The following is a 57,671-nucleotide window of genomic DNA, read 5'->3' on the forward strand; positions in this document are numbered from 1 at the left end:
GCCCATTCGACGTCGCCGGGCACATAGTGAAACACCCTCAGCACGTTCTGAAGAAAGTCCCAGAGCACGACCTGCGTCAGACCGTGCGACGTCGCAAATGCGTTGTCGCTCCAGGATGAGCCAAGCCGGGAAATGATCGCCCGCTGAGGCGTGGCCTGCCCGTCCGCCAACGATTCAAGATGGCCTTCGACCCATTCCAGCTCGACTGACAGGTGACGAACAAAAGCGATGCCGGACAACACCGGCGTGATGAAACGCTGAACCACAACCTCTTCGACGCCTTCAGCGTGCAATTGCGCAACGCGGGCAGGCACGTTTTGCGCGGACTCACGCAGATAGGTGGTGCTCAGCCCGGCATTCGCCGCATCGGCCTGATCTTCGCCAAAACTGGACGAACGAACCGCCCAGAGGCAGTCCGGCTGGCTGGTGAGAAAGCCTGACACATCGACCTCATCGCCCTGCACCACCGACAGGGCTGTAGGGACGGGCTGCCCGGCGCTCGCTGCAAGACGCAGGCGTCCGCCTTTGGTATGCGCGATGAATCCGCGCTCGCCCGACTCCAGCCACTGCGCGAACTCGGCAGGCGAGTCAATCCACGGATAGTGCCCCCATCCCGGTTTCAGGCTGATGGTCAGGTCGGCGCGAGCCAGGATCGCAGACCAGGCCGCTGCCTGTTCGATGCCGAGCAACGCGTCCTGATCGCCCCAGACCAGTTCGACCGGATCGTCGACCCACTCGAGCAGCGGCAGCGCCGTGTCCGCACGCAGCAGATCCCAATACGGCACGAATGCCCGACACCGCGCATAACCGGCGCCCATGCGCTGATAGTGCGCATCTGGCCAGGTATGCCTGGAAAACTTGTGCGCAAACAGCGCAGGTTTGTTGGACAGCAGCCAATGAATGGTCTTGCGAATCGGCATCGGCGACATCAGCGCAGGCAGACGCCGCTGCCAGAGAAACGCGCCCACCGGCGACAGCAATACGCTTCGACTGAAATGCCCGGGCTGACGCTGCAACGCATGCAGGACGAGCAAAGCGTTGACGCCGACGGCAACGATCGCGCTGCCTCTGATCGTCATGCTCAACAAAGCCTCGGCATAGGCGGCAAGGTCTTCGCAGGGCGGCTGAGGGTTGTCGCCGAAACCTGGCAGCTCAAGCGGCACCACGTGATAGCGCTGAAAACAGGGCACCACGTCGTCCCACCACTCGGCACTGCTGCCGTTACCTGCCAGGAGATACAGCAGAGGACGATCAGACATGGCGGGATTCCTTCAACGCATGGGCACGGTCATGGCGATACAGCCAGAACAGAGGCGGCAAGAGAGCCAGCAGCGCGGCGCTATCCAGCCAGACGTGCGACCAGACATCAGCCCGCAACGAAATCGCGATGTCCTGAGGTGCCCAGAGCAACAGGCCAGCCATCAGCCAACCCCAAGGCAGGTGACTTTTCAGACGATTGCCAAGGTGCACGAGCGCCAGCATGTACAGCGAATAGGTCTGCAACGTCGCGCCGAACAGCGCCGCCCACCAGGTCTGCTGCGCCCGCGCCGCAGCAGGCGCCGCCCCGCTCCAGAACGCCTGCTCGAGCGTGAGCAGATAACCGTCGAGCCAACCGGCAAACCCCGCCCATGTGAACACGATGGCACCCAGTACGTGCGCGAGTGCAGCGGCGTACAGCCAGGTTACGAGGATGCGTCGAAGAGGCCAGGCAGGGAATGGCATTACAGATCCTTACATCCTTGGGAGGGCCGAGTGTAGAGATTTTCGGAGTTGCTTGATACGCAGGGCATGCAGCAGCAAAGATGTAGACGTTTGAGAAGACGCATAACCGCGGGCTACGCTGTGATGCCCAAATTACGAGGCTATCGATATGCGGTGTCAGATTCGCCCCGCCACAGTCGAAGACACGGCAGCGATTAGCCGTGTAGTGATCGCGGCTCTGCGCAGTTCAAACTCACAGGATTACCCGCCTGAGGTTATCGCAGAGGTCGAGCAGAGCTTTGCGCCTAAAGCCGTCAGCGCAATGCTCGACAAGCGCAAGGTGTTCGTCGCTGCGTACGACGAACAGATCATCGGTACTGCAAGCCTGGACGGTCATGTAGTCAGAAGCGTTTTTGTCGATCCTGCCTGCCATGGGCGCGGAGTCGGTCGGCAGTTGATGAACGTTATTCATGCTACAGCCGCCAGCGCTGGAATCCAGGCTTTGCGCGTGCCCTCATCGATTACCGCAGAGGCGTTCTACATCACGCTGGGCTATCAGAAAATCCGCGACGAATTTCATGGCGCTGAGCGCACAATCGTCATGGAGAAACGACTCGAGGATCAATGAGTGTCTACCCACTGATCGAACCCGGTTAATCCGGTACGTTCAAGGCTTATGGCTCAGCTCTCGGAAGAGACGACAGACTCCTGCCCGGCTTCAGCCGCAAGCTTCGCCCGGTCTGCCTTACTGACGTAGGTGGACTTCTTGCGCGGTGCGAGTTTGGCGCTGGCCTTCTTGGCGTTGGCTTTCAAGAGTTGATTGATTTTTTTGCGACGATTCATGGGATTGGGCTCTGGAAAACGTTGGAGGTGGACCGTCTAAATACATGCAGAAGAATAATCAGTACCGCGAAATCGTCGAATGGAAGGCCCCCATCAGTCTGTACCCAGCTCTTGTTGACCGTCTACCTTGTCGACATAGGCCTCAAAAAACCAGTCAGGAATATCTTCCGCACGGTATTCAAGCAGGTTTCCATCTGTAATTACATCACCGTTTCGGAGATGAGCTCACGCCCTTGTTGATCGAAGGCTAACGGACGAGATCGGAGATGACAGATGTAAAACGAGAGCTACCCCCCGACGCGCCTGTGACCAATTTCAGCCCTTTCAAGAACAAGATGCGAGGCAGGTTCGACCAGATTTTCTGGGTGACGAGATAATGGTCTGCATAAAATGCGAGCAAATCTGGAACGGTTACTTTGTTACCAAACCGTCGACACGACGCACCTCAATCACTTCTCCAACCTTGACCTTACGCTTGGGTCTTGCCTTGGCAACAACTGTTTTAGTCCCATCCTTGGCCACCCTGACCAAGTCCCCGGCGTCTGTGCGTAGCACACCTGCTTGCGTCATGGACAATGCGCGCAAGTAAGCAGACAGCGTTGCGTCCCTCGCTTTGGCAGGGACCAGGCGCTCAAGATCATCGACCTCAGCTTCCGAGACGAACTCCGAATCTTTGCTCATTGCGCCCTACGGCCAGAATGGATTGGTACATCAGTTGATGTTGAAGCATAGCCCCCATCGCAGGACTTTCAAAAGGAAGCCATGACACTTTGCAGCCAATTCTCCACACGAATGCGAGGTTCAATCGCAAACCTTCTATCAGCGCACGACGGCCTGAAAGCGTATCGAAAATGAGTCAAACGCTCAAAATTTCCTGACCTTTCTGACATCACCCCACGCTCACAACCATTGAACTAATCATCAGCCCCGCTCACCTAACGTTGTGCAGATAGCTTCTGGCCACCCGCTCAGTCCGATTCTGAGCTTCCCATTTACACACGAAGGTTTGATGAATCATGAAGAGTGAACAGGTAGAAGGTGTTGCAGAAAAGCTCGTCGGCAAGGCGCAAGGCGCGGTCGGGAGATTCCTGGGTGATTCGAAGCTGGAAGCCGAAGGTGCTGGCCGCCAGACCTCCGGTCAACTGACCAAGACTTACGGCGATGCGCTGGACACTGTGTCTGCGTTCGTCAAAGAGAAGCCGGTCGCAGCCTTTGCAATTGGTGCGGTAGCGGCAGTGTTGCTCAGCCGCATCCTGCGTCGCTGATTCGGCAAGAGGGAGTGTCCGCTTGGGCATTCCCTTTTTGTTAGTCCTCTCCTGCTATTCCTGATGGTTACGCCACGCGTCGAAGTCAGCGCGTCTCAGGCGATCATCACAGCCCGCAAACCTACGTCCCCCTCGGCTTGACCCGCGCCGTAGCTTCCGCCACCAGCGGATCATCCGGCCAGTAATGCTTCGGATACCTGCCCTTCAAATCCTTCTTCACCTCTGCATACGTACTGCGCCAGAAATTGGCCAGGTCCTGCGTGACCTGCACTGGACGGCGGGCGGGTGACAGCAGGTGCAGTTTGACGACCTGTCTGCCGTTGGCGATGCGCGGGGTGTCGGCCAGGCCGAACAGTTCCTGCAGGCGCACGGCGAGGATGGGCGGGTGTTCGCTGTAATCCAGGCGCACCGATGAGCCGGAGGGCACGCTGAGGTGATGGGGCGCGAGTTCATCAAGGCGCTGCGGCAGCGGCCAGGGCAGCAGATTGCGCAGGATCGAGGACAGGTCCAAGTTGCCGAAATGGCTGAGCCGCGTGACTTTGCCCAGATACGGCTGCAGCCAGCTTTCCAGTGTGTCGAGCAGGCTGGCGTCGCACACGTCCGGCCATTCACTGGAAGGCTGTTTTTCCAGATCCAGTTGGCGCAACAAAGCGACCCGCGCCTGCCACTGACGCAGCTCCGGCGTCCACGGCAACAACTCCAGCCCCTTGCGCCGGACCAGCGCGAGCAAGGCGCGACTGCGTGTGGCTTCGTCGAGCCCGGTGAGGGGCTCACGGCTGAGGATCAATTCGCCGACCTTGCGCTGGCGTTCGGCGCGGAACACACCTTCGCGCTCGTCCCAGTCGATCTGGTCGAGCAACGTGACCTGCTCGGCCAGCACGGAATCGAACAGCGCCGGGTCGAATTCAGCAGCCAGATAGATCCGTTCTTCACGCTGCCCCTGACGACTGCCCAGATCCGCCACGACGATCCATGCCTGCTTCATCAAGGCATCGGCTTCAGCAAACAACGCTGCGCGACCATTGGCCAGACGATACTCCGCGCCACCCGGCCTACGCTGCTGGGCGACACGGTCCGGGTAGGCCAGCGCCAGCAACGCGCCGAGCCAGCGCGGGTGATCGGGATCAATGACCGGACTTTCAGCCTTGCCGCGCAGGTAGCCACGGTACTGACGCGCCAGCTGTTTGGCCCGTTGCACACCACCCTGTGCGCCACGTGCTGCGCGCTCGGTGCCCGCCAGCAAGGTCAGGCGACTGTGCAGATCGGCCCCGGCGCCACGCAGAATATCCCGCTCGCCCAACAGCGCCGCGACATCACATGCCAGATCGCCAAGCCCCAGCGCATGGCCGCGCAGAAGCAAGTGGGCGATGCGTGGATGAGCAGGCAACTCGGCCATCGCCTGGCCGTGGGGCGTCAGGCTGCGCGCTTGCCCTGACTGACTGCTCAGCGCTTCCAGACGTACCAGCAGGTCCTGAGCCTGTGCATAAGCGGCTGCAGGCGGCACATCCAGCCAGACCAGTTGAGCTGGCGTCACGCCCCAGCGCGCAAGTTGCAGCGCCAGTCCGGCCAGATCCGCCTGCAGAATTTCCGCCGTGCCGTAGGCCGCCAACTGATCGTGCTGCGCTTCTGACCACAGGCGATAACACACGCCCGGCTCCAGACGCCCTGCTCGTCCGGCGCGTTGCGTGGCGCTGGCGCGGGAGATGCGCTGGGTTTCAAGGCGCGTCATGCCGCTGCCCGGATCGAATCGCGGCACACGCGCCAATCCGGCATCGATCACCACCCGGACGCCGTCGATGGTCAGACTGGTCTCGGCGATGTTGGTCGCCAGCACCACCTTGCGCGTGCCCTTGGGCGCAGGCTCGATAGCCGCACGCTGGGCGCTCAGGTCCAGCTCACCGTGCAAGGGACACAGCAGAATGTCGTTGCGCTCGCCCAGCGCATCGGCCAGTTGCTGATTGACTCGACGAATCTCGGCCTGCCCCGGCAGAAACACCAGCAGGCTGCCGGACTCGCTGCCCAGCGCATCAAGCACGGTCTGCACCACGCGTGGCTCGACAAATTCACCGGGCTGAAAAGGACGCCCCCACTGCATCGTCACCGGAAACATACGCCCGTCGCTGCGCACGACCGGCGCATCGTCCAGCAACGCCGCCAACCGCTCGCCTTCCAGCGTCGCCGACATCAATAGGATCTTCAGCGGCTGGTCATCGCGAAACAGCTCACGGCCGTTAAGGCTCAGGGCCAGTGCCAGATCGGCATCCAGACTGCGCTCGTGAAACTCATCGAAGATCAATAACCCGACACCTTCCAGCGCCGGATCGTCCTGCAGACGTCGGGTCAAGATACCTTCGGTGACCACTTCGATGCGGGTTTTGGGGCCGACTTTGCTTTCCAGTCGGATGCGATAGCCCACGGTCTCGCCCACCTTCTCACCCAGCTCGCTCGCCAGACGCTCGGCGGCAGCGCGCGCAGCCAGACGCCGCGGTTCCAGCATGAGGATCGTCTGCCCGGCCAGCCAGGTTTCCTCCAGCAGCGCGAGCGGCACACGCGTGGTCTTGCCCGCACCCGGCGGCGCTTCGAGCACAGCCTCGTAACGGGTGGACAGCGCCTCACGCAAGGCGGGCAGGACGGCATCGATGGGCAGGGAAATCATGGCAGCTCCAGAACAGGCGGCTGATTATACGGGTGTGGGGTGAGCTTCACATGATGATCACGTACGCGGCCTTCCTTGCTGGCTTCCTGAGATTAGATTAACGGACAAGCGTCTATTTCTTGAGCGACCACTGACTCTGGCTTACGATGAGCTTTTATCCCCCCCGGGGGGATAAAAGATGGGCGCGCCTTTCATGTGAGATTTCTCATGCTCAAAATTCTAGCCAACCGAACCTACCGGCACCTCTTCCTGGCACAAGTGATTGCGCTCGTAGGAACGGGTCTTGCCACGGTCGCATTAGGCCTGCTCGCATTCGACCTCGCGGGGGCCCAGGCAGGCGCCGTTCTTGGTACAGCGCTGGCGATCAAAATGACGGCCTACATTGGCGTTGCGCCTGTTGCAGCGGCATTTGCAGAGCGCCTGCCTCGCCGAGCCATGCTGGTTTCGCTGGATCTTGTACGGGCCTTGGGTGCGCTCGCTCTCCCGTTTGTGACCGAGATTTGGCAAATCTATGTGCTGATTTTCGTTCTCCAGTCCGCATCGGCCGCGTTCACCCCGACGTTTCAGGCGACCATTCCGGACATTCTGCCGAATGAGGACGATTACACACGCGCCCTATCGTTATCACGACTGGCCTACGATCTTGAAAGCGTCGCCAGCCCGATGCTCGCTGCCGCCTTGCTGACTGTGATCAGTTTCCACAACCTGTTCGCCGACACGGTCATCGGTTTCCTTGCTTCTGCCGCCCTGGTCGCCACGGTGTTGCTGCCCAAGGCAAAGCAGATACCACGACGCAGCATTTACGAACGAACCACCCGTGGCATGCGCATATTCCTGGCAACACCCCGCTTGCGAGGGCTTCTGGCCCTGAATTTGACCGTAGCTGCAGCCAGCGCCATGGTGATCGTCAATACGGTGGTACTGGTTCAGTCGCGCTTTGCTCTACCCCAAAGCTCTACAGCATTAGCACTGGCGGCGTTCGGTGGTGGCTCAATGGCGGCTGCCTTGGTCTTGCCTCGACTGTTGAAAGACATCAAAGACCGAACAGCCATGCTGTTTGGTGGGGGAATATTAGTCGCGGGATTGGCGGTCGGGATCAATCTGACCACCTATAGCTTCCTGCTACCCCTTTGGGTGCTGCTCGGGGTCGGCTATTGCCTGGCACAGACTCCGAGCGGTCGACTGTTACGTCGCTCCGCACACGCAGAAGATCGCCCGGCGCTGTTTGCCGCCCAATTTGCTTTATCCCATGCTTGTTGGCTGATCACCTATCCATTGGCGGGATGGCTGGGGGCGAACATCAGTCTGACTGCGTCGTTCATCGGGCTTGCTGTCGTGGCGGGTGGTGCGCTGTTGATCAGCATTGCGATCTGGCGTCCAGCTCATGACGATGAATCTATCAGGCACACCCATGAGGACTTGCCAGGCGATCACACTCACCTCGGAGGGCAAGATGGCTTTGTTCATGAACACCCCTATGTGATCGATGATCAGCATCGCCGCTGGCCCCATTGATGACGCTGGGTATTCCTGACTTGAAGTGACTTTTGGCATTTAGATGATGAGCCGTAAAGCCTGCAGGGTGGCAAGGTGCGCTGGATAGAACCAATAGCCCCATTGCCGCACCAGCCAAACGTTGAAAGGCAAGGTCTGACGAAGAAGCAAAAGTCCGATCAAGGGAGCCGCAAAAGCGGTGCTCAAAACGAGTAGCGAATAGACATCCAAGTCCGCCGCCTTGGTCACGATGGTGCCGCTTCGTGTGTTGATCAACAAGCATAGCGCCGCTGGCAGAAGCCAAACTACACCGGGCTTTTTGATCGCCACCAAGACCGCCGCTGGAACCAGCGCCCCATAGAAGCCGTACATCAGCGGATCTTTCAACACGTAGGCACAGGCAGCGGCCATCAACGCCATAATTCCACTTATTAAAGTGCGATGCTGCCATCCCCAGGCGATCACCAAACCGAAGGCTAGGGTAACCAGCACATTGAATGTTTCCGAGGAGGAGCTGAGGTAGCGATAAGGCACCTCTGAAATGGCGGCAAACAACAGCATCAACGCAAGGTATCGCCCGTTGGCCATCGTAAACAGCTCGCCTGGTTTAGAGCGCGCTACGTTGGCTGCAATGGCGACGCAGAATAGCGGAAAGGAAAGTCTCCCCGGAATGAACAAATAGCTCATCTGCGGCCACACTAACCGCAAATGGTCGACAACCATGGTCAGCAACGCGAGCCACTTGATCAGATCGAGGCTGCTGCTTCGGCTCTTGAGCGACGGGGCTATATGAGAAGTCATTATGCCCACCCCAAGGTGGCTGCAGCCAGAACAAGATAACGTACGCCCTTGGCCAAGGTGACAATCAGCAGGAAACTCCAGAATGGCTCACGCATAACTCCAGCGACGACCGTCAGCGGATCACCAATGATGGGTACCCAACTCAGCAACAATGACCAGCGTCCGTAGCGCAGATAGGACTGCTGGGCTTTTTCGAGCTTTGCCTCACTCACCGGGAACCAGCGCTTGTGGCGGAATCTTTCAACAGAACGGCCCAGCCCCCAGTTAAGAGCCGAGCCGAGCACATTGCCGAAGGTGGCGACTCCCAATAGCATCGAAGTGACGTATCGGTCGGATAACAACATTCCGACCAGTACCGCTTCAGATTGCATTGGGAGCAGCGTGGCTGCACCGAATGCCGCCAGGAAAAGACCCAGGTAGCTAGTGAGTTCAAACACTGATGACTCGCCTTAAACATTCAGCCCGTCCAGCCATGGAACCCGGCCTGCAGACCAATAGATGCGAGCTCCATCATGGTGGAGCTCAGCGAAGTTGGGCCTTTAAGACCTAAAGGTACTTGGTGATTTGTTTAAACGCTTCAAGCGGTGCCCGCTCACCATTGCCCAATGCCGAGACGGTGTCCTCCAGGCAGTGATCAATGTGATCCTGGATGAGCGTACGTTTGGCTTGGCACACCGCTTTTTCGACAGCGTGCAGCTGCTGGGCGATGTCCACACACTGACGCCCTTCTTCGATCATGGTGATGATGCCGCGTAAATGACCATCGGCTCGCTTGAGGCGCTTGATGATCGCCTCGTGACTTCGGTGGGTGTGGGGATGGTTATGTTCGTGTTCTTGCTCACTCATGACTTGAGCCTCAGACCTCGATGAATTACGCTTGCATCCTATCCCCCCTAGGGGGATATGGTCAAACGTATCACGGCCACTCCAAGCGAACTTGAATCCGGATGCTATGTTCAGTAGATCCCTGACAACGACAGTGGTATTCGCACTTGTTCTCGCCATGTTTGTGGCCTGGGCCGGGCATACCTATACGTTGTCGGTAGCGACGAAAACGCCTGCCTGGGAAATCACGCAAGACGACCATCACTCCCATAAGCAGCAGGCAGAGATGTCGAGCGCGAGCTACTCGGATCATTACCACTCACCGCTGACTCCTGACCATCAGCACGAAACGCCACAGCTCACTTCCACGTTGAGATTGGCGGCACAGCCGAAGCCGTCCGTACGAGTCGATGCCCCCCAATATTCTGTTCCCCGTCCACCGATTTTCTTGATCGAGCGTCCACCCCGTCCTTCGTTCGCATCCTGACCACGGCCGCACGCGGCCTTTGATCCCTGCAACGTAGGATTGATCTATGCATTCGCACTCGATGAGCGGCGTTAGCGCATTCACTGCGCCATCGCACCGCCCGCTATTGCTGTTGTTTTTACTTGTCGCTGCATTGTTCCTCGGGATGCCCGAGGCGATGGCTCACGCCGTCGCGGAAGGTGACAAGGGTTTTATTCAGGAGAGTTCCGGCATCATGTTGCTGCCCTTCATCTACATGGGCGCCAAACACATGATGACGGGCTACGACCACCTTCTATTTCTATTCGGGGTGATCTTCTTCCTCTACCGCCTCAAAGACGTAGGGCTCTACGTCACGCTATTCGCTGTAGGCCACTCTGTCACGCTGCTGCTTGGCGTACTGACTGAGGTCAGCATCAGCTCCTACATCATCGACGCCATCATCGGCTTCTCGGTGGTGTACAAGGCACTCGATAACCTGGGTGCGTTCCAGCGCTGGTTTGGTGTTCAGCCCAACACCAAAGTGGCCACGCTGATCTTCGGCTTACTCCATGGTTTTGGGCTGGCGACGAAGATCCAGGAATACGAAATCTCGCCAGATGGCCTGATTCCTAACCTGATCGCCTTCAACGTTGGTGTCGAGATTGGCCAATTGCTGGCCCTCAGCGCAATTCTCATTTTGATGGGGTATTGGCGTCGTACCGGTGGGTTCTGGCGACATGCCTACACCGCCAACGTCGCCATGATGAGTGCCGGTTTCCTGCTGATGGGTTACCAAATCACCGGCCTGTTTGTCTCCGCGTAAGGAATTCTGACCATGTTCAATACTCCGCTTCCCACTGTTAATGAGTTGCCTAGCACACGCAAACTGGTGCGCTCGACGGTTATCGCAATACTGGTTGCTGCCGGTCTTCTGGTAACCGTTGTCATGCCTTCGGAATACGCCATCGATCCAACCGGTGTAGGTCGAACACTGGGTCTTACCCAAATGGGCGAACTGAAGATCATCCTTGCTCAGGAAGCTTTAGCGGACGCAGCGCCGCCGGCGACAACATCCGCTGCCCCTGCCCCGCAGGTTGCACAAGCTCAACCTATTGCGAAACCTGCGCCTCAGCCTGAGGTGTCGTCAGCCCCTGCATTGAAGAAAAATCAAATCACCGTGACGCTTAAGCCTGGCGAAGGCAAAGAAATCAAGCTGGAGATGCTGAAAGGCAAGACTGTCCGCTATGAATGGACTGCGGCTGGCGGGCCAGTGAACTACGAGACCCATGGCGAGCCCTACAACGGCGAAAAGGGCTACTTCCACAGTTACGGCAAAGGCAAACAAGTCAAAGAAAACCAGGGGGAGTTCACGGCGATTTTTGACGGCACTCATGGCTGGTTCTGGCGTAATCGTAGCAACAGTGACGTGACCCTCTCACTGAAGACGTCCGGCGATTATTTAAGCATTAAACAGTAGTCCAGAACGCCGGGGCTGTTCTGCTGTTTGAGGGCAGCACCTGGCTTGGTTAAAGATCCTCTGTTTCGCCCACTTTGAAGAGTCTTCCTATGACAATCCTGACAAGCTTGATCCGTTCGATGCTTCTAATCTGTCTTCTTGGTCTGATAACGGCATGCGGTGTCGGAGAGAAAGAAGCAACGCCCGAAAGCGCTGAACACGGCCATTCACACGAATAACACTCTGGAAAAAAGGCCGCAAAAGCGGCCTCGCTTTCATGTTTAACCCTCTGACGTCACCTCGGGCCTAGTGCTTTACAGCCATGACAGGCAATCAAGCTCCAGGGAACGATCAGTTCACTCGAAGAAAAGCTACCCAGCACCGTAAAAGCTCATTCCACGTCAGCATAGATAGCCGCCCGGCCAGTGAAAACCGATGCCGATTTAAATAACCATCATGTGGTCGATTGAGGTTACGATTTCACCATGGAGATTCAATTTCATGACCCGCTATTTCTCTGCGCTCCCCACCAGGGGCGGCGCATGAGAAGGAACGAATGAAGCAGTCTCTTGAGCACTTTTAAAAACCAAAAGAGGTCATGATGTCACCCTTTGATATTCAACGAATGCTCATAGATGAGTTTCCACTGTCATTCCTGCTGGAAGTCGGCCTTCGAACAGTTTTTGCCTTTCTCGCCGTTTTTTTATTTCTGAAATCGAGTGGCCGTAGAGGGATAAGGCAGCTGTCGCTTTTTGAGCTGGTCGTGATACTGACATTGGGTTCTGCGGCTGGAGACGTCACGTTCTACCACGATGTGCCGTTGCTACCTGTCACCGTCGTTTTTCTCACCCTTCTACTTCTTTATCGCACGATCGTCCTGATGATGACGAAGAGCAAAAAATTCGAAGCGTGGATTGATGGCCTCCCCGTAACGGTCATAAACCATGGGTTATACGAACTTGAATCTTTGGGGAAATTAAACATAGCCTCCAGCGAACTACTCATGGAGCTTCGCCAACAAGGCGTTGAACACTTAGGCCAAGTCAGATTGGGCATCATGGAAACGGATGGTGACATAAGTCTTTATTTCTATGACAACGAGGACGTACGACCTGGACTGTCAGTCCTGCCTCTTGAGCACCGCATGGAATTTAAAAAAGCGCCCGCCTCAGCGCTTTATTGCTGCGTCAACTGCGGCTCATCACAAACTGTCCATATAGAACAAGAATCACGCTGCTCACGATGCGATCATGACACCTGGTCTGCGGCCTTGAGCACCAAACGCTGTAGGTGATGGGCTGCGCAGCGGCCCTTGACTGCATCTGATACACCGCATGTGCTGGTTTTGCTACCGGACAGTGGCGTATCAGAAGACAGCGACGCATCTCCTAAGCCAGGTTGAGCGTGAAGAGTGCTCAGTACGAGACGGCTACCGCCCGAAACCGATAACCCACCCACCAGAACCACCCCACCACTCAATAGTCTTAGCCTTGCAGCCTTTGCCTTGTATAGTTGCCCTCTTCATCTCAGGAGCTTTCCATGCGCATTCCTTCCCGTTTGATTGGTGGCGTTGTGGTCGCCACGTTGCTGACCCAGCTGACTGCCTGCGGCAGTATTTTCTACCCTGACCGTCGTGGTCAGATTGATGGCAAGGTCGATCCGGCCATTGCGGCGCTGGATGCGTTCGGGCTGCTGTTCTATATCATTCCCGGCGTGATTGCCTTTGCGGTGGACTTTGCGACCGGTGCGATCTATTACGGGCCGGGCGAGCACGCGCAGATCGATCCGCAGAAGCTGCAACCGGCGATCAAGGCCGATGGCAGTGTGGACAACATCAAGCTGCAGGCCATCCTCGAAACCGAGCTGGGCCGTTCGCTGCCGTTGAACGACCCGCGCCTGATTCAGCACAAGGGCAGCGTCGAGCAATTGGCTTCGCTGGGGCTGATTCCCGCTGCGTAATCTTTTTTCAGGTTTGAAGGACGCGTCATGAGCACCAGTGCCGAACACAGCAGACTGTTGCGTCTCGCGACGCGGGCTTCACTTGGTGTGGCGATCACGCTGATCCTGGCCAAGAGCGTGGCGTGGTGGATCAGCGGGTCGGTCAGTCTGCTGGCAGGTCTGACCGACTCGCTGCTCGACGGCGCCGCGTCCTTCCTCAATCTGCTGGCCGTGCATTACGCCCTGCGCCCGGCCGATGACGATCACCGTTATGGTCACGGCAAGGCGGAAGCGCTGTCGGGCATGGCGCAGGCGCTGTTCATCGGGGTCAGCGGCGTGTTGATCGCCTTTCAGGCGGTGCAGCGTATTCAGAACCCGGAGCCACTGGGCGCGCCATTGCTGGGCATGATCGTGATGGTGGTGTCCATTGCGCTGACGCTGGCACTGCTGACCCTGCAAAGCCGGGTGATCAAGGCGACCGGGTCTGCCGCGATACGGGCTGACTCCCTGCACTACCGTTCGGACTTGCTGCTCAATGCCAGTATCCTGCTGGCGCTGACGCTGGCGTACTTCGGCTGGCAACAACTGGATGCCTATTTCGGGCTAGGCATCGCGCTGTACATTTTGTGGAGCGCTTTTCAGATCGCCAGGGAAACCGTTTCCGTGCTGATGGACGAGGAACTGCCCAGCGATGTCAGCACACACATGCTCGAGCTGGCGTGCGGCGTGCCGGGGGTGTTGGGCGCGCATGATCTGCGCACGCGGATTTCCGGCAATCACTGGTTCGTGCAACTGCACCTTGAGCTGCCGGGCGCGCTGACGTTGTCCGTTGCCCATGCGCTGTGCGATCAGGTCGCCGACGCCATCCACGCGCAATACCCGAAGGCCGAAGTGCTGGTGCACGCCGACCCTCAGGAAGTGGTGAAGCAGGCTCGCGCCTGATCAGCTTTAATTGACGCTGTAGCCGCGCCCTGCCAGGCAGGCGCCCATCGAACGCCGGTACAGGTCAACGACTTCAGCCTGAGGCTGTGAGGTGATGTTGGCCGGATCGAAGCCGCTTTGTTCCACGGCCCAGCGGTAGCATTGGTAGCGATCCAGTTCGACCTGCTGCTGACTCTGGCCGTTTTGGGGATAGGCGACGGGATCGTAGCCGTTGCCCTGTTGCTGCACCGGCTGTGAATACACCGTCTCGTTCTGCGGCGGATTGACCACCACATACTCCTGACTGTCCGACTGGTACGTGTAATACGTGCCTGCCGCCAGAAACAACAGACTGCTGCCAATCCACACTTCCTGCGAATACGACGGCAGACTGCGAACACGTGCGCCGTAGGGCGGGTTCACGACCACGTAGCGCGGGCCTTGCGGCCTATACCAGTAACCTTCGGAATAGTAGTAATCCTGCCCGCGATAAGGGACACGCGAATAGCCGTGCGGCACGCTGTCGATGGCGTAACCCGGACGATAGCGCGGTCCAGGCCCCCAGCCGTTGCCGTGCCCGTCAGGACGTCCATTCCAGCGCTCGTCAGGCCTGCCGTTGCCAGCCGACCAGTTACGGTTATTGCCACGCGGAATGTCCTGATAGTAACCCTCACGCGGCTGCTGGGTTTGCCAGGCTTCACGCGGACCACTCTGGATCGGCAGATTGTCCTGGTTCTGTCTCAACTGCTGTTGCTGCTGGCGCTGTTGATTCTGTTGTTCCTGAATCTGGCGTTGCTGCTCGCGCTGCTGCTGATTGATCTGCTGTTGCTGCTGACGCTCCACATTGCGCTGCTGGAGTTCCTGCTGCTGAATCTGTTGTTGCTGCTGACGTTCGACCTGGCGTTGCTGGTTCTGCTGCTCCTGGATCTGACGCTGCTGTAGGTTCTGCTGCTGATAGATCTGCTGCTGTTGCTGGCGCTCGACGTTGCGCTGCTGGTTCTGTTGCTGCTGCATCTGACGCTGCTGATTTTCCTGCTGCTGAAAACGCTGCTGATTCTGCTGTTGCTGCTGCGGTCGCTGAGGTCCACCGTCGATGGCATTGCCTCGTGAATCATCACGCTCGTCGGCCAACGCATGGGCACTGATGCTCAGGCATAACAGACTCAGACCCGCGAACTGCCAGATGCCAGATTTCATGCTTTCCTCACTAGAGCGCGGATGGACGTTATTGAGACGGTGATAGCGATGCGCCGTTCTGTGCACTTTATCAGGACGCAAAGAAAAGGGGACCAATTGGCCCCCTTGGGATACTTCGTCCTGGCGCGACGCTTGTGGCATCGGCTCACTTCACACCGTCTTGTGGACAGTCTGTAGCCCGGGGGCCTGGCACACCCGGTTGGGTGGGAGGCCGCGACTGGCCTGATTCGGCGAGTCGCGCTGGACGCTGTGTCCGGGCAGTGATTCTGGTTAAAAGAATAGGCCTGCGGCATTGGCAGAGGATTGCTAATGTTGCTCGATAAAACATTACTTGCGCAATTTTTGACTTCAGATGAATAATCCTGCGCAATCCAAATCATAAAGGGGGTAGATCGTGAGCAAGCTCGACAGATATGACTTGAGCATTTTGGCCGAATTGCAAAAGGACGCGCGCATCTCAAACCAGGAATTGGCGGAACGCATTGGTCTGTCGCCGTCGCCGTGCTCGCGCCGGGTCAAACAGCTGGAAGATGATGGTTACATCGTGCGACAGGTGGCCTTGCTGGACCGCAAGAAGCTGGGTCTGAATCTTACCGCCTACGTGCTGATCGGCATGGACCGCCACACACCGGAGCGTTTCGAGAACTTCGAGCAGCAGATTCGCAACCTGCCTCAAGTGCTGGAATGCAGCCTGGTGACAGGGATGGAAGCCGACTATCAGCTGAAAGTCGTGGTGCCAGACATGGACCATTACCAGAAACTGCTGCTGGGGCATCTGACCCGTATCGAAGGCGTGACCAGCGTGCGGTCGAGCTTTGTGCTCAATCAGGTCCTGGCCAGCACCGAAATGCCGCTGGTTCATCTGCGCAACTGATAAAGGGCCGTGATAACAGCGTTACAGCCTGGCGGGCACCTCGCGATACTCACCCTGATCGAGCCCGTCGAGCGTCCAGTCGCCGATCCTGACGCGCACCAGCCTCAGCGTCGGCAGGCCCACGGCAGCGGTCATGCGCCGTACCTGTCGATTGCGGCCTTCCCTGATGACCAGTTCCAGCCAGTGCGTTGGCACGCTTTTGCGAAAGCGGACCGGCGGATTACGCGGCCATAGGGCAGGCTCCTCAATCTGTCGGGCTTCGGCAGGCAAGGTCGGGCCGTCATTGAGCTGCACACCCTCACGCAGTTGCTGCAACTGTTCTTCGCTCGGTTCGCCCTCCACCTGCACCCAATAGGTCTTGGCCAGCTTGTGCTTCGGATCGGCGATACGCGCCTGCAATTGCCCGTCGTTGGTCAGTAACAACAGGCCTTCGCTGTCGCGATCCAGCCGGCCTGCCGGGTAGATGCCGGGGATATTGATGAAATCCTTGAGCGTCGCCCGCCCCTGTTCATCGTTGAACTGGGTCAACACGTCGAACGGCTTGTTGAACAGGATCAGCTTTGGCTCGGCGGGTGGCGCCTTGGCGACTCGCCGGGGAGCGCCTGATGGACTGGTTTGAGGACGGCGGGAGGCAGGACGCTGGATGCGGGACATGGGAATTCGGCAATCGGAAAACAGAAAGGGCCACTTTAGTGGCCCTTTCTGCAAATACCAACCGCAATCAACGGAACGGCGGTTCGTCGAAGCTGCGCAGTTTGCGCGAGTGCAGCGAATTGAGCTCGGTGCGCAGCAGGTCCAGCGCTGCGATGCCGATCTTCAGATGCTGGCTGACTGCGCGTTCATAGAACGCGTTGGCCGAACCCGGCAGCTTGATTTCACTGTGCAACGGTTTGTCCGAGACACACAACAACGTGCCATAGGGCACCCGCAGACGATAACCCTGCGCGGCGATGGTGCCGCTTTCCATGTCCACGGCCACGGCGCGGGACAGGTTGATCAGCGGACGCTCCTGCGCCCAGCGCAGTTCCCAATTGCGGTCATCGTAGGTCAGCACAGTGCCGGTACGCAGGCGCTTCTTGAGTTCTTCGCCACGCTCGCCGGTGATCTGCGCAGCCGATTCCTGCAGGGCCAGTTGCACTTCGGCCAGGGCCGGAATCGGGATGTGTGGCGGCAGCACGCGGTCCAGAATGCCGTCGCGACGCATGTAGGCGTGGGCCAGCACGTAGTCGCCGATGGTCTGCGACTGCCGCAGGCCGCCGCAGTGACCGATCATCAGCCAGCAATGTGGACGCAAGACCGCCAGGTGGTCGGTGATGTTCTTGGCGTTGGACGGCCCGACACCAATGTTGACCAGCGTCACGCCGTGACCGTCTTCGGCGATCAGGTGATAGGCCGGCATCTGGTAGCGGTGCCAGACCACGCTGGCGACGATGGCCTGGGCTTCGTCCTGACTCATGCTCTTGTCGACGATGACGTTGCCAGGCAGAACCATGCGCACGAAGCGCGGATCTTCACGCAGTTTTTCCAGGCCATGCAGGATGAACTGGTCGACATAGCGGTGATAGTTGGTCAGCAGAATCCACGGCTGCACATGGCGCCAGTCGCTGCCGGTGTAATGCACCAGACGACGCAGCGAAAAGTCCACGCGCGCAGCATCGAACAGCGCCAGTGGCAGCGGATCGACATTTGCCCAGTCGTAGAGGCCGTCGGCAATGCCATCGGTCGCGGCCGACAGGTCGGTACTCGGGAACACTCGCGCCAGCGCAGCGGCGGTCACGCCGGAGCCAGCCAGTTCATCGCCCTGTTCCACAACATATGGATAAGGAATGTTCTGCTCGCTCATGCCGACTTCGACCGTCACGGTGAAGTCGCTCATCAGCGGGCCGAGCTGCTCCAGCAGGTATTTGCGAAACGCCTTGGGCTGCGTGACGGTAACGCTGTAAGTGCCGGGCAACTGGACCTTGGCGTAAGCGCGAGTGGTCAACGGCACTTCGCCGTGGCACTGGTAGTTAAGGCGCAATTCAGGGTAGCGGAACTGCGCTCGTTCTTCGGCGCTGGGTTCGACGCGGTCTTTCAGGTAACGCTTGAGCGCCTGGCTCAGCGCGCTGGTCGCACGCTCGTGCAGTTCAGCGAGACGCTCTACAGCTTGCTCGGCAGTGTCTACAACAACAAAGGCTTGGGTCACGTTTCATGTCCTGTCTGAACTTGCAGACCTGCATCCTAACGGGTTCGCGTGCTCATGCCACCTGCGGCGACGCTCTGGATACCAATGTTTCGACATCCACACCTCGCGGCAATGCGCCATACACCCGCCCGCCAGCGGCTATTCGACCGGCGATGAAACCATCGCTGACGGCCGTGTTACCCGCCTCAAGCAACAGTTTTGCCTGCAGGGCGACAGCGATGTCTTCGGTCAGTTGCCGGGCGCGGTACTGGATATCGCTCAAATCGGTGAAGTCGCCTTTCAGCGCGGTGATGTGCGCGGCCAGACGTCGATCGCCATGCCCGTCACCCAGCTCGTCGAACAAGGCATCGAGCACACCCGGCTCCTTCGAAAGCGCCCTTAATACATCCAGGCACTGCACGTTGCCGGAGCCTTCCCAGGTCGAGTTGACCGGCGCTTCCCGGTACAGACGCGGCAAAATGCTGTCTTCGACGTAGCCAGCACCGCCGAGGCATTCAGCGGCTTCGTTGATCATGGCCGGGGCGCGCTTGCAGATCCAGTACTTGCCTACCGCCGTCACCAGCCGCACGAAGCGCGATTCATGGGACTCATCCAGATGATCCAGCGCGCGGCCCATGCGCAGGGTCAGGACCAGCGCCGCTTCGCTTTCCAGCGCCAGATCGGCCAGCACGTTTTGCATCAGTGGCTGCTCGGCCAGCAACCGACCACTCACCGAGCGGTGTGCGCAGTGATGGGTGGCCTGAGTCAGCGCCTGTCGCATCAACGCGCTGGAGCCGATCATGCAGTCAAAGCGCGTCATGGCGACCATTTCGATAATGGTCGCCACACCGCGCCCTTCCTCGCCGATCATCCACGCCAGCGCCCCTCGAAACTCGACTTCGCAGGAGGCATTGGACCAGTTACCCAGCTTGTTCTTGAGACGCTGGATATAGAACTCATTACGCGTGTCGTCCGGCCGGTGACGCGGCAGCAGGAAACAGCTCAGTCCTTTGTCGGTCTGTGCCAGGGTCAGGAAGGCATCGCACATCGGTGCCGAGCAGAACCATTTGTGCCCGACCAGTTCGTACGCCTGCCCCGGTCCGCCCGCACCGACTGGCCAGGCCCGTGTGGTATTGCTACGCACATCCGTGCCGCCCTGCTTCTCGGTCATGGCCATACCGATGGTCGCGCCGGTCTTGTGGGCAATGCCGAGGTTGCGCGAATCGTACTGAGTGGAAAGCACCTTGGGCAGCCATATCTCGGCCAGATCGGGTTGCAGGCGCAAGGCCGGAACGCTGGCAAAGGTCATCGTCAGCGGGCAACCGCTGCCGGGATCGGCCTGGGTATGCAGATAGCTCATCGCCGCTCGAGCGACATGCGCACCGGGCTGCGGATCGGTCCAGGGCAGCGAAGGGATGCCATGCTCGATGGCGGTGTTCATCAACTGGTGGTACGCCGGATGAAATTCGATCAGGTCGATGCGATGGCCGTAGCGGTCGTGACTGGCGAACACCGGCTTGTTCTGGTTGGCGAGAAAACCGGCTTCCATCAGCGGCCCACCTGCCAGCGCGCCGTACGCATCGATGCGCGTCTCGGCCCAGCCTGCGCCGTAGCGCTTGCTCCACTGTTGCAGCGGCAGATCGATTCTGTAGAGATTCGCACCGTCGAGCGGCGGTGGCTGATTGGTGACTTCGTGGGTTTCGGCGAATTGATTCAGGTTCATGAGTCATGTTCTCCCTGCGTGTTTCATGAGCAGGAGTGAATCATGCGCCCAAGGCTTCGCCTTTAAAAAGTGCCGTATGCGCCGAATGACCGGCGCTTTTGCCCTCTACTCTCACGTTCAAATACCCCAGTGGGCTTTCAATTCGGGCGTCTTGCGCACTGCGCCCGGAATGGCCATCAGCATCGGCAGGCTCAAGGTGAAGCAACTGCCTTGTCCCGGCTCGGAATGATGGCTCAACTCACCGCCCTGCAACTCGACCAGTTTGCGGCAGATCGCCAGACCGATGCCCAGCCCGCCGTACTGACGGGTCATCGAGCCATCAACCTGGAAGAAATGCTCGTACAGCTTGACCTCGTCCAGACGGTTGAACCCGATGCCGGTGTCCATGACTTCGACCCGCAGGCGCAGACGGTCAAGATCCTGCGGCTGACCGCTGACCCGCACCCTGATCTCGCCTTCGCGGGTGAACTTGATGGCATTGTCCAGCAGGCACTCGACGCACTGGTACAGCTTGTCGGCATCGCCACGAACCGTGGCAGGCAGCTTGTCGTCCAGATCGAAGGTCAGCGCCAGCGACTTGGCCTGCGCCGGGCTGTTGAAACGTTCATGCAACTGGCCGAACAGTTCACTGACCTCAAACGCATCGCACTCGGCATACAGCACACCAGCCTGCAGCTCGGTGAGGGTCAGAATGCCGTTGATCATGCTCATCATGTCCTGGGCGGAACTGGCGGCGGTCTGTTGATACATCTCCAGTTCATCGCCCAGCTTCAGGGTCTGCATCAATTCCAGAGAACCGATCACCCCGTTCATGGGCGTGCGCAACTCGTGGGTGACCGTGGCCAGAAATTCGTCCTTGAGGCGGTTGCTGGTCGCCAGTTGCTGGTTCAGGCGTTCCAGATCCCTGCCGGTTGCCACCAGTGTCTGGGCCTGTTGTCGCCGGGCATGGTTGATGCGGTCGGCGAGCGCCATGGACAGCAGCGCCATTTCCAGCACAGTACCGATATGGCACGCATACATGGTCAGGAAGGTATTGGGCAATTTGCCCAGCAGCATCAGGCCGAAAATCACCCCGCCGACCATGAACACCGACCAGGCAATCACGAAGTAACGCCCTACGCGCTCGCCCTTGGCAACGGCGACGATGCCCGCCAGATAGATCACAAGCGCCCCGGCCTCGACCAAATAGGTCGCCGAACGCAACGCAGGGCCGTAGCCCAGAAACAAGGCAATACCCATGACCACGGCAGCCGCGCCGACCATCACCAGCAGCAGCTTGTCGAGCCAGGGTGCCAGACGTTTGGTCATCAGAAAGCTGCGTGAAAACTGGCAGGCGAACAGCGTCGCCATCGCCATCAGAAACGGTGTCGACGCATTCGCCCACCACGGGTTATTCGGCCACAGGTATTCGATGGCGACCCCGTTGATCGACATCTGATACAGCCCGAACGACGCGACGTAGAGGATGTAATAGAGATAATCGGGGTCGCGCACGCTGATGAAGATGAACAGGTTGTAGACCAGCATCCCCAGCAATACGCCGTAGATCAGACCGAACACGTAGATCCGAGCCGGTTGGGCCTCGAGATAGGCATGGGTTGACCAGAGATTGAGCGGCCCCTGGAGCGAGCCCTCACTCTTGAGGCGCAGGTACACGGTGCGCTGCTGACCGGGCGGCACGTCCAGCTGGAAGAGGTAGTTGTTCTGTTTGAACTGACGGCTGGCGAACGGCAGCATGTCACCGGTCTGCCAGATCAGTGTCGGGCGTCCTACGGCGTCCTGTGTATAAAAGTCGACGTGATCCATCGGTGGGTACGCCAGCTCCAGCAGCCAGTCCGTATGCTGATCGGCCGTGCGGGGGCGATACAACAGATCGACTTTCAGCCAGAAAGCCGAACGCGAGTAGCCGGCATTGAAGGTGCGGGTTTGCAGAGGTCGAAACTCACGCGTGCCCGCCTCGGAGCTCACGCTTTCGATCGTCGCCTCACCCGTCGGGTCTTCGAACACCTGAATCGCCCGCCCAAGCGGCAGGAACTGAGTGTTCTCATCAAACTCCACGGCATGAGCCAGCATTGGCAGCCAGACAGCAAGCATGATTAGCAGATAGCGCATTAAAGCCCCAAGGTCGGTCGTCGCGGCCACTCCATCCGTTGATGGCGACGTCCTGCAAATGTCTATCCTTGAAACAGGCTTAAGGGTGTGACCGGTACACGACAACTGCCTGTGGACACCGCAGCGGGCACGCCATTCAGCAGACTCTCGGAATAGTGAAGCATAGCCGTTAATAGCTTTAAGGCACCATCGCTTTAATAATCAAGACGATGGCTCTATTTCGGCACTTCCAGGCCAAACATGAATTTTCTTCGGATTTAACCAGGCCGCTCGGGCGTTCGGCGCGCTCTACCGATCCGCAAGAAAATCGTTCATCGACAGACGGCCCCGGAAAGGTTTAGTGATAAGCTCGCGCACCATGAATATCTATAGCTCCCGCCCCGTTGTCCTCTGCCTCTCCGGCCACGACCCTAGTGGCGGCGCCGGCATGCAGGCCGATATAGAAGCCCTGCTTGCCCAGGGTTGCCATGCCGCTCCGGTCATCACGGCGCTGACGGTTCAAGACACCGTCAATGTCAGTGATTTCCGCGTGCTGGATCGCGACTGGGTGCTGGCCCAGGCGCATGCCGTCCTCAACGACTCGTGCGTCGCCGCCGTGAAGCTGGGCATGCTTGGCTCGCTGGACATGGTCGATACCGTTGTCGAGCTGCTGCAGGCCAATCCGCATCTGCCCATGGTCTGCGACCCCGTGTTGCGAGCCGGTGGCGGCGGACGTCTGGGCAAGGACGAAGTCGGTTATGCCATGCGCGAGCAACTGCTGCCGCTGTCAGCCATCGCCACGCCCAACCTGCCGGAAGCCCGCATCCTTGCGGAGTTGCCTGAAGGCACGGCGGATGAATGCGCAGAAAAGCTGCTGCCTTACTGCCAACATCTGCTGATTACCGGCGGGCATGGCGACGAACAACAGATCCACAACCGTCTCTATGTTCGTGGCGGCCAGACCCATACCTTTGTCTGTGAACGCTTGCCAGGCAGTTACCACGGTTCAGGCTGCACACTGGCCAGCGCTCTTGCGGGACGATTGGCACAGGGCGAGGAAATGGTCAGCGCGGTGAAATCCGCCCTCGATTACACCTGGAGAACGTTGCGCGACGCCGAGCAGCTGGGCAAGGGTCAATTCGTCCCCCGCCGTCTTCCGCTGGACTTCTGTTCGTAACGCACTGCCATGAGGGTCGATCCATGAAACTACGTGGCCTGTATGCCATTACCGACAGCCAGTTGCTGACGGGCAGATTCCTGTCTTACGTTGAAGCCGCCCTTGATGGCGGCGTGACGCTGCTGCAATACCGGGACAAGACGGAAGACGAATCGCGCCGTCTGCGCGAGGCGACTGAACTGCTCAAGCTGTGCGAGCGTTACAAGACGCGGCTGATCATCAATGACGACGCAGAACTGGCGGCTCGTCTGGGTGTAGGCGTGCATCTGGGGCAGACCGACGGCTCATTGCCCGACGCACGCGCGTTGCTGGGACACAAGGCGATTGTCGGCGCGACCTGCCACGGCAAACTGGAACTGGCCGAGCGCGCCAAAGCCGACGGGGCGACTTACGTAGCCTTCGGACGGTTCTTCAACTCCCAGACCAAACCGAACGCGCCTGCCGTGCCTCTGGACCTGATCGCTCAGGTCCGCGCCAAGGTACACCTGCCTATCGCCGTCATCGGCGGCATCACCCTGGACAACGCCCCGCAACTGGTCGAGCACGGCGCCGACCTGCTGGCCGTCGTCCACGGCCTGTTCGGCGCCGAAACCCCTCAGGAAGTCACCCGCCGGGCCAAGGCATTCACCGAACTGCTGGCCAGCGGCCGCTGAGCATGCCCGTGACGCTCTGCGTCACATCAAAAGCGGACGCAGAGCGTCCAGAGAGGCGCTACCACGCTGGAGCGTGGGAACGATCTATTCCCGACGCTGATCGGCGTGAGAATGAAGATCAAGCCTGCCCCACCAACTTGAACTCGAAATCCGGCATGCCGGTCGCATTTTCCAGCGCCAGCAGTGCGCGTTTGCGGTCGACGCCACCGGCATAACCGGTCAGATCGCCACCCGCGCCGATGACCCGATGGCACGGCACGATGATGGAGATCGGGTTCTTGCCGTTGGCGGTCCCCACTGCCCGCGAATGGCCGGGGCTCAAGCCCATCTTTCTTGCCATCGCTCCGTAGGAAATCATCTCGCCATAAGGAATGCGCGCCAGCTCAGCCCAGACCTGTTCCTGAAACGGCGTACCGCGCATGCGCAGCGGTACATCGAAGACCCGGCGCTCGCCGCGAAAGAACTCGGTCAGTTGCTCCTGCGCCATCCGCACGACTCTGGGCACGTGCTGGTCGTCGGGCATCATCACCAGACCGGGATAGTGCTTCTGGCCAATGAAGTAAACGCCAGTCAGCGTATCGTCCTCGACACGCAGGGCGATGTCGCCCAAGGGGCTTGAAAGCAGATAGCCGGGAATCATGATGGTGTCTCCTCACGTTGATGCCAGACATGCACGGTCGCGTAGGCTCGCCACGGCGCCCACTGGCTCGCATGCTCGTTGAGCTGCGCAGCCGTCGTGCAACCCAGGCGTTTTTTGAGCACCGCATCGCCTTCGGGAAACGCATTGGGCCAGCCCAGGGCGCGCATGGCAATGTATTGCACGGTCCACTCGCCGATGCCGCGAATGTGTCGCAGCTCCGCCAGCGTTTCGTCCAGTGGCACCAGCGGCTCAAGCAGGATCCGCCCCGCCGCCACTTCCTCGGCGACTGCGATAATCGCCTCGGCGCGAATGCGGATCAGGCCGGTGGCGATCAGGTCCTCATAATGCAGCGCTGCGATGGCCTGCGCGGTCGGAAACGCATGGTGCAGCCCGAAGGGTGCATCGCTGACCGGCGTGCCGAATCGTTCGGCAATCCGGCCCAGAATCGCTCGTGCATTGAGCACCGATATCTGCTGGCCGACCACCGCCCGCACCGCAATTTCGAAGCCGTCGAACGCACCGGGAACACGCATGCCGTGCAGATCGCCAATAAGCGGTCCAAGGTGCGCATCGACCAGATCAGGTCGGCAGCCAGTGTCGAACACCCTCCGCACCCGCCCGAGCACCACTGCGACCGCCGCTTGCAACGAGGCCGACATGGTCACCACCAACGCGTGCCGCTGGGGTGCATCGGTCACGCTGATCCAGCCAGAGACCTTGCGCCCCGCATGCTCGACTTCGATGACCCGCGCATAAACGTCGTCACTTACATGCTCGACGCCGGCAATGCAGCGATGCGCGAGAAACGCCAGCACGCCTTTCCACGAAAATGGCGGCCGGTAGGACAGCTCAAAGCGCAGCTCGGCGTCGTCGGCTTTGTGCGCTGCCTTCCTCAGCCGCGTCGGATTCAGGCTGTAGCGCGCCTGAAAGACATCGTTGAAACGTCGCACGCTGCCAAAACCTGCCGCCAGCGCCACCTCGGTCATGGACAATCCGGTGTCGGTCAACAGGCGCTTGGCAATCAACAAACGTTGCGTCTGCGCGAAATCAATCATCGAGACGCCAAACTCGGCTTCAAAAATCCGTCGCAGGTGCCGTGCCGTGACACCGACTCGCTCAGCCAACGCATCCAGTGTTCTGCCACTCAGAAAGCCCTCCTCTATCAACCGGGCCGCGGCCTGTGCCAGCCTGCTCGACATGTCCAGCAGGCTTTGTCCGGGTGCCAGTTCAGGACGGCAACGCAGGCACGGACGAAACCCCGCCTGCTCGGCAGCCGCAGCCGTTCTGTAGAAACTGCAGTTTCTGGCCTGCGGCGCACGCACCGGGCACATCGGCCGGCAATAAATACCGGTGGACGACACGCCCATGAAAAACCAGCCGTCAAACCGGCGGTCCCTGGCGATAAACGCGGCGTAGCAGATAGTGGGATCGAGAGTGTTCATGGGCAGACTCTATTCCAGGCCCCGGCAAAAGTCTGGCTGAATTCGGACATGTGCATCTGACCGGCGCTCATCATTTGTTATAGTGGCGCCTCCTGCGCTTTCTCTGGCTCACGCCCATCCAATAAAGCAGTCACTGCTCACCTCGGCTGACGCCAGCGTAGACCCGACTTCCTCGTTTCAAAGCAGAGACCCGATCATGTCCCGTTCCGAAACACTGTTCGCCAATGCTCAAAAACATATTCCCGGTGGCGTGAACTCGCCGGTTCGTGCGTTCAAGAGCGTGGGTGGCACACCGCTGTTCTTCAAGCACGCTGCTGGCGCTTACGTTACTGACGAAGACGACAAACGCTACGTTGATTACGTCGGCTCATGGGGCCCGATGATTCTTGGCCACAGCCACCCGGAAGTACTCGACGCAGTACGCAGCCAACTGGAACACGGCCTGTCCTATGGCGCACCGACCGCCATGGAAACCGAGATGGCCGATCTGGTCTGCTCGCTGGTGCCGTCGATGGAAATGGTGCGCATGGTCAGCTCCGGCACTGAAGCCACCATGAGCGCCATCCGTCTGGCCCGTGGTTACACCGGCCGCGACAGCATCATCAAATTCGAAGGCTGCTACCACGGCCACTCCGACAGCCTGCTGGTCAAGGCTGGTTCCGGCGCACTGACCCTGGGTGTACCGAGCTCGCCGGGCGTACCTGCAGCCTTTGCCAAACACACCCTGACCGTGCCGTTCAACGACCTGGAAGCGGTGCGTGACATGCTCGCGCAAGTGGGCCAGGAAGTGGCGTGCATCATCGTCGAGCCTGTGGCTGGCAACATGAACTGCGTACCGCCAGCGCCGGGTTATCTGCAAGGCCTGCGCGACTTGTGCGACGAGCACGGCGTGGTGCTGATTTTCGACGAAGTCATGACCGGCTTCCGCGTTGCCCTCGGCGGCGCACAGGCGTACTACGGCGTGACGCCAGACCTGAGCACCTTCGGCAAGATCATCGGCGGTGGCATGCCGGTCGGCTGCTTCGGCGGCAAACGCGAAATCATGTCGCACATCGCCCCGCTCGGCCCGGTCTATCAGGCAGGCACGCTGTCCGGCAACCCGCTGGCAATGGCTGCCGGTCTGACCACGCTGCGCCTGATCAGCCGTCCGGGCTTTCACGATGAACTGAGCGATTACACCCGTCGCCTGCTGGAAGGCCTGCAACAACGCGCTGACGCCGCAGGCATTGCGTTCGTGACCACCCAGGCGGGCGGCATGTTCGGCCTGTACTTCAGCGATGCCAGGGAAATCGTCACCTTCCAGGACGTGATGACCAGTGACGCCGACCGCTTCAAGCGCTTCTTCCATCTGATGCTCGAAGGCGGTGTGTATCTGGCGCCAAGCGCGTTCGAAGCAGGCTTCACTTCCATTGCCCATGGCGATGCCGAATTGCAGCTGACGCTGGATGCTGCCGAAAAGGCCTTCGCTGCGCTTAAATAAGCTGCTGCGGATGATTCGTGCAGGCAAGTTTCGCCTGCACGAATCCATATCGGTGAATGAAACTGAACGTTGTTGCAGCAATTAGCTTCTACACTGCAATGCGATTGACGTGATCAATCGACGCAAACATGGGAAACGACTGTCTTGCTTCAGGGTTTTTCGCCTGAGGGTCCGTAGGTTTTTACTGGCCGCGCAGCAGAAAATCCGTAAAGACTTTGTAAGGTTGGCTCTGCTTATTTCATAATGCGCAGCCAGCACGTTTAGCTGGTCGGGCACGCCCGCACCTTTTTCAGAGGTAAGTCGACTTCCATGAACCGCACCGGCCGCACCCTTGCATTGGGCTGCCTGTTGCTTGTCTATCCTCTGCTGGCTATTGCCGGCAGCAACTCGTTGTTGATCCCAGCGATGGGTCGCTGCACCCTCAATACTCAGCCTGAGAACCTGCCCGCTGCACTTGCAGCCTGTCAGCAGGCCGCTCAGTCCGGGGATGCACAGGCGCAGTACGAGTTGGGTGAGTTCTATTACGAAGGCAAGAATGTACCTCGCGATCTGCCACAAGCCCTCGGTTATTTCGAGCAGGCTTCGTTGCAGGGTCACGCGCAGGCGCAATATCAGTTGGGCCTGATGTTCAGTCGCGGCGAAGGTGTGCAGGCCAATAACATCCAGGCCTATATCGTGCTGAAGATGGCAGCGGTCAACGGATCTGAAGATGCACTGGACGCAGCGGACGAAGTTTCGGCAAAAATGAAGCGCGACGAGCTGGAAGTCGCCACTCAGGTACTGGGACAGATTTTCCGCAAATACCTCATGGAACTGCAGACGGCCGAAGGCCGCAGCCCGTTCTCCCCATTGCCCTGATCGATTGTCTTCAGGGCAACAGTCTCGACTCTCTGGCTACTTTTCCGGCATCGGCATGGGAAACGGCATCACATTGCTGACGCCCTTCGCTTCGCTGATCTTCGGCGTGCCCATGCGCTCGACTTCATCGATACGCACGATCGAATGCATCGGCACGAAACTGCGCACCACGCCTTCGAACTGGGCCTTGAGCTTTTCTTCGCTCGGGTCGACCACCACTGTCGTGCGCTCGCCGAAGACGAACTCTTCCACTTCCAGAAAACCCCACAGATCGCTTTGATAGATCTGCTTGGCGTACATCTCGAACACCTGGCCCTGGTTGAGGAAAATCACCTTGTAGATTGGAGCTTCGCGTTTGGTCATGGTTGGCGGGTAACGATTCGCGGATGAAAAAGGGGCACGCACTATAGCATGCCCGTCGGATCGCCCCTAGGAACCCAAGCGTATCGCCCCTATAATGCGCGGTTCTTTGAACCAGTTGATGATCACGAATGGCCAAGAAGCTTTATATCGAAACCCACGGTTGCCAGATGAACGAGTACGACAGCTCGCGCATGGTCGACCTGTTGGGCGAACATCAGGCCCTGGAAGTCACCGCCCGCGCGGAAGACGCCGACGTGATCCTGCTTAACACCTGCTCGATTCGCGAGCGCGCCCAGGACCGGGTTTACTCCCAACTGGGCCGCTGGCGCGAACTGAAACTGGCCAAGCCGGAAATGGTGATCGCCGTTGGCGGCTGTGTAGCCAGTCAGGAAGGCGCGGCCATCCGCGACCGCGCGCCCTATGTGGACGTGGTCTTCGGCCCTCAAACACTGCACCGCCTGCCGGACATGATCGACGCCGCACGTATCACGCGCCTGCCACAGGTCGACGTCTCGTTCCCGGAAATCGAAAAATTCGACCATTTGCCCGAGCCACGCGTCGATGGCCCGAGCGCTTACGTGTCGGTAATGGAAGGCTGCAGCAAGTACTGCACATTCTGCGTGGTGCCTTACACCCGCGGCGAAGAAGTCAGCCGACCGTTCGATGACGTGCTCACTGAAGTCATTCATCTGGCCGAAAACGGTGTGCGCGAAGTCACGCTGCTGGGTCAGAACGTCAACGGTTATCGCGGTGCCATGCACGACGGGCGTGTCGCAGACCTGGCGGACCTGATCCGCGTGGTCGCTGCGGTCGATGGCATCGACCGCATTCGCTACACCACATCGCACCCGCTGGAGTTTTCCGACAGCCTGATCCAGGCCCACGCCGAAGTGCCTGAGCTGGTCAAACACCTGCATTTGCCGGTGCAGTCGGGCTCGGATCGTATTCTGGCGGCCATGAAGCGCAACCACACCACGCTGGAATACAAGTCCAAGCTGCGCAAGCTCAAGGCTGCCGTGCCGGGCATCTGCATCAGCTCCGACTTTATCGTCGGCTTCCCGGGCGAAACCGAGAAAGACTTCGAAAACACCATGAAGCTGATCGAGGACGTCGGTTTCGACTTCTCCTTCTCGTTCGTCTACAGCCCGCGCCCCGGCACACCGGCGGCCGATCTGAAAGACGAAACGCCGGAAGCCCTGAAGAAAGAACGTCTGGCCGCGCTGCAACACCGGCTCAACCAGCAGGGATTCGAGATCAGCCGACAGATGGTTGGCAGCACCCAGCGCATTCTGGTAACCGACTACTCCAAGAAGGACCCCGGCGAGCTGCAGGGCCGTACCGAGAACAACCGGATCGTCAACTTCCGCTGCGACAACCCGAAACTGATCGGCCAGTTCGCCGATGTGCATATCGATGACGCACAGCCTCATTCCCTGCGCGGATCTCTGCTTCAATAACCCTTGCGCCCCGTCGCGGAAACGAATGGCCGAATGAATTCGTTTCCGTGCGGTCCCTACCATTGAGCACGGTGAATCTTCCACGCAGAAGGCAAGGCTTTCGCCTGACCACCGCCAGGGAGTATTCTTCAATACATCTCAATTGCCGCCGGACGGCCATTAAAAGACCTTGAACGCACCCATAGAACCTCATCGTTTCACCCTCGAACCTTTCGAGGCCCATCGTTTCGCCAACCTGTGCGGGCAACTCGACGAGCATCTGCGCTTGATCGAACAACGCCTGGACATCGAGATCCGCAATCGCGGCAATCAATTCGAGCTCATTGGCGACGCCAAACACACCACCTCGGCCGAAAATCTGTTGCGCCGTCTGTACCGCGAAACAAAAGGTACCGACCTGACGCCGGACATGGTTCACCTGTTCCTGCAGGAATCAGGCGTCGACGGGCTGGATAACCACCCGGCCGCCGAAGTCGGCGTTGCGCTGCGCACCAAGAAGGGCATGATCCGCCCGCGCGGCATCAACCAGCAGCGCTACGTCAAAGAGATCCTCGGCAACGACATCAACTTTGGCATCGGCCCTGCCGGTACCGGCAAGACCTACCTCGCTGTCGCCTGCGCAGTCGATGCGCTGGAGCGTGAACAGATCCGCCGCATCCTGCTGGTGCGCCCTGCGGTTGAAGCGGGTGAAAAACTCGGCTTCCTGCCCGGCGACCTCGCCCAGAAGATCGACCCGTACCTGCGACCGCTCTACGACGCGCTCTACGAAATGCTCGGCTTCGAGGTCGTTGCCAAGCTGATCGAGAAACAGGTCATTGAAGTGGCACCGCTGGCTTACATGCGCGGACGCACCCTTAATAACAGCTTCATCATTCTCGACGAAAGTCAGAACACCACCGTCGAGCAGATGAAGATGTTCCTGACCCGTATCGGCTTCGGCTCCACCGCCGTGATCACCGGCGACATCACCCAGGTCGACTTGCCCAAGGGCACCAAGTCGGGTCTGACACATGTCATCGATGTGCTCAAGGACGTGCCGGGCATCAGCTTCACGCACTTCAAGCCCAAGGACGTGGTTCGCCACCCGCTGGTGCAACGCATCGTTGAAGCCTATGAGCGCTTCGATGATCGTTTCAGCGACGGCTCGTCGAGCAACAACAGTTACTCTCGGGACAAGAACCGCGATGCTTGAGCTGGACCTGCAAGTCGCAAGCGAAACCCCTGCGCCGACCGAAGCCCAGTTCCGCCTCTGGTGTGAAATGGGTCTGCGTCAGCGCAGTGCCGACTCCGAACTGACCATCAGACTGGTCGATGAAGTCGAAGGGCGTGAACTCAATCACACCTGGCGGCACAAGGACTACGCCACCAACGTACTGTCCTTCCCGGCCGATGTACCGGATGACATGCTGGACATCCCGTTGCTGGGCGATCTGGTCATCTGCGTACCGGTGGTGAATCGCGAAGCGACTGAACAGAACAAGGCCGTGGACGCCCACTGGGCGCACATGGTGATTCATGGCTGTCTTCATCTGCTTGGTTACGACCATATCGATGATGAAGAAGCCGAAGAGATGGAAGCGCTGGAACGAACGTTGCTTGATGAGTTGGGCTATCCCGACCCTTATGCCGACGACGACACCGAACCTCAACATTCAGAAACATCAAGCAAGGACCACGAGTAAGGGCTATGAGCGAAGACCGATCGAGCAACGGACAAAAGTCATGGCTGGGTAAACTGACCCAGGCTTTTGTCCATGAGCCGAAAAACCGCCAGGAGCTGCTTGAGCTGCTGCGCGAAGCCCACCAGAACAAATTGCTGGACAGCGAAGCGCTGGCCATCGTCGAGGGAGCCATCCAGGTTGCCGACCTGCAGGTACGCGACATCATGGTGCCGCGCTCGCAGATGATCAGCATCAAGGCGACCCAGACACCCCGCGAATTCCTTCCCGCTGTCATCGATGCCGCGCACTCGCGCTATCCGGTGATCGGCGAGAGCCACGACGACGTCCTCGGCGTGCTGCTGGCCAAGGATCTGCTGCCGCTGATCCTCAAGCCCGACGGCGACAGTGACGATGTCAGGAAACTGCTGCGCCCGGCGACCTTCGTGCCGGAGTCCAAGCGTCTCAACGTTCTGTTGCGCGAATTCCGCGCCAACCACAACCACATGGCCATCGTCATCGACGAGTACGGCGGCGTGGCGGGTCTGGTGACGATTGAAGACGTGCTGGAACAGATCGTCGGCGACATCGAAGACGAGCATGACGTCGAGGAAGACAGTTTCATCAAGCCGCTGCCCAGCGGTGACTTCCTGGTCAAGGCCCTCACGCCGGTCGAAAACTTCAACGAGTTCTTCGACAGCGAGTTTTCCGACGAAGAGTTCGACACCGTCGGCGGCCTCGTGATGAATGCTTTCGGCCACCTGCCCAAGCGCAACGAAATCACCGAAATCGGTGCCTATCGTTTCCGCATCCTGAGCGCAGACAGCCGTCGCATCCACCTGCTGCGTCTGAGCCCCATCAATCGCCCGTAAAACCACCCTGATGCCGCTTTAAGGAACCTACATGCGCTGGATTACGCGTCCCGGCTGGCCCGGCAACCTGCTGGCCGTCGTCGCTGGCGGACTCACGACCCTGGCACTGGCACCGTTCAATGTCTGGCCACTGATCCTGGTGGCAGTCGCGGTGTTTTATCTGGGGCTGCGCGAACTGAGTCCGCGCCAGGCGCTGGGACGCGGCTGGTGCTACGGCTTCGGCCTGTTCGGCGCGGGTACCAGCTGGATCTACGTCAGCATTCACACCTACGGCGGCGCATCGGTGCTGCTGGCCGGGTTGTTGATGCTGGCGTTCATCGCCGCCATCGCACTGTTCTTCGCCCTTCCCGCCTGGGTCTGGGCGCGCTGGCTGCGGCGTAACGAAGCGCCATTGGCCGATGCGCTGGCTTTCGCTGCACTTTGGCTGGGCCAGGAAGCATTTCGTGGCTGGTTTCTCACCGGTTTCCCGTGGCTGTATTCCGGCTACAGCCAGCTCGACGGACCGCTGGCGGGACTTGCACCGGTGGGCGGCGTCTGGCTGATTTCCTTCGCACTGGGCCTGACCGCTGCATTGTTGTGCAACCTGCACCGCTTGCGGGCGCGTAAATCCTTTCTGGCGATTGGCGTGCTGCTGTTGGTAGCGCCCTGGGTCGCCGGACTGGCACTCAAGGGTTATGCCTGGACATCACCGTCCGGCAAGCCACTCAAAGTGGTCACCATGCAGGGCAACATCGAGCAAAGCATGAAGTGGGACCCGCAGAAGCTTAACGACCAGTTGGCGCTGTACCGCGACATGACCTTCAGGTCGCAACAGGCCGACCTGATCGTCTGGCCGGAAACCGCCGTACCGGTGCTCAAGGAAAGCGCCGAAGGCTATCTGTCGATGATGGGCAAATTCGCCTCCGAGCGTGGCGCGGCGCTGATCACTGGCGTGCCAGTACGCGAACTGACCGGGCGTGGCGAATACCGTTACTACAACGGCATCACCGTGGTCGGCCAGGGTGACGGCACCTATTACAAGCAGAAACTCGTTCCGTTCGGCGAATACGTGCCGCTGCAGGACGTATTACGCGGTTTGATCGCGTTCTTCGACCTGCCGATGTCGGACTTCGCCCGAGGCCCGGACGATCAGGCACTGCTGCAGGCCAAGGGTTATCACATCGCACCCTTCATCTGTTACGAAGTGGTCTACCCAGAGTTTGCCGCAGGCCTGTCGGCCCAGAGCGATCTGTTGCTGACGGTCAGTAACGACACCTGGTTCGGCACTTCGATCGGCCCGCTGCAGCATTTGCAGATGGCCCAGATGCGCGCGCTTGAAGCCGGACGCTGGATGATCCGCGCCACCAACAACGGCGTAACAGGACTCATTGATCCGTTCGGCAGGATCACCGTGCAGATTCCGCAGTTCGAGCGTGGCGTGCTGTATGGCGACGTAGTGCCGATGCAAGGCCTGACGCCTTACCTGCACTGGCGTTCGTGGCCTCTGGCGATTGTCTGCCTGCTGCTGTTTGGCTGGGCCTTGCTGGCGGCACGCATCTCCAAGACGGTCTGATCGGGCTTCAGAGCAATCCCGGCCTGCGGGATTGCTCCTGGCGGCTGCCTAAGGGTAAATCAGCGGATAGACCAGCAAGCCCATCGCTTCGTTGAGCAACACGCCGCTCTGCATGAACACCCGGCTCTCGGGCAGCCAGCCGCCGGACGGCCGGGCATTGTCCACGCCCAGAAAACCCACGGGCGCACCCACCACGGTAAAACCGGCCTTCTCGAAACTCCAGCGCGCCCTCGGCATGTGCCAGGCCTGGGTCACCAGCACAACCCGCTTGATGCCTTGGGGCTGAAGAATACCGGCGGTCAGCGTAGCGTTTTCCCAGGTCGTCCGGCTCAGACCTTCCTGCCAGCGCACGGCGACGCCGAAATCATCCTGCAGCGACTGCGCCATGATCGCCGCTTCGCTGGGAGGCTCGTCATAGTGCAGGCCGCCCGTTGTCAGCACGGGCAGCCCGGACGCCTTGGACAGGCGCGCCGCCAGCCGCAGTCGCTCCAGACCAATGCCCGTGGGTACATCGCCTCCCCAGGTCGGCGAGTTGCGCTCGCGCCCGCTGCCCAGCACCACAATCGCGTCGGCCTGCTGCGCCAGACTCGCCCACTGGGCCTGCGGCAGAGGCGGAACCTGCTCCATTCTGCCTGCGGCCCACTCCACGACAACCGGCAGGCTCATCAGCCACAACCCGCCAAGGCCGGTCACGAAGCACACGGCAGCCATACGCGGCCGCGAACGTCGCAACCACCAGGCCAGGATCAGCAATAGAAATAGAATGCCGGGAGGCAGAAGAAGGGTCTTGAGCAGGTAACGCAAAGGCATCGGACATCTCCAGAGATGCCCGAAGCCTAAAAGTTTTGAAGCTAAGCAACAATGCTTAAAAGGCAGGCCCGCAGCCTGCCGGGGGAAAGCCTGATCGTCGTATCAGTTATTGCGGCCTGACCGCATCGATGACCTGCCGCGCTTTCGATCTTTCAGCCAGATGATAGTGGCTGACTGTCCAGGCGCCCTGGCCAAACTGGTCTGCTCCGGTGATCGCGTGAAACTGCCCTTTGACTTACCTTTAACAGCCCCGTTTGCCGCCATCGCGCCTTTTTCAAGGTAGGCCTCGATCCACTCGAACTCGGCACTGCTCAACCCTTTGAGCTCAAGTACGGCAGGCGACTCGTTTCGGAGCCGAACCGCGGTACTTGCCATTTCAAGAGCAAGCCCGAGACGATCGATCAAACGTTCATACAGCTCATAAGTGCTTACAGCGTGCTGCAACTCTGTCATCCGCTCACCTCACTGAAGATAGAACATACCCTCGAGAATGAGCTTAGCGCCGCTGCCGGAACAGGCGGATAAGTGCGACCAACGGCCAGAGACAGCGGTTGGACGGGGCCGTGGCCGCCACGCATAGCAATCAGGACTCCCTCGATAGACGGCGCTCATGTATGCTACGACGCTTCCTGCCATTCCACTTCCGCTCTCTTGAGCCTGTACGCACCGCACAGACAGTTGCAATTGTCCGGCAAGCGGTGCAGACCTGACTCGGCGAAGCAATGAAGAGGTCAAGGGTCACTAATCTTTAGTCAAAAGTAGCCATGCACGAACTCTATCAGCCCCGCGAAATCGAAGCCGCCGCCCAGACCTTCTGGGAAGAGCAAAAGTCTTTTGAAGTCAGTGAACAGCCAGGCAAGGAAACCTACTATTGCCTGTCGATGTTCCCTTACCCCAGCGGCAAGCTGCACATGGGTCATGTGCGCAACTACACCATCGGTGATGTGATCTCCCGCTACCAGCGCATGCTGGGCAAGAACGTCCTGCAGCCACTGGGCTGGGACGCTTTCGGCATGCCAGCGGAAAACGCGGCCATCGACAACAACGTCGCGCCAGCGAAGTGGACATACGAAAACATCGATTACATGAAGACCCAGCTCAAGAGCCTGGGCCTGGCCATCGACTGGTCGCGTGAAATCACCACCTGCAAGCCTGATTACTATCGCTGGGAACAATGGCTGTTCACTCGCCTGTTCGAGAAAGGCGTGATCTACCGCAAGAACGGCACCGTGAACTGGGACCCGGTCGACCAGACTGTTCTGGCCAACGAGCAGGTCATCGACGGTCGCGGCTGGCGTTCGGGCGCGCTGATCGAGAAGCGCGAAATCCCGATGTACTACTTCAAGATCACCGCTTATGCGGATGAGCTGCTGGAGAGCCTCGACGAACTGCCGGGCTGGCCTGAACAGGTCAAGACCATGCAGCGCAACTGGATCGGCAAATCCCGTGGCATGGAAGTGCAGTTCCCGTACGACCAGACCAGCATCGGCGAAGCCGGCACGCTGAAAGTCTTCACTACCCGTCCCGACACGCTGATGGGCGCAACCTACGTGGCAGTGGCCGCCGAGCACCCGCTCGCGACCCTGGCGGCGAAGGAAGACGCACAACTGCAAGCGTTCATCGATGAATGCAAGGGCGGCAGCGTTGCTGAAGCCGACGTTGCCACTCAGGAAAAGAAAGGCCTGCCGACGTCGCTGTTCGTCGAGCACCCGCTGACCGGCGAGAAGCTGCCGGTGTGGGTCGCCAACTACGTGCTGATGCATTACGGCGACGGCGCGGTCATGGCTGTGCCTGCGCACGACGAGCGTGACTTCGAGTTCGCCACCAAGTACCACCTGCCGATCAAGGCCGTGGTGCGCACCAGCGCAGGCGACGAAACCCCGGCGCCGTGGCAGGAAGCCTATGGCGAGCACGGCGTGCTGATCAATTCCGGCGAGTTTGACGGCCTGGACTTCACCGCTGCGTTCGACGCGATGGAAGCTGCGCTGATCAAGAAAGGTCTTGGCCAGTCACGCACCCAGTTCCGCCTGCGCGACTGGGGCATCAGCCGCCAGCGCTACTGGGGCTGCCCGATTCCGATCGTGCACTGCGACACGTGTGGTGACGTGCCGGTCCCTGAAGATCAATTGCCCGTGGTGCTGCCGGAAGATGTCGTGCCGGATGGCGCAGGCTCACCGCTGGCGCGCATGCCCGAGTTCTACGAGTGCAAGTGCCCGAAATGCGGCGCACCGGCCAAGCGTGAAACCGACACCATGGACACCTTCGTCGAGTCCTCCTGGTATTACGCCCGCTACGCTTCCCCGCATTACGAAGGTGGCCTGGTCGAGCCAAGCGCCGCCAACCATTGGCTGCCGGTCGATCAGTACATCGGCGGTATCGAACACGCCATCCTGCACCTGCTGTACGCACGCTTCTTCCACAAGCTGATGCGCGATGAAGGTCTGGTGACGTCCAACGAGCCGTTCAAGAACCTGCTGACCCAGGGCATGGTTAACGCCGAAACCTACTTCCGCATGGAAACCAGCGGCAAGAAGACCTGGATCAACCCGGCCGATGTGACGCTCGAGCGTGACGCCAAGGCCAAGGTCATCAGTGCCAGACTGACCAGCGACGGCCTGCCGGTTGAGATCGGCGGCACCGAAAAGATGTCGAAGTCGAAGAAAAACGGCATCGACCCGCAGACCATGATCGATCAGTACGGCGCAGATACCTGCCGCCTGTTCATGATGTTCGCCTCGCCACCTGACATGAGCCTGGAATGGTCCGATTCCGGCGTTGAAGGCTCGAGCCGCTTCCTGCGTCGCGTCTGGCGTCTGGCACAGGCCCATGTCGCGCAGGGTGTGTCCGGCAAGCTGGATACCGCCGCGTTGAGCGATGATCAGAAGGCTATCCGCCGTTCGATTCATCAGGCGATCAAACAGGCGAGCCAGGATATTGGTCAGAACCAGAAGTTCAACACCGCCATCGCCCAGGTGATGACGCTCATGAACGTGCTGGAAAAAGTCCCGCAGGCTACTGCGCAGGATCGCGCCCTGCTTCAGGAAGGACTGGAAACCGTCACCCTGCTGCTGGCGCCGATCACGCCGCACATCAGCCACGAGCTGTGGAAGGAACTGGGCCACACAACGCCAGTCATTGATGCAGGCTGGCCTGCGCTGGATGAAAGCGCTCTGGTGCAGGACACACTGCAACTGGTGATCCAGGTCAACGGCAAGCTGCGCGGTCACATCGAGATGCCTGCCAGCGCCAGCCGCGAAGAAGTGGAAGCCGCTGCCCGGATCAACGAAAACGTACTGCGCTTCATTGATGGCCTGACGATCCGCAAGGTAATCGTTGTGCCAGGAAAACTGGTCAATATCGTCGCAAGCTGATGAGATCGGGCACCCGGCAGACCGGGTGCCGAACATATTTCCAAGGGACGCGAAGTCGGCCCACAAGGATTCAAGGGGAGCATCAAGATGATCAAACGCAATTTGCTGGTGATGGGCCTTGCCGTTCTGCTGAGCGCCTGCGGCTTTCATCTGCGTGGCACCGGCACGACCGACCTGGCCATCAAGGAACTGGATGTCAGCGCGCGTAATGCCTACGGCGAAACCGTTACCCAGCTCACGCGTGTACTGACCAGCTCCGGCGTGAAGGTCTACACTGGCGCGCCGTACAAGCTGGTGCTGGTCAACGAAGCAGAAACACAACGTAACGCCAGCTTCAGCGGCTCGGGCCGTTCGGCCGAGTACCAGCTGACCACGACGCTCAACTATGAAGTGCGTGGCGAGAAAGACCGCTTCCTGCTCGGCGACAAGGTCAGCGTGGACCGTTCCTACGTACACGATGGCAACAACCTGACCGGCTCCGATCAGGAAGCGGCTCAGGTACGTGGCGAAATGCGCAACGAGTTGATTCAGAGAATGATGGCGCGCCTGCAGCAACTGACACCGTCTCGTCTGGACGAACTGCAGGCCAAGGCCGACGCAGTTGCCAAGGCTGAGGCCGACGCTCTGGAAGAAGCTCAGCGCATTCGTGACTCAACACCTCAACAGTCGCCTGTTGAAATCCCGAACAGGTAAATGTCCGGGGGCCGGTTCGCCGGCCCCGGCATTTCTCTACGATGAAACTCGCCCCCGCCCAACTCGGCAAACACCTGCAAGGCACACTCGCACCGGTCTACGTGATCAGTGGCGATGACCCGCTGCTCTGCCAGGAAGCTGCCGACGCTATCCGCACAGCGGCTCGCCAGCAAGGTTTCGACGAACGCCAGGTGTTCAGCGCCGATGCCAGCTTTGACTGGGGCACGCTGCTGCAGGCCGGCGCCAGCATGTCACTGTTTGCCGAGCGTCGCCTTCTTGAACTGCGCCTGCCTTCCGGCAAGCCCGGTGACAAGGGTGCCGCAGCACTGATCGAATACTGCAACCGGCCTGCCGAAGACACGCTGCTTCTGATCAGCCTGCCCAAGCTGGATGGCAGCGCGCAGAAAACCAAGTGGGGCAAGGCGCTGGTCGAAGGCGCGCAAACCCAATTCGTGCAAATCTGGCCAGTGGATATCGGCCAGTTGCCGCAATGGATTCGTCAGCGCCTCTCAGGGGCGGGGCTGGCGGCGACTCAGGATGCGGTCGAACTGATCGCTGCACGTGTCGAAGGCAACCTGCTGGCCGCTGCGCAGGAAATCGAAAAGCTCAAGCTGATGGCCGAGGACGGACAGATCACCGTCGAAACCGTGCAGGCGGCGGTGGCCGACAGTGCACGTTTCGATGTGTTCGGCCTGACCGATGCCGTCCTCAACGGCGAAGCGGCACATGCCTTGCGCATGCTGGAAGGGCTTCGCGGCGAAGGGGTCGAAACGCCGGTGATTCTCTGGGCGCTCACCCGCGAGCTGCGTGCGCTGGCCAACATGTCCCTGCAATTCAGTCAGGGCGTGCCCATGGACAAAATCTTCAGTTCAGCCCGTCCGCCGGTCTGGGACAAACGCAAACCGCTGATGAGCAAGGCCCTGCAACGTCATTCAGCGAAGCGCTGGAGCCAGTTGCTCATGGATGCGCAACGCATTGATGCGCAGATCAAGGGTCAGGCAGCAGGCTCACCATGGAGCAGCCTGAGTCGGCTGGCGCTGTTGATGGCCGGACAACGGTTGCCGTTGCCAGCGGAGTGATCCCGTGTCAGACGCATTCTTTCAGCTGTTTTTCGAAATCCCGCTTCGCTATATCTGCTATCCCATCGGCTGGCCGATCGTGCGGGTCGTGACGTGGGGTAAATACCCGAAGAAAGGCTCCTGGCTCAAAGACAACTGGCAAGCCGGATGGACCAGCGCCACCGGATTCGTGATTCTGGTGTTTTCTATCGTCGCACTGTTCGTGCATTGAGCAGTGGGTGCTGTCAGCAACGGCAGACACCCGTCAACCGAAGCGCAGCCAGCCTGAAAGAAACGATTCTTCAAGAGCCGCGACACCCCGTCACTCCCTGCCCTTTTTACTTATCCCCCTCATTCAGGCTAAATGGCGGGGTTGATCACCCGACATGAACGGAACCTGTGATGTCTCAACGACGCACAACAACGGTCTGGATTGCCTGCTTTGCAGTGCTGTTCAGTCTGCTGGCCATGCCACTGTCACCCAGCACGCCACGTGTGGCCGGGGAGCAGGTGCTGTGGGGAGCGTTCTGTGGTGGTGGCGGCACGCGGCTGGTCGCCATTCCGTTGAGTGAAGCCTCGCAAGGCATGCCTGACGGGCAACAACATCAGTCCGCGATGCAGCATTGTCCGTGCTGCTCGGGATCGGTGTTCGTCGTCATTGCGCCCGGTTTCAGCCATGGGCTGGTGGCGCGTCTGGAGCCTGAGCGCTTCGCGCCTGCGATTTTTCTGATCCATGCCTCGCCGCGCCTGGAATGGCCGAGCGCCAATCCTCGAGCCTCTCCGCCGGTCTGATACCCCGTTTGCCCGTGCCTCGATGCACCTGAATGGATTGACCGGAGAACCCCGATGCTCAAGAAAGCCCTCGTGCTGGCCGCACTGTTGCTGCCTGCCTGTTTCGCCCACGCTCACCAGTACACCGCTGGCAAGATCATGATCGCCCACCCGTGGTCCATGGAACTGCCGCCCAATGCGCCAACCGTAGCTGCCTATTTCGTGCTCGAAAACAAAGGTGACACAGGCGACCGACTGCTCGGCGTCGACACCCCGATTGCAGGTCAGGCCCAACTGCATGAACACCTTCAGGCAGATGGCCTGATGAAAATGCAGCAGGTGCAGACCGTGGACGTACCCGCTGGCGCTACCGTGACCTTTGCGCCCATGGCCTGGCACGTGATGCTACTGGACATCAAGGACCGCTCGAAGCTGCTCGTCGGACAACGCTTTCCAATGACGCTGCATTTCGAGAAGGCCGGAGATGTTGAGGTGCAGGTCGTGGTACAAAAGCAGGCACCCGAACACCAGCACTGAGTAGCCCTCCAGATTGAGCGCCCTGCGCCGAGACCGCGAACGATCAGCCGCCCCCGTTAAAAACCGGGGTGCGTGGCTGAGCCTGTTCGCCATGTTGATGATCTTCATCGGTCCACTGATTTCCCAGTCGATGCCGATGAATCAGCACGCCGGTATGTCGATGCCGCCTGCGATGTCGATGGACATGGGCAGTTCGGCCGACACCCATGCTCATCACGGCAGTGAACACGCCACTGCGACTGATGCAGGCGCGAGCGACCATGCGCTGTGGGCCAAATGCGGTTACTGCACGCTGCTGCTCAGTTGCCCTGCGCTTCCCTATGTCCCGGTGCTGGTCGCAGCGACTCCGCCCGGGCATGCAGACTTTTTCGCAGCGCAGCCCCTGCTCGGGCATGCGCGGCGAGCGATCTTCCCCAATGCCCGGAGTCGGGCCCCGCCAACGCTGCTCACAGCCTGAAACCAGAAAATTTCATGACCGTACGCAGCCAGCGGCTGCGCGCAGGTTGTGCTGTGTTATCCCTATTCGGGAGCGTTGACCGTGTCAAAACCCACCGTTTCTTTCTATAACCTGGCCTGGCGATGGCATTTTTACGCCGGATTGTTTGTTGCGCCCTTCATGATTCTGTTGTCGCTGACCGGGATGATTTACCTGTTCAAGCCGCAGCTCGACAACCTGATGTACAGCGACCTGCTGAGCGTGACGCCTGCTCACCATCAGATCAATGCCGATGAGCTGCAACATCGCGTACTGAGCACTTACCCACAGGCCGCCATCAGCAAGTATTTCCCACCCGTGAGCGCCGAAGGCAGCGCGCAGTTCGTGATTCTTGATGAGGGCCGTGAGGTAAACGTCTTCATCGATCCGTATCGCGGTGAAATCCTGGGCACTCAGGACGCAAAGCAGAACCTGCAGGCCATTGCCCGCGCGCTGCATGGCGAGCTGATGATCGGCACTGTCGGTGACCGGCTGATCGAACTGGCGGCAGGCTGGGGCATCATGCTGGTGATTTCCGGGCTGTACCTCTGGTGGCCACGGGGCTCACGCGTCGCAGGCGTGCTATGGCCCCGGCTGACTGCGCGAGGTCGCGTGCTGTGGAAGGACCTGCATGCGGTGACTGGCTTCTGGGGATCACTGATTCTGCTGTTCATGCTGCTCAGCGGCATGACCTGGACCGGCATGTGGGGCAAACAGTACGCAGCGGTCTGGAATACCTTCCCGGCTGCAATGTGGACCGATGTGCCGAAGTCCACGCAAATGGCCGGCGAACTCAACACCGCCAGCGCCCAGACCGTGCCGTGGGCAATGGAAAACACGCCGATGCCGCAATCGACCGGTGAGCATGCCGAGCACATGCATCAGCACGGCATGTCGGCAGGCCCGGCAGCGCCGAAGATCAGCCTGCAACAGGTGGTCGACATCGCAACCGCCAAGGGCATCGCGCCTGGCTACAGCATCACTGCGCCCAAAACTGCCGAAGGCGTATTTACCGTATCGGTGTTTGCCGATGACCCACGCAACGACGCCACCCTGCATATCGACCAGTACAGCGGCAAGGTGCTGGCTGATGTGGGCTGGCAGGATTACAGCCTGGTTTCACGGGCAACCGAGATGGGCGTGATGCTGCACGAGGGCAAGTTTTTCGGCTGGATCAACCAGGTGCTGATCTTCCTCGCCTGTCTGATGATCCTGCTCAGCGCCGTCAGCGGGCTGGTGACCTGGTGGAAACGTCGTCCCCAGGGCGGCCTCGGCGTACCGCCACTGCGTCACGACCTGCCCCGCTGGAAAACCGCCATGGTGATCATGTTTGGCATCGCGGTCGCGTTTCCGCTGGTGGGGGTTTCGTTGGTGGTCGTCTGGCTATTTGACCGAATAGTTTTCTCTCGCTTTGCTAATTCCTCTGCAGCAGCTTAAATTGCACGCACGGGGCCTGAAACCGGCGGGCGGTTTTGTGATGAATTCCTCACCTGACAGGATCAGGCTTCGTAGTTTCAAGATATAAAAAAGCCGCCTTTGCGGACTGTGTGAAAACGCAGTTGAAACGCCCCGACAAGTCGGGGCGTTTCCTTTTATGTCGTAAGCCGGAGAAAAAGCCAGGCCTGCCCGGACAACGCCAAGGGCCAAATCTCGGCGTTGACCCTGTCCAACCCTTGCGGCTCAAAGCGGGTGAAGGCGTTTATTTGCAAGAGATCCTGGCATAATGTCAGACAGCCATTCTTCCAACTGAACCAATGCCTTCCTCCTTCATATGCCATCGGCTTGTCCATCCCGAAGCCGGTACCGCCAACTTGGGGTCTTCTAATGCATTTGATGCTCCAATCCAATCCCCAATGTAATTCGATAACATATCGCGATTGCTTTCATAAGCATTCTGAGCTTTGAACGGGTATTTCAGGGTATCGAAGCCTTGGAGCATATATGGCTTGACAGCCGAATAGACCTCTCTAGTAAATTTCATCATGCTCCGTAAATCAGGATGCTGCCACGCGAATGCTGCCTGCTTTCCAGTACCTGTCAGGAATTCTCCGTTTCCCAGGTACTCGACAAACTCGGTTGGCGATAACCACGCAATGTCGCCTACTTTTCGGCCTGTGGTTTTGGAAGCAAGCTTGTACGCATGCTTAAACCCAAATCGCTTGGCGTTGTCAAAAAATCGCAGGGCACCTCGAGCACCGGCCTGCACTCCTGCCGCAACCTTCCCTGCGGTGGTCGATATCCAGCGTAACCCCCTGCCAGCCGCCGCCACGTATTGGCCAACCTTCGTCAAACTGCCAATGGACGATATGCCTCCCACTACCAAGGCAGCAATACCCAGCGCTTTGGCAAGCTTTGGATTGCTGTTCTCCAACGCCACAGCGGCGATTTCGAGAGCAAGCGAAAGCGTTGAGAGCACCGTCATCGCCGCGAAGAAAACGAAGGATGCGCCGCCAGTGGGAATTGACAATATAACTCCGGTTACGGCAAATACCGCATTCAGTGCTACCCCTCTCCAACGTCGCCCGACTGGCTGTGGGCGAGCTTCGCGCAAGCTTTGCTCTAATTGGCTAATCAGCCGATCTTTACCCCATCGACTGAGCATGATGTGCCCACTTGGATCACTATAGTCCACGGGATTACAGCAATAGCTGTAATCGTTTATCCCCCCCTTGCCAAATGGGCTGAGGTTATCAGGCTGCTGAAAGCGGCGAAGGATCGGATTATACGTGCGAGCACCATTTCCCAAGTGATAGCAGCCAGTGACAGGGTCTTTCCGTTGATTGTTGTAACCAATCAGGGAGTCTGATAACGCATTGTTGTTCTCACCAAAAGGTGTGAAGCAGCTCACCGGCTGACTGGTTTCGGCGCTCCCACCCCAGACACTGAGGGTTCCACTGTGTGGACTATCAAGCAAAAAACCAACCTGTGGGCATTTACCGGGTTCGAGTATTTGTTGCGACTGCTCTGTATTCAGAGACGTTTGACGGATTACTTTCCCGTCCCGGTCAAACCAGATTTCTCCGCACAATGTATCGCCGTCATAGCACAACTCGTAGGTACACTCAGCAATGACATCATGTTGCGCAGCCAAACGCCCGTGACCATCATAGATGTAACGCGCCACCGACTGGCCTTGTGCATTCTTGACGTGAAGCAATTGGCCGTTAGGACTGTAGCCAAAAGTGTTTCCATTTGAATCCTCTGTCAGAAAACCATCCGCATTCCATTTTAGAGAGTGTTTCGAATTTAAACCCGAATCTGTTTCGATCGCCACACAGCGTGTCGGATTATTTTCATCGTAACTATACGTTTGTCGCTCAGCCGGAACGTCTATGAACAGTGTCTTACATGAAAGTAATCTTTGCAGGCCATCCCACTGGAACAGCTGCTCTTTCACTCGGCGTCCCAGGCTATCGACGGGATAGTCTTTTTCAGTTTGGGCCTCGCAGCGATAGCTGGCCAATCGATCACAACTGTCATGAGCAACTGCCTCAGAGCGGACGACCTCCCCATCTCGTGATAAGCGGCTGCCCGCCAGTAAGCCACTGTCAGACCAGGACTGATCAATTTGAAGTAGATGTCGGCCATTGGCCTGGTAGCGCCGTATGATCTCCTGACCAAAGCCGTCGTAAATATATTCGGCAGTGAAGCGACTATGATTTTCAGGCGCTACTGTGGATTGCGCTTGTGTCAGCCCTCTCGAATTGTAGCTGTACAGCATCTCCACACCATTATGTCGGGTGCGAAGTGGTCGATCTTTCCTGTCTGAAAAAACTCGCCATACACTGCCGTCCAGACGTCGCCCACTCAGTTTGCGTCCGAATAACGAGCAGGTTTCCCAGCCGGTACGAACGCCTCGAGGAGTACTTACACCATACCGAATGTTTCCACAAAACTCGGGGCGAGAAATTGTATTACCCAGAGGGCCTAACAAGAACGAGCCCTCTTTACTCTGAACCTCATGAGTCATAACGGATGCGTTGCGCTTATCATCGTTAAAGCTGAGCGTACTGAGTCGCTTGCCATCCAATGTGAGCGAGGTATCGCGCCCGTCATCCGATGTGTCTGTTCCGAACACTTGACCACTTGGAGTGGTCATCGTCCTGTTTCCATAAGAATATTTGCGCGCACCCACTGTGCGATCACCGATGACAGACGGAGAGGTAATGTGTTGCGCGGCAATTTCTATCCCATCCACCCGTAGCCGGGAAACTTCATTACTCAATCCAAAATACTCACGATGGATAGAGCTTCCGTCAGCTGTATACACATGGGTCACTCGGCCAATGTCATCATAGTCTAACCTTAGCGAGCGATCATCTCCTCCCCGATGCAATCGCACCAGGTTGCCAGCAGGGTCGTATTGTCTTGTCATCTCAGGGCGTTTCAGCCCGTCCATACTCGAGTAGTTCTGAATGTTCGTCACACTGCCGTCAGACAATATTTCTTCCTGAAGTGTGTGCGTCAACACCTCACGCGCGCCGACGCCGACAACTTGTTCGGTATTGCTCTTACCTGGGTCACTTTTCAGAAACGCAGTCTGCGTCCACGCCGTCGGTTCGATAATCAGCGCTTGCCGTTCACCTGTTTCCTGCGTGCGTCTCAGGCCGCCTGGGTAGTAGTCATATTTGGCATGATTCAGGGTTGTTTCATCCCCTGAAAACTCGACCTCATCCAGGACGCACCACCGCGAGTCACTTGCGCTCAACACTTGCAATTCCCGACGCACCTCTCGTTTGAGACCATCCGATAACGTGCGGATCACCTGGCCTGTCGCGAGTGTAGTTGTTGTCATCACGCCAAGAGGCCCCGCAGTGTAGGCCGACCGCTCCACGGAAGACGGAACCGCATCGTCGCTGGCCCGGTTAGCGCCAGTTGCAATGGCAAATCGTTCTTCGCTAGTCGTACGCCCCATTAGGTCGTAACTCCACCGGACTTCCTCCCGACCTTGTCGGCGAACCACACAACGGCGGGTGTAACGCGAACGAATCTCGGTGGATACTGTTTCTGTTCCCTTTTCCGTCTGCATCTCAGTGCGAAGCAAAAACCCCTTGACCTGCGGATTATCTTCCCAACTCAGGGTAGTAATCAGTTTCACACTATCACCCTTGTAGTACGTCGTTTGCTCCGTACTGGCTGACCACACGAACACTTTACACCCGTCATTCGGCGTTTTGGGTGCGCGCGCTTTTTCAGTCACGCGCTCGTGGCGAATCAGCGCCGCTTTCTGCTTGTCAGCCAACGCAAAAGTCCAACTATCCAGATAGAAAATCACCCCCTCAAGCTTTACAATATCGGATGCAACCAGAGAAGTTCGCGCCCCGCCCCGTTTTTCCCTGTACCCATATAGCGTGAGTTGCAGGGGATGCATTCGCGAACCGAATGCCTGATATTGAAACTCTGCAAAAAGAGGAGGTGACGTGTAGTCAGGTACTTTAGGGCAAGACAAATCAGGTAAATCAATACCGCCGACTATACCTTTAAGCCTCGAGGATGAAAACGCCGAACCGGCTACAGGATAGTAAAAATAAACTGTAATAGCACCATCGGCCGCAACACTTTTTTCCAACTGATCATTTTTATTATACTTAAAATATTGGGACGTCGTGATGCACGTAGAAACCATATACGCCTGCAGCTCCTGCGCGCCGAGCAAGAAAGGTGAGTCTGGGTCTTCACAATCCATGTCTTTACTATTATAACGCGGGTCTATGAGGTCACAAATATTGGGGCGCGCTATCGTTTGTCCAAAAAGAGAGAACCTCTCAAGCAAGCAGGTCGCCATAAATGCAAATCCCGGTATGTCTCCACTGCGATATAACTCGACTGCCTGCTTTAATAAAGCCCATTCGTCGGGATTCCACAACGTCAGGATCGCTTTTGGAAGATTGGGATTTTCAGGTGTTGCGCCATCATCGCCCAGACCTTGATAGGCCGAATACGTTATGACCCACTGATCATCATTAAGGCTAACCTCTCCTATGCTATGATGACTTGAATCAAACACCGTCAAAATCTTTGACCGCCCATCATTCTTAGAGGAACCGACCCAGTAGAACATATTCATAAACAATTGACTTGTCCGCTTACCTCTAACTTGGTCTGATTGAAACCTGGAAAGATTAAGACGACTAAGCTCTGAATCCAGAAAGCCTAGATCGCGCAGCAAGTTTCCAACGTGTGAGAATTTATCGTCAAAATTAGACAAGTCGTTTTCGTAAGAGTCAAATTGATTGCCAAAATTAGACAAGTAGTTGTTGTCAGAGTAAACATGATAACTCGTTATATTCCTTTGCCGTCCACCCGGAATCAAGGTATGCCGGGTTACGCGAGGCAATGCCGGTTGACCATTTGGGAAGTGCATGCTTTCCGCTTGATACGCGACGATTTCAAGCGATCCGTCCTCCTCCTCCAGGCACGTCAGAATACGATCCAGTGTCGGATCTGCGCTATACCGACACTTGACCTCTTGGACTGCCTGGTTCGGGAGGTCCGGTTCATACCGGTGAATCGACTCCAGCAGATAGTCTTTCAATCTAAGTTCAACCTGATAGGCAGCTGTCGTGCCAGGCCAGACATCCATCATCACTTTTTCATGGGTGTAGGTCGCGGCGAATAATTTGGCATCGCCACTGTTGACCCCAACGAGCCTGAACTGGCCTAGCAATCGATTCCACGTCAGGTTCAACTCTCCAGCATCTGGAGAGACAATCTTCGTAGGGAGCATTTGTGTAAAGGGACGGCTCCAGTACTCAATGGCTTCATCGATCACTTTGACATTTTCTCGCCACTTGCTTACCGCCTCGTTCCAGTCCCGATGCGTGGCCGATGCGAACAGCTCAGGACACGCTGCCAATAACAACCAGTCCCAGCCGCTGGGCGCAGGGGGTGGAGGTTTGGTTTTATCTTTAATTTGTTGCAGCAGCTGTATAATTTTTTGGCGCAGTGCTTCATCGGGCTCCGAACCATCGCCCTGCGGTATATTTAAATATTCGCGATTTCCGCTTGGGTAATCCAGGATAAACTCGCCATAGCCCTCCTTACTTGTCACCCAACATGCTGCTTTTTTCAAACAGTGGCCTTGCCCGAGCCGAGCCCAGTCTACGTCCGTAAAAGCGATGCTTGTCCCGTTGGCCAAGGTCAGCGTGCGGTCGCGAATTTCCAGGCTGGAAAAACGAAACGCCCAACCGTCGCCGAGTGCAGCTTCGTTGCCTCGCAACGCCGAATAATGAAGGGTCAGATCACAAACCGGACCATTTCCTTCCAGGCCTTGGAGTGTCGCCACAGGATAATGGGCGTGAAACAGCCCCGTCTGGGCGTCGACCCCCGTTTCGCTTTGCCCACTCACATCGAATACTTCCGAGCGAAACGTATTGCCGTAGTCCTCACACAGCGGGCTACTGGCAACATAGCGCTCTAATAAGGGTGGAGAAATACACTCGACAGCCTGGGGCAGCCGCCAGAATTCGGAACCGCACAGGCGACTGATATGACCCACTACAACGGTTTTTTCAGGAGGCACGCTCTCTGGAAAATGAAAAATCAGCCCAGGTTTCTTCCCCGGGTCTATGGACCATACAGCAGATTCTGATGTAACGTTGCATCCCCAGTCCGGGCAGTCAACAATTTTGATGTTCAGTTCTTTCGCCTCTGCACTTAAACGAAACACCCACTCGTTTTTGTTTTCATCGGGCAGTCCAGTCGTTAACGAAAACGATGGAAGCGCACACAAGTAATGAACTTCCCCCCCTGGAACAATGTCAGGATACCCCGAGTCTAAACTTACAAGTTTTTTATTATCATTTACCGCGTCTTCTCGGCCGCGGTAAGCCTGGATAACTTTTCCAGTGAGATCATCTATCAGGAATACGGGTCTATCCGCCTTAGTTGATAGTGCCTCGGTCCAACTGACGGTCTCCAGTTCTACCATGAAATCTGAGCCACGTGGCACCATAAGCGTTACTTCGCTTGCGACGGCCTCGGTGCATGCCAAGTGCCCAGAATGAGGGTCCTTTTTACCCACCCTCACGTACGGCCAATGCTGGGCATCCACAAACGCGCAAAACGCCATAACCCACTGTGCTTTGTTTTGCGGGGCAGAACCGTCTTGTGCAGGGGTAAATCGCGCGGCATACAGAAGTTCGGAGCTGTCTGGACGGCGAACTGTTATTACCAGTTCGGTCTGATGGGTTTTAAAAAGTGCTGCAATTGGAACAGCCGTTGAGACCCAGTTATCCATGCTCGGCTCGGTGGTGAATACCCGCAGCGCGTCGCCGGTACCCCAAAGCGTAGCGGTTTGAGCGTTGGCAGGAATAACATCGCTTCCCGGCATTGCAGAATCACCCAAACGCATGAACGGAGCCAGAGCGGAATTCTTCAACTGGCACGCCCAATCGCTCAACCAACTGCCATTCTGCACACGGGGCGAAGTGTTGGCGTTGAATGTTAAGGCGGGTACTATATCTCGTGGCGAAAACGCGTCCACCACGTGAGCCTCGATGGTCTGATCAGGAGACAGTTTTTGTGTTCCATCTACAATTCCCAAGCGCACCCAGTCCGACAATGTCAATGTGACGCACAGATCCGAATCCTGTGGGATCCATAGCGCATTGCCGGTAGACGATGGTGTTACAGTGCTGTCGGCCCGCGAAGACTTCGCCCCGGCGCGCAACAATTGGCTACCCTTATTGAGTGCTACACAGAGATCCTCTCCCCATTGCCGAAATGTCGAACGGCCTTCTTTTACAGTGAAAAAATGATTTTCATATAACGCTTGCGTATTGATATCCCGTACTTGAACACACAATCGGGTGCCCTCTGCAAGATCGTCCCCGGTCATTGCCAGTGCTTGAACTTGATTGGTACAAAATGGTGCGTTTGTAAATGCGCGGTTTCGACAGCTAAAGTGCCAAAGTCGAAATGGCAACGCCGAGCCATCGTCACGAAATTCGTTGCTCCGATCAAAGTTCCCCACCTTCATTTGCCTGTTCCCCCAATAAAATGCATGGGCGAAGGCTTTGGGCCATTTTGATTGGTGGCAGTTTTCTTCACTGGCCGTGAAACTGACTTGGTCCAATATTTTTCCGTCGCTCTGACGTATCAGCCAGGCGGTGAGCGTTTCCCCCACTGCAAGGTCGCGCCCGGCCTTTATCTCGCAAGGACTTGTCCAGCCGTTTTCCGGGCTACCACAGAACACGCGGTCAAAACCGTCCATGTCCGGCAGTGTGTCGTCGGGATCGGTGGTCAGCACGTAGCCCATGTCGTTGTAGTTGATCACCCCGGTGTTCGGGGTGGCAGTAGATGCGGCCGCTGGAGTGGGCATTCCAATACTCCCTGTAAGAAAAACTATAGAGACGATCGAATTTAATGTTTTTGAGCGTCTCAGTGAGTTTTCAGCTTACGGCCTGTAATACGGGACAGAACCTGTCACTTTTGACACTACTTAGATGTTATTGCAATTAGCTTCTGCCGATTGATTTCATCTGGCGCTTAACGTAGTTGAATGTCTGCACTTGCCCCCGACGCAACGTCCTTTTTCCGTACGAGAAAGATTCAGCGAACAGGGTGGCGGCGATTCCCCTGTGGAGGCATTCATCACGCGAGGAGCACTGCCCCCCCCTGAACTGCGACTGAAGCACAGCAATCGCGGACAAGTCCGCCCCCACGATTTCCGGTGTTTGTTGCGCGCGGGCGCGGCGTCACAGGCGGGGCGGGACCTCTGTCAAACAACGTGTAACCCGCTGAAGAGAGCTGACTTTGTCGGACCAGCGCACAGGTTTTCACACCGTCTTTTCGGGCAGCTTTTCCCGTTTTGCGCACCCAGCGCACCAACAATGCACGTCGTCGCGCACCAACCTCCCTTACTGGCTCCACATCAGTGCACTGCTCGGGCGCCATGGCGCTCAAAGGCCCGTTCCAAAGCGATTTTTCAGGCTGGGCACAGCCTTTGCTTGGAAGCCTTCAAAGAGTCGTTCTGCCAATCCAAAAAAAACAGATCAACGGAGCCCGTCCAATGAAGCGTCGCAGCCTGATCAAAGCTTTTACCCTGTCCGCATCCATCGCAGCCATGGGCCTTTCATGGACCGCTCAGGCCGCCGAAACCATCAAGGTCGGCATCCTGCATTCGCTTTCCGGCACCATGGCCATTTCCGAGACTTCGCTTAAAGACATGGCGCTGATGACCATTGACGAGATCAATGCCAAGGGCGGCGTGAACGGTAAGATGCTGGAGCCGGTGGTCGTAGACCCGGCCTCCAACTGGCCGCTGTTCGCCGAAAAGGGCCGTCAGCTGCTGACTCAGGATAAGGTCGCCGTGGTGTTCGGCTGCTGGACCTCCGTTTCGCGCAAATCGGTCCTGCCGGTCTTCGAAGAACTCAACGGTCTGTTGTTCTACCCGGTTCAGTACGAAGGCGAAGAGATGTCGCCGAACGTGTTCTACACCGGTGCAGCGCCTAACCAGCAGGCCATTCCTGCGGTCGAGTACGTGATGAGCGAAGACGGCGGCGAAGCCAAGCGCTTCTTCCTGCTGGGCACCGACTACGTCTACCCGCGTACCACCAACAAGATTCTGCGCGCATTCCTGCATTCCAAAGGCGTGAAGGACAGCGACATCGAAGAGGTCTACACCCCGTTCGGCCACGCCGATTACCAGACCATCGTGGCGAACATCAAGAAATTCTCCGCTGGCGGCAAGACGGCGGTCATCTCCACCGTCAATGGCGACTCCAACGTGCCGTTCTACAAGGAACTGGCCAACCAGGGCCTGAAAGCCACCGACGTACCGGTCGTGGCCTTCTCGGTCGGCGAAGAAGAACTGCGCGGCATCGACACCAAACCGCTGGTCGGCCACCTTGCGGCCTGGAACTACTTCCAGTCGGTCGAGAACCCGGTCAACAAGAAGTTCGTCGCTGACTGGAAAGCCTACGCCAAGAAGAAAAACCTGCCGGGCGCTGACAAGGCCGTGACCAACGACCCGATGGAAGCCACGTACGTCGGTATCCACATGTGGGCGCAGGCGGTTGAGAAAGCCAAGTCCACCGATGTCGACAAGGTTCGGGAAGCGATGGCCGGACAGACCTTCGCCGCGCCGTCCGGCTTCACCCTGACCATGGACAAGACCAATCACCACCTGCACAAGCCGGTGATGATCGGTGAAGTCGAGGAAAACGGTCAGTTCAACGTGGTCTGGCAGACCAAGGAGCCGATCCGCGCCCAGCCGTGGAGCCCGTACATCCCTGGCAACGACAAGAAGCCGGACCATGCGGTGAAGAGCAACTGATCAGCGCTCATATGATCGTTCCCACGCTTTGCGCTCGGCGTTATACAAAAGTTTGGACGACGTACAAACAGGGTCAAAACGAATGCGTCTGACTGAATGCGTATCCCGTGGGAGGCGGCTTGCCGGCGATGGCGTCCTTTCAGTTACCGATAGGTCGCTTCGGAAAACGCATCGCCGGCAAGCCGCCTCCCACAGTCCGTCGGTTGCAGGCAGACCTTGTATAACGAGAAGTGCTTTACGTGGGAATGCCTCTCGGGACGCGTGCGTCTCGGGCGGCATGCCAATGCGGACCATCGGCACGATCAACCCGCACGAACATGAATCAAGGCCATTGATATGCCCTCTTACCTTTACCGCCTGATCCTTGCCATCACCCTGTTGCTGCCTTTCGCGGCGCAGGCCAGTGATGCGGGCGATTTTGCTGGGGCCAGTTCTTCGCAACAGGCAGAATTGCTTGAAGCCTGGGCGGCCAAGCCTGTTCCCGAGCGGGTCGAGTTGCTTGAAGCACTGCGCGACGGCCGAGTGGCTGCCGACAGCAGCAAGCGGGCCTGGATCGAGAACAATGAAACCTATGTCGCGGTAGACGCCGATGTTCCGGCTGCGGCAGATGCCCCCACACCTGATGAACCGCGCAAACTGCGCCTGAACAACCGGCTGCGGGGTCTGGTCGAGACCGCGCTGGCCAGCCACCAACTACTGGCAGCCGATGTAAAGCTGCGCATGGCCGCCGCTCTGCAACTGCAGAAAAGCGCGCGCCCTGCGCAACTGGACCTGCTGAGCCAGCGCGTGGAGACCGAAACAGACTCAAGCGTCAAAGACGCCCTGACCCTGGCACTGGCCAACCTGCAACTGGTCGACAGCAGCCCCAGCGTGCGCCTTGCCGCTGTGCGCCTGCTGGGCGAAACCGGTGATCCGCTGGCCCGCACCCGCCTTGAATCGTTGCTGTCGCCGGGCGTTGAAACCGACGCGTCGGTGCGCATTGCCGCCGAAACCAGCCTGGCCCAGGTCAAACGCAAACTGATGATCGGTGAAATCCTCGGTCAGGCCTTCAGCGGTATGTCGCTGGGCTCGATCCTGCTGCTGGCCGCGCTGGGCCTGGCGATTACGTTCGGCCTGCTGGGCGTGATCAACATGGCCCACGGCGAAATGCTGATGCTGGGTGCCTACTCGACCTATGTCGTGCAGTTGATGTTTCAGCGCTACGCACCGAGCGCCATCGAGTTTTACCCACTGGTGGCGCTGCCCGTCGCATTCTTCGTCACGGCGCTGATCGGCATGGCACTGGAGCGCACGGTGATTCGCCATCTGTATGGCCGTCCGCTGGAAACCCTGCTCGCCACCTGGGGCATCAGCCTGATGCTGATTCAGGCCGTGCGCCTGGCCTTCGGTGCGCAGAACGTTGAAGTGGCCAACCCGGAATGGTTGTCCGGCGGTATTCAAGTACTGCCCAATCTGGTGCTGCCTTACAACCGCATCGTGATCATCGCCTTCGCGCTGTTTGTGGTGGTGCTGACCTGGCTGCTGCTGAACAAGACCCGTCTGGGCCTGAACGTGCGCGCCGTGACACAGAACCGCAACATGGCCGCCTGCTGCGGCGTACCGACAGGGCGTATCGACATGATGGCCTTCGGGCTGGGCTCCGGCATCGCAGGCCTGGGCGGCGTCGCCCTGAGCCAGATCGGCAACGTCGGCCCTGATCTGGGCCAGAGCTACATCATCGATTCGTTCCTGGTGGTGGTGCTCGGCGGCGTCGGGCAGCTGGCAGGCAGCGTGATGGCGGCTTTCGGGCTGGGCATCGCCAACAAGATTCTCGAACCGCAAATCGGCGCCGTGCTGGGCAAGATCCTGATCCTGGCGCTGATCATTCTGTTTATCCAGAAACGTCCGCAAGGCCTCTTCGCATTGAAAGGACGGGTGATCGACTGATGAGCCAGCCATTGATGGTAACTGCTGTACATAAGGTCGGCCCCAAAGGCACCCTGACGGTGGGCATTCTGGTACTGGCTGTTTTGCTGGCCATGCCGCTGCTCTCGTTGCTGCCCGCCGATAACAGCCTGCAGGTGTCGGCCTACACCCTGACACTGGTGGGCAAGATTCTCTGCTACGCCATTGTCGCTCTGGCACTGGATCTGGTCTGGGGTTACGCCGGGCTTCTATCGCTGGGCCACGGCCTGTTCTTCGCGCTGGGCGGTTATGCCATGGGCATGTACCTGATGCGCCAGGCGGCGGGTGACGGTCTGCCAGCGTTCATGACCTTCCTGTCGTGGACCGAGCTGCCGTGGTACTGGGCCGGCACTGACAACTTCCTGTGGGCCATGTGTCTGGTGGTTCTGGCGCCTGGCCTGCTGGCGCTAGTGTTCGGCTTCTTTGCCTTCCGCTCACGGATCAAGGGCGTGTATTTCTCGATCATGACCCAGGCACTGACCTTCGCGGGCATGCTTTTGTTCTTCCGCAACGAAACCGGTTTCGGCGGCAACAACGGCTTCACCAATTTCCGCAGCATTCTGGGTTTCAGCATAAGTTCGCAGGGCACACGGGCGACGCTGTTTCTGGCGACCGTGATTCTGCTGGTGGTCAGCCTGTACATCGGCTGGCGGCTGGCACAGAGCAAGTTCGGCCGGGTGCTCACCGCCCTGCGCGATGCGGAAAACCGCCTGATGTTCTGCGGCTACGACCCACGCGGCTTCAAGCTGTTCGTCTGGGTCCTGAGCGCGGTCCTGTGCGGACTGGCGGGTGCGTTGTATGTGCCGCAGGTCGGCATCATCAACCCGAGCGAAATGTCGCCGACCAACTCCATCGAAGCGGCGGTCTGGGTGGCTCTGGGCGGACGCGGCACGCTGATCGGCCCGCTGCTGGGTGCCGGTCTGGTCAACGGCATGAAGAGCTGGTTCACCGTGGCATTCCCGGAATACTGGCTGTTCTTTCTCGGCGCGCTGTTCATCATCGTCACGCTCTACCTGCCCAAAGGCGTCATCGGCGTACTGAAGAAAAGGAGCGAGTCATGAAAACCACGCCAACGCCTTCTTTCATGCTGGAGCCGGTGCTGGACCCCAATTCCGATGCAGGCACCAGCCGCGACGCGCTCGGTCTGGGCCAAAGCGCCGGCAAGGGACTGAACACACGCCACGGCACGATCCTGACTCTGGAAGACATCAGCGTCAGCTTCGACGGTTTCAAGGCGCTCAATGACCTGAATCTGTACATCAGCGTCGGCGAGCTGCGCTGCATCATCGGCCCCAACGGCGCGGGCAAGACCACGCTGATGGACGTGATCACCGGCAAGACCCGACCCAGCCACGGCAAGGCCTGGTTCGGCGAAACGCTGGACCTGACGCAGATGAGCGAAGTACAGATCGCCCAGGCCGGGATCGGCCGCAAGTTTCAGAAGCCCACAGTGTTCGAAGCGCTGAGTGTGTTCGAGAATCTGGAACTGGCGCAGAAGACCGACAAGTCGGTGTGGGCCAGCCTGCGGGCGCGCCTGAACGGCGAACAGCGCGACCGGATCAACGAGGTGCTGGAAACCATTCGCCTGACAGGCTCCGTGCAGCGCCCGGCGGGGCTGCTGTCACACGGTCAGAAGCAGTTTCTGGAAATCGGCATGCTGCTCGTTCAGGACCCGCAACTGCTGCTGCTCGACGAGCCGGTTGCAGGCATGACCGATGCCGAAACCGAATTCACTGCCGAGCTCTTCAAGAGTCTGGCGGGCAAGCACTCACTGATGGTGGTCGAGCACGACATGGGCTTCGTCGGCTCGATTGCCGACCACGTGACCGTACTGCACCAGGGCAGCGTACTGGCCGAAGGCTCATTGAACGATGTGCAGGCAGACGAACGCGTGATCGAGGTGTACCTGGGCCGTTGAGGCTGACGTGATCGCTCCCACTCCACGCTCATCGTTATACGCAAGTCATTTGGCTACCCTGTGAGGCAGCGGCACTGATGCGCTTTTGTAGCGCGATGGCATGAACACCGCAGAGCGCGACGTGGGTGAAGGCTGAGTCCTGGCGCTGATTCGGGGGGCAATCGGCATGGATGCCGATTGAGCTGCNGTTGGCCTCTCAAAGTAAGTCGCCGAGGGGCGAAAAGGTGACGTGAGCCATGCGCTCTGCTCACTGAGTCCGCAGTCTGT

At 58.6% G+C, this 57,671-nt stretch carries 49 protein-coding genes and 1 pseudogene (1 of these 50 cut by a window edge); 31 read left to right on the forward strand and 19 right to left on the reverse strand.

Going from position 1 to position 57,671, the window contains the following annotated elements; translation table 11 throughout:
- Positions 1–1,259, reverse strand: the 5' portion of a protein-coding gene (locus tag AO065_RS13925; RefSeq protein WP_054540861.1) for a PEP-utilizing enzyme. It extends 1,180 nt beyond the left edge of the window; the window shows 1,259 of its 2,439 coding nt (coding positions 1–1,259); its start codon is at positions 1,257–1,259; its stop codon lies off the left edge, out of view.
- Positions 1,252–1,722 (reverse strand): hypothetical protein, encoded by a 471-nt coding sequence (locus AO065_RS13930; RefSeq protein ID WP_004885005.1) that lies wholly within the window; start codon positions 1,720–1,722, stop codon positions 1,252–1,254. The genes AO065_RS13925 and AO065_RS13930 overlap by 8 nt, the downstream gene beginning before the upstream one ends.
- Positions 1,723–1,870: 148 nt before the next feature.
- On the opposite strand from AO065_RS13930, the gene AO065_RS13935 reads away from it, so the two are divergent.
- Entirely contained in the window at positions 1,871–2,329 is a 459-nt protein-coding gene (locus AO065_RS13935; protein ID WP_004885006.1) for a GNAT family N-acetyltransferase, read from the forward strand.
- A 53-nt stretch (positions 2,330–2,382) separates the two neighbouring features.
- On the opposite strand, the gene AO065_RS26375 is transcribed toward AO065_RS13935, so the two are convergent.
- Together AO065_RS26375 and AO065_RS13940 are read right to left on the reverse strand one after the other, a co-directional pair.
- Positions 2,383–2,544 carry a DUF2986 domain-containing protein gene (locus tag AO065_RS26375; protein ID WP_004885007.1) on the reverse strand — a complete coding sequence of 54 codons (162 nt, stop codon included), beginning with the start codon at positions 2,542–2,544 and terminating at the stop codon, positions 2,383–2,385.
- 411 nt (positions 2,545–2,955) lie between these two features.
- On the reverse strand, positions 2,956–3,225 hold the full coding sequence (locus AO065_RS13940; protein WP_004885008.1) for a hypothetical protein: 270 nt from the start codon (positions 3,223–3,225) through the stop codon (positions 2,956–2,958).
- A gap of 335 nt (positions 3,226–3,560) precedes the next feature.
- Here AO065_RS13940 and AO065_RS13945 point away from each other — a divergent pair, with 335 nt between their 5' ends.
- The gene (locus AO065_RS13945) at positions 3,561–3,809 is read left to right on the forward strand and encodes a CsbD family protein (RefSeq protein ID WP_004885010.1); all 249 of its coding nucleotides are present in this window, start codon (positions 3,561–3,563) and stop codon (positions 3,807–3,809) included.
- A 121-nt stretch (positions 3,810–3,930) separates the two neighbouring features.
- On the opposite strand, the gene hrpB is transcribed toward AO065_RS13945, so the two are convergent.
- The gene (gene hrpB / locus AO065_RS13950) at positions 3,931–6,465 is read right to left on the reverse strand and encodes an ATP-dependent helicase HrpB (RefSeq protein WP_004885012.1); all 2,535 of its coding nucleotides are present in this window, start codon (positions 6,463–6,465) and stop codon (positions 3,931–3,933) included.
- 207 nt (positions 6,466–6,672) lie between these two features.
- On the opposite strand from hrpB, the gene AO065_RS13955 reads away from it, so the two are divergent.
- Positions 6,673–7,980, forward strand: coding sequence for an MFS transporter (locus AO065_RS13955; RefSeq protein WP_004885014.1), 1,308 nt, complete (start codon positions 6,673–6,675; stop codon positions 7,978–7,980).
- A 39-nt stretch (positions 7,981–8,019) separates the two neighbouring features.
- Here AO065_RS13955 and AO065_RS13960 read toward each other — a convergent pair whose 3' ends face one another.
- From AO065_RS13960 to AO065_RS13970, 3 genes are all read right to left on the reverse strand, one after another.
- The gene (locus AO065_RS13960; protein ID WP_004885017.1) at positions 8,020–8,760 is read right to left on the reverse strand and encodes a TraX family protein; all 741 of its coding nucleotides are present in this window, start codon (positions 8,758–8,760) and stop codon (positions 8,020–8,022) included.
- Positions 8,760–9,197, reverse strand: a complete 438-nt coding sequence (locus tag AO065_RS13965; RefSeq protein ID WP_004885018.1) for a YqaA family protein — start codon at positions 9,195–9,197, stop codon at positions 8,760–8,762. Before AO065_RS13965 ends, AO065_RS13960 begins: the two co-directional genes overlap by 1 nt.
- Positions 9,198–9,306: 109 nt before the next feature.
- Entirely contained in the window at positions 9,307–9,606 is a 300-nt protein-coding gene (locus tag AO065_RS13970; protein ID WP_004885020.1) for a metal-sensing transcriptional repressor, read from the reverse strand.
- A 512-nt stretch (positions 9,607–10,118) separates the two neighbouring features.
- Here AO065_RS13970 and AO065_RS13975 point away from each other — a divergent pair.
- The 5 genes from AO065_RS13975 (at position 10,119) to AO065_RS13995 (ending at position 14,369) form a co-directional block, all read left to right on the forward strand.
- Positions 10,119–10,856 (forward strand): HupE/UreJ family protein, encoded by a 738-nt coding sequence (locus AO065_RS13975; RefSeq protein ID WP_032651797.1) that lies wholly within the window; start codon positions 10,119–10,121, stop codon positions 10,854–10,856.
- A 12-nt stretch (positions 10,857–10,868) separates the two neighbouring features.
- Complete coding sequence (locus AO065_RS13980; protein WP_004885025.1) at positions 10,869–11,510, forward strand: hypothetical protein; 642 nt, start codon at positions 10,869–10,871, stop codon at positions 11,508–11,510.
- A 580-nt stretch (positions 11,511–12,090) separates the two neighbouring features.
- The gene (locus AO065_RS13985) at positions 12,091–12,783 is read left to right on the forward strand and encodes a DUF421 domain-containing protein (protein ID WP_004885027.1); all 693 of its coding nucleotides are present in this window, start codon (positions 12,091–12,093) and stop codon (positions 12,781–12,783) included.
- 245 nt (positions 12,784–13,028) lie between these two features.
- The gene (locus tag AO065_RS13990; RefSeq protein ID WP_004885029.1) at positions 13,029–13,448 is read left to right on the forward strand and encodes a hypothetical protein; all 420 of its coding nucleotides are present in this window, start codon (positions 13,029–13,031) and stop codon (positions 13,446–13,448) included.
- Between the two features lie 27 nt (positions 13,449–13,475).
- On the forward strand, positions 13,476–14,369 hold the full coding sequence (locus AO065_RS13995; RefSeq protein WP_004885031.1) for a cation diffusion facilitator family transporter: 894 nt from the start codon (positions 13,476–13,478) through the stop codon (positions 14,367–14,369).
- Positions 14,370–14,375: 6 nt separating this feature from the next.
- Here AO065_RS13995 and AO065_RS27185 read toward each other — a convergent pair whose 3' ends face one another.
- Entirely contained in the window at positions 14,376–15,092 is a 717-nt protein-coding gene (locus AO065_RS27185; protein ID WP_004885034.1) for a DUF6515 family protein, read from the reverse strand.
- On the opposite strand from AO065_RS27185, the pseudogene AO065_RS27655 reads away from it, so the two are divergent.
- Positions 15,093–15,584: pseudogene (locus AO065_RS27655) on the forward strand (hypothetical protein); the annotation flags it as partial.
- A gap of 355 nt (positions 15,585–15,939) precedes the next feature.
- Complete coding sequence (locus AO065_RS14010; protein WP_004885037.1) at positions 15,940–16,419, forward strand: Lrp/AsnC family transcriptional regulator; 480 nt, start codon at positions 15,940–15,942, stop codon at positions 16,417–16,419.
- 21 nt (positions 16,420–16,440) lie between these two features.
- Here AO065_RS14010 and AO065_RS14015 read toward each other — a convergent pair whose 3' ends face one another.
- The 4 genes from AO065_RS14015 to AO065_RS14030 form a co-directional block, all read right to left on the reverse strand.
- On the reverse strand, positions 16,441–17,073 hold the full coding sequence (locus AO065_RS14015) for a pseudouridine synthase (protein ID WP_004885038.1): 633 nt from the start codon (positions 17,071–17,073) through the stop codon (positions 16,441–16,443).
- A gap of 67 nt (positions 17,074–17,140) precedes the next feature.
- Positions 17,141–18,604 carry an AMP nucleosidase gene (amn, locus tag AO065_RS14020; RefSeq protein ID WP_004885040.1) on the reverse strand — a complete coding sequence of 488 codons (1,464 nt, stop codon included), beginning with the start codon at positions 18,602–18,604 and terminating at the stop codon, positions 17,141–17,143.
- Positions 18,605–18,656: 52 nt separating this feature from the next.
- Complete coding sequence (locus AO065_RS14025; protein WP_004885041.1) at positions 18,657–20,306, reverse strand: acyl-CoA dehydrogenase family protein; 1,650 nt, start codon at positions 20,304–20,306, stop codon at positions 18,657–18,659.
- Between the two features lie 117 nt (positions 20,307–20,423).
- On the reverse strand, positions 20,424–22,418 hold the full coding sequence (locus tag AO065_RS14030; protein WP_004885043.1) for a sensor histidine kinase: 1,995 nt from the start codon (positions 22,416–22,418) through the stop codon (positions 20,424–20,426).
- A 358-nt stretch (positions 22,419–22,776) separates the two neighbouring features.
- Here AO065_RS14030 and AO065_RS14035 point away from each other — a divergent pair, with 358 nt between their 5' ends.
- Both AO065_RS14035 and thiE read left to right on the forward strand, forming a co-directional pair.
- Positions 22,777–23,574: a hydroxymethylpyrimidine/phosphomethylpyrimidine kinase gene (locus AO065_RS14035; RefSeq protein ID WP_004885045.1), complete on the forward strand. Its 798-nt coding sequence runs from the start codon at positions 22,777–22,779 to the stop codon at positions 23,572–23,574.
- A 23-nt stretch (positions 23,575–23,597) separates the two neighbouring features.
- Positions 23,598–24,227 carry a thiamine phosphate synthase gene (thiE, locus tag AO065_RS14040; protein WP_004885046.1) on the forward strand — a complete coding sequence of 210 codons (630 nt, stop codon included), beginning with the start codon at positions 23,598–23,600 and terminating at the stop codon, positions 24,225–24,227.
- Between the two features lie 118 nt (positions 24,228–24,345).
- Here thiE and AO065_RS14045 read toward each other — a convergent pair whose 3' ends face one another.
- Positions 24,346–24,867: a methylated-DNA--[protein]-cysteine S-methyltransferase gene (locus AO065_RS14045; protein ID WP_004885047.1), complete on the reverse strand. Its 522-nt coding sequence runs from the start codon at positions 24,865–24,867 to the stop codon at positions 24,346–24,348.
- Complete coding sequence (locus tag AO065_RS14050) at positions 24,864–26,309, reverse strand: DNA-3-methyladenine glycosylase 2 family protein (protein WP_004885050.1); 1,446 nt, start codon at positions 26,307–26,309, stop codon at positions 24,864–24,866. The genes AO065_RS14045 and AO065_RS14050 overlap by 4 nt, the downstream gene beginning before the upstream one ends.
- Positions 26,310–26,505: 196 nt before the next feature.
- Between AO065_RS14050 and hemL the strand changes: the two genes are divergently transcribed.
- Entirely contained in the window at positions 26,506–27,789 is a 1,284-nt protein-coding gene (gene hemL, locus AO065_RS14055) for a glutamate-1-semialdehyde 2,1-aminomutase (RefSeq protein ID WP_004885052.1), read from the forward strand.
- 309 nt (positions 27,790–28,098) lie between these two features.
- On the forward strand, positions 28,099–28,647 hold the full coding sequence (locus AO065_RS14060) for a tetratricopeptide repeat protein (RefSeq protein ID WP_004885053.1): 549 nt from the start codon (positions 28,099–28,101) through the stop codon (positions 28,645–28,647).
- Positions 28,648–28,683: 36 nt separating this feature from the next.
- Here the strand turns inward: AO065_RS14060 and AO065_RS14065 are convergent, their stop codons facing one another.
- Entirely contained in the window at positions 28,684–29,010 is a 327-nt protein-coding gene (locus AO065_RS14065; RefSeq protein WP_004885057.1) for a DUF1820 family protein, read from the reverse strand.
- Positions 29,011–29,138: 128 nt separating this feature from the next.
- On the opposite strand from AO065_RS14065, the gene miaB reads away from it, so the two are divergent.
- From miaB to lnt, 5 genes are all read left to right on the forward strand, one after another.
- Entirely contained in the window at positions 29,139–30,467 is a 1,329-nt protein-coding gene (gene miaB, locus AO065_RS14070; protein WP_004885058.1) for a tRNA (N6-isopentenyl adenosine(37)-C2)-methylthiotransferase MiaB, read from the forward strand.
- A 169-nt stretch (positions 30,468–30,636) separates the two neighbouring features.
- Positions 30,637–31,659 (forward strand): PhoH family protein, encoded by a 1,023-nt coding sequence (locus tag AO065_RS14075; protein ID WP_004885060.1) that lies wholly within the window; start codon positions 30,637–30,639, stop codon positions 31,657–31,659.
- A complete protein-coding gene (gene ybeY, locus AO065_RS14080; protein WP_004885062.1) occupies positions 31,652–32,149 on the forward strand; it encodes an rRNA maturation RNase YbeY in 498 nt (165 codons plus the stop codon). Before AO065_RS14075 ends, ybeY begins: the two co-directional genes overlap by 8 nt.
- A 5-nt stretch (positions 32,150–32,154) precedes the next feature.
- Positions 32,155–32,997 carry an HlyC/CorC family transporter gene (locus AO065_RS14085; RefSeq protein WP_004885064.1) on the forward strand — a complete coding sequence of 281 codons (843 nt, stop codon included), beginning with the start codon at positions 32,155–32,157 and terminating at the stop codon, positions 32,995–32,997.
- A gap of 31 nt (positions 32,998–33,028) precedes the next feature.
- Positions 33,029–34,549 (forward strand): apolipoprotein N-acyltransferase, encoded by a 1,521-nt coding sequence (gene lnt / locus AO065_RS14090; RefSeq protein ID WP_004885066.1) that lies wholly within the window; start codon positions 33,029–33,031, stop codon positions 34,547–34,549.
- Positions 34,550–34,597: 48 nt separating this feature from the next.
- On the opposite strand, the gene AO065_RS14095 is transcribed toward lnt, so the two are convergent.
- Both AO065_RS14095 and AO065_RS14100 read right to left on the reverse strand, forming a co-directional pair.
- Positions 34,598–35,359 (reverse strand): YdcF family protein, encoded by a 762-nt coding sequence (locus tag AO065_RS14095; protein ID WP_004885067.1) that lies wholly within the window; start codon positions 35,357–35,359, stop codon positions 34,598–34,600.
- 102 nt (positions 35,360–35,461) lie between these two features.
- Entirely contained in the window at positions 35,462–35,812 is a 351-nt protein-coding gene (locus AO065_RS14100) for a hypothetical protein (protein WP_004885069.1), read from the reverse strand.
- 311 nt (positions 35,813–36,123) lie between these two features.
- On the opposite strand from AO065_RS14100, the gene leuS reads away from it, so the two are divergent.
- The 8 genes from leuS to AO065_RS14140 all read left to right on the forward strand — a co-directional run bounded on the left by leuS (position 36,124) and on the right by AO065_RS14140 (position 43,701).
- A complete protein-coding gene (leuS, locus tag AO065_RS14105; RefSeq protein WP_004885071.1) occupies positions 36,124–38,730 on the forward strand; it encodes a leucine--tRNA ligase in 2,607 nt (868 codons plus the stop codon).
- A gap of 87 nt (positions 38,731–38,817) precedes the next feature.
- Positions 38,818–39,423: an LPS-assembly lipoprotein LptE gene (locus AO065_RS14110; protein WP_004885073.1), complete on the forward strand. Its 606-nt coding sequence runs from the start codon at positions 38,818–38,820 to the stop codon at positions 39,421–39,423.
- Between the two features lie 41 nt (positions 39,424–39,464).
- Positions 39,465–40,502: a DNA polymerase III subunit delta gene (gene holA, locus AO065_RS14115; RefSeq protein WP_004885074.1), complete on the forward strand. Its 1,038-nt coding sequence runs from the start codon at positions 39,465–39,467 to the stop codon at positions 40,500–40,502.
- A 4-nt stretch (positions 40,503–40,506) separates the two neighbouring features.
- Entirely contained in the window at positions 40,507–40,713 is a 207-nt protein-coding gene (locus tag AO065_RS14120) for a hypothetical protein (RefSeq protein WP_004885076.1), read from the forward strand.
- A gap of 170 nt (positions 40,714–40,883) precedes the next feature.
- Positions 40,884–41,273, forward strand: coding sequence for a DUF2946 domain-containing protein (locus tag AO065_RS14125; RefSeq protein WP_004885078.1), 390 nt, complete (start codon positions 40,884–40,886; stop codon positions 41,271–41,273).
- Between the two features lie 54 nt (positions 41,274–41,327).
- A complete protein-coding gene (locus tag AO065_RS14130; protein ID WP_004885080.1) occupies positions 41,328–41,789 on the forward strand; it encodes a copper chaperone PCu(A)C in 462 nt (153 codons plus the stop codon).
- A 13-nt stretch (positions 41,790–41,802) separates the two neighbouring features.
- Complete coding sequence (locus AO065_RS14135) at positions 41,803–42,246, forward strand: DUF2946 domain-containing protein (RefSeq protein WP_032651800.1); 444 nt, start codon at positions 41,803–41,805, stop codon at positions 42,244–42,246.
- An 81-nt stretch (positions 42,247–42,327) separates the two neighbouring features.
- Entirely contained in the window at positions 42,328–43,701 is a 1,374-nt protein-coding gene (locus tag AO065_RS14140; protein WP_004885084.1) for a PepSY-associated TM helix domain-containing protein, read from the forward strand.
- A gap of 289 nt (positions 43,702–43,990) precedes the next feature.
- Here the strand turns inward: AO065_RS14140 and AO065_RS14145 are convergent, their stop codons facing one another.
- Positions 43,991–51,586, reverse strand: coding sequence for an RHS repeat-associated core domain-containing protein (locus tag AO065_RS14145; RefSeq protein ID WP_004885086.1), 7,596 nt, complete (start codon positions 51,584–51,586; stop codon positions 43,991–43,993).
- A gap of 690 nt (positions 51,587–52,276) precedes the next feature.
- On the opposite strand from AO065_RS14145, the gene urtA reads away from it, so the two are divergent.
- The 4 genes from urtA (at position 52,277) to urtD (ending at position 57,404) form a co-directional block, all read left to right on the forward strand.
- The gene (gene urtA, locus AO065_RS14150; RefSeq protein ID WP_004885087.1) at positions 52,277–53,542 is read left to right on the forward strand and encodes an urea ABC transporter substrate-binding protein; all 1,266 of its coding nucleotides are present in this window, start codon (positions 52,277–52,279) and stop codon (positions 53,540–53,542) included.
- A 336-nt stretch (positions 53,543–53,878) separates the two neighbouring features.
- Positions 53,879–55,468, forward strand: a complete 1,590-nt coding sequence (gene urtB, locus AO065_RS14155; protein ID WP_004885089.1) for an urea ABC transporter permease subunit UrtB — start codon at positions 53,879–53,881, stop codon at positions 55,466–55,468.
- Positions 55,468–56,547, forward strand: a complete 1,080-nt coding sequence (gene urtC, locus AO065_RS14160; RefSeq protein ID WP_004885090.1) for an urea ABC transporter permease subunit UrtC — start codon at positions 55,468–55,470, stop codon at positions 56,545–56,547. Before urtB ends, urtC begins: the two co-directional genes overlap by 1 nt.
- Complete coding sequence (gene urtD / locus AO065_RS14165; RefSeq protein ID WP_004885091.1) at positions 56,544–57,404, forward strand: urea ABC transporter ATP-binding protein UrtD; 861 nt, start codon at positions 56,544–56,546, stop codon at positions 57,402–57,404. Before urtC ends, urtD begins: the two co-directional genes overlap by 4 nt.
- Positions 57,405–57,671 lie beyond the last annotated feature (267 nt).

The organism is Pseudomonas viridiflava (genome assembly GCF_001642795.1).
GTDB classification, from domain to species: Bacteria; Pseudomonadota; Gammaproteobacteria; order Pseudomonadales; family Pseudomonadaceae; genus Aquipseudomonas; species Aquipseudomonas viridiflava.

What these genes read in the sequence shown, in the direction of transcription:
- AO065_RS13930 (WP_004885005.1), bottom strand. Translation starts at nt 1,722, where the DNA reads ATGCCATTCCCTGCCTGGCCTCTTCGACGCATCCTCGTAACCTGGCTG.
- AO065_RS13935 (WP_004885006.1), top strand. Translation starts at nt 1,871, where the DNA reads ATGCGGTGTCAGATTCGCCCCGCCACAGTCGAAGACACGGCAGCGATT.
- AO065_RS26375 (WP_004885007.1), bottom strand. Translation starts at nt 2,544, where the DNA reads ATGAATCGTCGCAAAAAAATCAATCAACTCTTGAAAGCCAACGCCAAG.
- AO065_RS13940 (WP_004885008.1), bottom strand. Translation starts at nt 3,225, where the DNA reads ATGAGCAAAGATTCGGAGTTCGTCTCGGAAGCTGAGGTCGATGATCTT.
- AO065_RS13945 (WP_004885010.1), top strand. Translation starts at nt 3,561, where the DNA reads ATGAAGAGTGAACAGGTAGAAGGTGTTGCAGAAAAGCTCGTCGGCAAG.
- hrpB (WP_004885012.1), bottom strand. Translation starts at nt 6,465, where the DNA reads ATGATTTCCCTGCCCATCGATGCCGTCCTGCCCGCCTTGCGTGAGGCG.
- AO065_RS13955 (WP_004885014.1), top strand. Translation starts at nt 6,673, where the DNA reads ATGCTCAAAATTCTAGCCAACCGAACCTACCGGCACCTCTTCCTGGCA.
- AO065_RS13960 (WP_004885017.1), bottom strand. Translation starts at nt 8,760, where the DNA reads ATGACTTCTCATATAGCCCCGTCGCTCAAGAGCCGAAGCAGCAGCCTC.
- AO065_RS13970 (WP_004885020.1), bottom strand. Translation starts at nt 9,606, where the DNA reads ATGAGTGAGCAAGAACACGAACATAACCATCCCCACACCCACCGAAGT.
- AO065_RS13975 (WP_032651797.1), top strand. Translation starts at nt 10,119, where the DNA reads ATGCATTCGCACTCGATGAGCGGCGTTAGCGCATTCACTGCGCCATCG.
- AO065_RS13980 (WP_004885025.1), top strand. Translation starts at nt 10,869, where the DNA reads ATGTTCAATACTCCGCTTCCCACTGTTAATGAGTTGCCTAGCACACGC.
- AO065_RS13985 (WP_004885027.1), top strand. Translation starts at nt 12,091, where the DNA reads ATGTCACCCTTTGATATTCAACGAATGCTCATAGATGAGTTTCCACTG.
- AO065_RS13990 (WP_004885029.1), top strand. Translation starts at nt 13,029, where the DNA reads ATGCGCATTCCTTCCCGTTTGATTGGTGGCGTTGTGGTCGCCACGTTG.
- AO065_RS13995 (WP_004885031.1), top strand. Translation starts at nt 13,476, where the DNA reads ATGAGCACCAGTGCCGAACACAGCAGACTGTTGCGTCTCGCGACGCGG.
- AO065_RS14015 (WP_004885038.1), bottom strand. Translation starts at nt 17,073, where the DNA reads ATGTCCCGCATCCAGCGTCCTGCCTCCCGCCGTCCTCAAACCAGTCCA.
- AO065_RS14025 (WP_004885041.1), bottom strand. Translation starts at nt 20,306, where the DNA reads ATGAACCTGAATCAATTCGCCGAAACCCACGAAGTCACCAATCAGCCA.
- AO065_RS14030 (WP_004885043.1), bottom strand. Translation starts at nt 22,418, where the DNA reads ATGCGCTATCTGCTAATCATGCTTGCTGTCTGGCTGCCAATGCTGGCT.
- AO065_RS14035 (WP_004885045.1), top strand. Translation starts at nt 22,777, where the DNA reads ATGAATATCTATAGCTCCCGCCCCGTTGTCCTCTGCCTCTCCGGCCAC.
- thiE (WP_004885046.1), top strand. Translation starts at nt 23,598, where the DNA reads ATGAAACTACGTGGCCTGTATGCCATTACCGACAGCCAGTTGCTGACG.
- AO065_RS14045 (WP_004885047.1), bottom strand. Translation starts at nt 24,867, where the DNA reads ATGATTCCCGGCTATCTGCTTTCAAGCCCCTTGGGCGACATCGCCCTG.
- AO065_RS14050 (WP_004885050.1), bottom strand. Translation starts at nt 26,309, where the DNA reads ATGAACACTCTCGATCCCACTATCTGCTACGCCGCGTTTATCGCCAGG.
- hemL (WP_004885052.1), top strand. Translation starts at nt 26,506, where the DNA reads ATGTCCCGTTCCGAAACACTGTTCGCCAATGCTCAAAAACATATTCCC.
- AO065_RS14060 (WP_004885053.1), top strand. Translation starts at nt 28,099, where the DNA reads ATGAACCGCACCGGCCGCACCCTTGCATTGGGCTGCCTGTTGCTTGTC.
- AO065_RS14065 (WP_004885057.1), bottom strand. Translation starts at nt 29,010, where the DNA reads ATGACCAAACGCGAAGCTCCAATCTACAAGGTGATTTTCCTCAACCAG.
- miaB (WP_004885058.1), top strand. Translation starts at nt 29,139, where the DNA reads ATGGCCAAGAAGCTTTATATCGAAACCCACGGTTGCCAGATGAACGAG.
- ybeY (WP_004885062.1), top strand. Translation starts at nt 31,652, where the DNA reads ATGCTTGAGCTGGACCTGCAAGTCGCAAGCGAAACCCCTGCGCCGACC.
- AO065_RS14085 (WP_004885064.1), top strand. Translation starts at nt 32,155, where the DNA reads ATGAGCGAAGACCGATCGAGCAACGGACAAAAGTCATGGCTGGGTAAA.
- lnt (WP_004885066.1), top strand. Translation starts at nt 33,029, where the DNA reads ATGCGCTGGATTACGCGTCCCGGCTGGCCCGGCAACCTGCTGGCCGTC.
- AO065_RS14095 (WP_004885067.1), bottom strand. Translation starts at nt 35,359, where the DNA reads ATGCCTTTGCGTTACCTGCTCAAGACCCTTCTTCTGCCTCCCGGCATT.
- AO065_RS14100 (WP_004885069.1), bottom strand. Translation starts at nt 35,812, where the DNA reads ATGACAGAGTTGCAGCACGCTGTAAGCACTTATGAGCTGTATGAACGT.
- leuS (WP_004885071.1), top strand. Translation starts at nt 36,124, where the DNA reads ATGCACGAACTCTATCAGCCCCGCGAAATCGAAGCCGCCGCCCAGACC.
- AO065_RS14110 (WP_004885073.1), top strand. Translation starts at nt 38,818, where the DNA reads ATGATCAAACGCAATTTGCTGGTGATGGGCCTTGCCGTTCTGCTGAGC.
- holA (WP_004885074.1), top strand. Translation starts at nt 39,465, where the DNA reads ATGAAACTCGCCCCCGCCCAACTCGGCAAACACCTGCAAGGCACACTC.
- AO065_RS14125 (WP_004885078.1), top strand. Translation starts at nt 40,884, where the DNA reads ATGTCTCAACGACGCACAACAACGGTCTGGATTGCCTGCTTTGCAGTG.
- AO065_RS14130 (WP_004885080.1), top strand. Translation starts at nt 41,328, where the DNA reads ATGCTCAAGAAAGCCCTCGTGCTGGCCGCACTGTTGCTGCCTGCCTGT.
- AO065_RS14145 (WP_004885086.1), bottom strand. Translation starts at nt 51,586, where the DNA reads ATGCCCACTCCAGCGGCCGCATCTACTGCCACCCCGAACACCGGGGTG.
- urtA (WP_004885087.1), top strand. Translation starts at nt 52,277, where the DNA reads ATGAAGCGTCGCAGCCTGATCAAAGCTTTTACCCTGTCCGCATCCATC.
- urtB (WP_004885089.1), top strand. Translation starts at nt 53,879, where the DNA reads ATGCCCTCTTACCTTTACCGCCTGATCCTTGCCATCACCCTGTTGCTG.
- urtC (WP_004885090.1), top strand. Translation starts at nt 55,468, where the DNA reads ATGAGCCAGCCATTGATGGTAACTGCTGTACATAAGGTCGGCCCCAAA.
- urtD (WP_004885091.1), top strand. Translation starts at nt 56,544, where the DNA reads ATGAAAACCACGCCAACGCCTTCTTTCATGCTGGAGCCGGTGCTGGAC.